Below are 57671 nucleotides of genomic sequence, written 5' to 3'. Positions count from 1 at the left end.
CGCGGATATCGGCGATCCGGCCTTCGATCTGCGCAGCAGTCCCGCTCTCGACCAGCGCTTCGGTGACCGCATAGAGCGCCGGTTCCGAATTCTCGATCACCAGCAGCCGCGACGCGCCGAACGTCGTCACGCGTTCGCAAATTTCCGAACCGATCGACCCGCCGCCGCCGGTCACGATGACGGATTTGCCTCTCACCAGGGTTTCGAGACGCCCGTAGTCGATGGTCTCGCTCGGACGCAGCAGCAGGTCCTCGACGGCAACCGTGGTCAGCCGCGGCGTTTCCCCGCTTTCCAGCGACGGTAGCCGGCTGACGATCATGCCGAGCCGGCGGGCGCGCATCAGGACCGCCTCGGGCTTGGCTTCGGGCTCGAACGCCGATGGCGCCATCACGATGCGCGCGATCGGCTTGCCGCGGGCCTCGAAATCACGGACCACGTCCTCGATGTCGTCAATCCCACCCAGCACGGGAATGTTGCGGATCAACTGCCCGAGATCGGCCGGCGACGGCGACAGCACGCCGACGGGCCAGATGCGCTTGACGGCGCCGCTCTCGATGGCGCGCAGCAGAATCTCGGCGTCCGCCGCGCGGCCGACCAGAAGCGCCGGCGACGCGTTCTCGGCCTTGGCGTGATGGCGCGCGCGCGTGTAGCGAAAATAGCGATAGGCGAACCGCAGTCCGCTCAGGAAGAACACCTCGAGAAACCAGTAGAGGATGATGGTGATCTTGCCGATAAAGAACGCCCCCGCCACGTTCGGCGCAACCGGCATGCCAAGGACGTTGGGCGCGACGAATACGTAGTCGAGCACCACGAGCGCGAGCGTCAGAATCGTCGCCACACGCAGGATGTTCAACGCGTCGGGCAGCGAAATGAAACGCCATTTCGTCGTGGTGAGATTCGAGAGATAGCAAACCACAATGCTGAGCACGACGAAATAAGGCAGGATGCGCAGCAGCAGCGGCAGGCGATCGTAGAACTGGTCGCCTTCGAACCGCAGATAGAAGGCGGCAAACAACGCCGCGCCGGTCGCCAGCGCGTCATGCGTTGCGATCAGCAGGTTCCGCAGCGTGAATTGGGGAAGACGCATCATGCTCTTGATCAACTAAACCTGCCCCGCAACGTCAAACCCCGCTGATAGCTCATCTCGATCACCCAAACCAGCGTTTACGACCGGTGTTATTGATCCGGGATTCGCTCAGCCCTTGGACGCCCGCATCGCGCTTCCGCCCCTATCATCCCTGGCCTTCAGTATCATGCCGCCGGCCACTCCGACACCCAGCACGTACATCCAGCCCTCGTGAAAATCGAACAGGTGCGAGTTGAACAACGAGCTGAAGACGTTTTGCAGGACAACCATGAGGCCGATCCACGCCACCAGGCCTTCACCGCGAAACAGCAACAGATGCACCAGCCACATCGCATACAGGAGGACGACGCCGACGGAACCCCATTGCACCGCGACGTTGAGGGTCTGGTTATGCGGATTTCCGATCACCGTCCCCTGCGCAAGCACCGCGGGCCCGGTGGCGGCCGCCTCGAACAGTCCCCGCGTCGAACCGGTTCCGTGCCCCAGGACCGGCGCTTGCGCAAAAAACCGCAGCGACTTCTCCCAAAACTCCAGCCGCAATCCGATCGATGTCGCCCGCTTGGTTTCTTTGTAGCTGCGGTATTCCTGCGTGAACTTCTCGGTCGTCGCCTGCAGTTGAGGCGACGCCGTCCACGCCAGCACGCCGAGCACGATCGCGGCCGCAAACAGCAAGACGTTGGTCCGCCGTGTCAGGTGCATCAGCGCGAACACCGCGAGCATGATCGGCATGGTGACGAGCGCGGTGCGCGAGATGATCACGAACGCCATGTTGGCGAGAAGGCTCGCGGCAACCGCAACCAGCAGCAACGCCTGCCAGATTTTGCGGTCGCGCAGCAGCGTGATGACGGGATAGGCCAGCACGACCGCGCACAGCGCGAATTCCTGGCTCTGGTCGATGTAGTTCTTGACGAAGATACCGCGCTCGGCATCCTCCTGCTTGAGCGTCAGGCCGGGATACATCAGGACCAGCCAGGACATCATCATCAGCAGCACGCAGGAAACCAGGAAAGCAACGAACACCCACATGCCGCGCGAGGAGCGTTCGAAATGATAGAACAGCAGCGGCAGCACCAGGAGCTTGGTTGCGGGATTCAGCGCGTAGCTGCGCGCGCCCCATGGCGCGTCGGACCACAGCGTCCCGAGCAGCGCCAGCGCGAACAGCGCGATCGGCAGCGCGCAAATCGGCCGCTTCAGCGATTGCAGGAACAGCCGCAAATCGAGCGTCGGCGCTACCGCCACCAGCCAGATGATCGCGAAGATGCCGACCAGCGAGGTCGACCATGGCAGCGCGAACGCGATCAGCACCGCGAAAATATCCGCGGTCACGGCCCAGGCTGCAGGATCGCGCCAGGCCGGCAGCGCCTGACTTGCCGGCGACGTTGCGGCGGCAGCGTTCACGCCGCACCTCCGCGGGCGCGGTCGACCAGCGAGGTCGTCGAGTGCCCGGGCAGGATATCGATCAGCAGCACCTCGCCGCCGCAGGCCTCGACGACCTCGTAGCCGACGACCTGCTCGCGGGTGTAGTCGCCGCCCTTGACCAGCACGCTCGGCTTCACCCGCGTGATCAGGTCGATCGGCGTGTCCTCCTCGAAGATCGCGACCAGATCGACTGCCTCCAGCGCCGCCAGCACTTCGGCGCGCGCGCGTTCGTCCTGCACCGGGCGCGCCTCGCCCTTCAGCCGCTTGACTGAGGCGTCGCTGTTCAACCCGACGATCAGACGGTCGCAGGCGCCGCGCGCCGCGGTCAGCACTTTGACGTGGCCGGGATGCAGAATGTCGAAACAGCCATTGGTGAAACCGACGCGGAGGCCTTGGCTGCGCCACTCCGCCAGATGAACATCGAGGTCGCCGCCGGCCGCCACGATTTTTTCTTCGGCCGCCAGCGAGGCATGCGGCAGGATTTTCCGGCGCAATTCGGCTGATGTGACGGTGGCGGTGCCCTTCTTGCTAACTGCAACCGCGGCCGCGGCATTCGCCATCCGCAGCGCGGTCTCCCAATCGGCGTTGGCGGCGAGCGTCAGCGCCAGTACCGCGGCGACCGTGTCGCCGGCGCCCGAGACGTCGCGCACCTTCACCGGAAGCGCCGGCACATGGATCGCCTCGCCGCCGCGCACCACCAGCGTCATGCCGTGTTCGCTTTGCGTCACCAGCATGGCTTCGCAATCGGCCAGATACATCGCATCCTGCGCGGCATCCGCGATGCCCTGTTCGGTGTCGGCCCGGCTGCGGGTCGCTTCGGCGAATTCCTTGCGGTTGGGCGTCAGCAGCGTCGCACCGCGATAGATCGCCAGATTGGCGCTCTTGGGATCGACGATCACCCGCTTGCCGAGCTTCTTCGCAGCGTCGATGACGTTGCGGATCACGCGCGCCGTCAGCACGCCCTTGGCGTAGTCGGACAGCAGCACGATATCGGCGCGCGGCAACAGCGGCAGGATCGCGTCGATCAGTTTCTGTTCGATAGCGGGCGCCGCCGGCTGCGCCTGTTCCCAGTCGGCGCGCAGCATGTGGGTGGAAAAATGCTCGGAGACGAAACGCACTTTGCGCGTCGTCGGCCGGCCCGGATCGGACACCAGCACGGCCTCGATCCGGCCTTCCCGCGAAAGCTGGTCCCTCAGTTTGGCGCCCGCTTCGTCTTCACCGATCAATCCTGCGAAGATGCAGTGCGCCCCGAGCGAGGCGATATTGCGCGCGACGTTGCCGGCGCCGCCGACATTGGTCTCGCTGCGCTGGACCGCGATGACCGGCGCCGGCGCTTCCGGCGAAATCCGTGAGACCTCGCCGTAGATGAACTCGTCCAGCATCAGATCGCCGACGCACAGCACGGTCCGGCTGGCAATGGCATGCGACAGGGCGTCAAAATCGAACATATCTTTACCTGTGACCCGTCAGCGGAAGCGATCGGTGTGGTCGAGGAAACCCTTCACGTAAGCGTCGACCGCGTCTTCCAGCGCCGTGAAGCCGCCATTGTAGCCGGCGTGCTGCAGCCGATCGACTTCGCTCTGGGTGAAATATTGATAGCTGCCGCGGATCTGTTCGGGCATGTCGATATACTCAATGTTGGGTTTGGCGCCGAGCGCGGCATAGGCGGCGAGCATCAGATCGCGAAAGCTGCGGGCGGTGCCGGTTCCAACGTTGAACAGACCGCTCACCGATGGCGTGGCCAGCAGCCAAATCATCACGCGAACGACGTCGTCGACATAGATGAAATCGCGGCGCTGATCGCCGTCCGCGATGCCTTCGCGATGCGACTTGAACAATTGCACGGGGCGACCGGCCTTGACGTCGTCGAAACGCCGCGCCAGCACGCTCATCATCGTGCCTTTATGATATTCATTGGGCCCGAACACGTTGAAGAATTTCAGTCCGGCCCATTGCGGCGGCAACCGCTCGCCGCGCGCGGCGCGTTCGGCCACCGCCATATCGAACAGATGCTTGCTCCAGCCGTACAGATTCATCGGCCGAAGCTTTTTCAGGTTTTCCACGGACTGGTCGTCGCGAAAGCCTCGCTCACCGTCACCATAAGTCGCAGCTGACGACGCATAGATCAGCGGCGTCGCGTTTGCCGTGCACCAGTCGAGCAGTCGCATCGACAGCCGGAAATTGGTTTCGATGACGAGATCGCCGTCGGTCGCCGTCGTCTCCGAAATGGCGCCGAGATGGATCACGGCGTCGAGCCGCCGGCCCTTCAGCCAGTCCATCAGTTCGGTCGGCGGGACGAAGTCGGCGAGCTGGCGCTTGGCCAGATTGCGCCATTTGCCGTCATGGCCGAGGATGTCGCAGACAACCACGTCGGTGCGGCCCGCGTCGTTCAACGCGGCCACGACGTTCGATCCGATAAAACCGGCGCCACCGGTCACCAGCAACATGCCATCCCCTGCCTTGATTGCGCGGTGCCAGCTTTGCCCCAGACGCGCCCGGCAGGCAACTTGGCTCGCAGGCCGTGGCGAAGACCGCCCGGGTGCGGCTTTACCTGCCGGTGCGGAGCGGTTACCTCCGGAGCCGGAAAAGGCCGACGCCAGACGCATAAGATATGAATATCGATTCATCAAGTGGAATTGCGATGGAGGACGCGGCCGACACCAGGCCGATCCTGATCATCCCCTATATGTGGATCGGCGACTTCGTCCGCGGCCACACCGTGGTGCGCGTGCTCAGGCAGCGCTGGCCGAATCGGCCGGTCGATCTGCTGGTAACCTCCCTTTGCGCTCCCCTGGTCGACTATATGCCCGGCGTCCGCGCCGGGATCGTTGGGGACCTGCCGCGCGGCCGGCTGGCGGTGGCCAAGCAGCGGGACCTCGCCAGCCAATTACGGTCGCGGGGCTATGCAACCGCCCTGGTGCTGCCCCGGACCTGGAAGGCGGCGATTGCGCCGGCGCTGGCCGGTATCCCGGAGCGGGTGGGTTTCTTTGGCGAAGCCCGGTTCGGACTGATCAACCGGATGCGCTGGGGCGAGAAGGCGCTGCCCCGCTTCATCGACAAGAACGCCGCGCTGGCGCTCCCGGATGGCGCGCCGCTGCCGGCGGAATGGCCGGTACCGCAATTGGCCGTGCCGCCGGAGGACGCCAGCCGCTGGCGGCAGGCCAACGGTCTGGGTACGAGGCCTGCAGTGGCACTGGCGCCCGGTTCCGTGGGGGCATCCAAGCGCTGGACTTACTACCCGGAAGCGGCCCGGCTGTTGGCCGAACGCGGGTTTGAGGTCTGGGTGATCGGCGGCCCCGGCGAAAAGGCGCTGGCGCAGGAAATCGTGGCCGCCGGCGGGGCCAAAGTCCGTGACCTCACCGGCAACGACTTGCGCAATGGCGTGCTGGCGATGGCGGCGGCCAGCGTCGCGATTTCAAATGATTCCGGCCTGATGCACATCGCGGCCGCGATCGGCACGCCGACCATGGGCATTTTCGGGCCGACCAGCCCCTATCTGTGGGCGCCGCTGAACGGCCTTGCGGCGACGGTTCTGCAAACCAAATCGCAGCTCGCCTGCCAGCCCTGCCAGCGCACGGTCTGCACCATGAACGACCATCGTTGCATGCGGGACATTCCGGCCGCCGACGTGGTCGAGACCGTGCAGCGCGTGCTGGGCGAAGCCGCCGCCCGCGCGCATCAGCCTTCGTGAGCTTGCGCGTGAGCCGCGCGATCAGTACCAAGGCTTTCCAAGCTAGGACCTGCGTATTGCAACCCTGACGGTGCATTGTGAGCCAGAATTCGAAAGACCCGATCGCAGCCCATCTGAAGCAATCGCTCATCGCGCTCGAGCGCGCCAATAGCGATCCGGCGCTGCTGGCCGTCGCGCACGCGATTGCGGCGGCGATCGTTGCGGCGCTGCGTGCCGGCAACAAGCTCCTGATCATCGGCAATGGCGGCAGCGCCGGCGACGCCCAGCACATCGCCGCCGAAATCGTCGGCCGCTACAAGCTGGAGCGGCCCGGCTATGCCGCGATCGCGCTCACGACAGATACTTCGGCGCTGACCGCGATCGGCAATGATTACGGCTATGAGCAGATTTTCTCCCGCCAGATCGAAGGGCTCGGCGTGCGCGGCGACGTGCTGCTCGCGCTCACCACGTCGGGGCGCTCGCCGAATATCCTGACGGGGCTGAGGAAGGCGCGCGAGCGCGGACTGGTCACGGTCGGGTTCACCGGTCCCAAAGGCGTGGCGATGGGGGCCGATTGCGATCATTTGCTGATCGCGCCGACCGACGACACGCCGGTGGTGCAGCAGATCCATCTCGCCATCGGCCACGGCATCTGCGACGAGATCGAACAGGCGATGATGCGCGAGGCCTCACCGAAATGAGCGGCGTCGCCCCTGCCCGCTCGATTCTGAAGCCCGCCGCTTTCCTCGACCGCGACGGCGTCGTCAACCATGACGACGGCTATGTGGGCACGCGCGAGCGCATTCGCTGGATGCCGAACGCGGCAAAGGCGATCCGGCGGCTGAACGACGCCGGCTATTTCGTGTTCTTCTTCACCAACCAGGCTGGCATTGCCCGCGGTTATTTCACCGAGGATGAACTCAATACGCTGCACGACTGGATGCGCGCCGAACTCGCGGCGCAGGGCGCCGTCATTGATGACATCAGGTATTGCCCACACCACCCCGAGGGCACCGTCGCCGGCTATCTCGAACATCATCATTGGCGCAAGCCAAGCCCGGGCATGATCCACGATCTGATGCAGCACTGGCCGGTGCGTCACGCCGGCAGCTTTGTCATCGGCGACCGCCCGACCGACATCGAAGCCGGGCAAGCCGTCGGCCTGCCGGGTTTTCTGTTCGCCGGCGGCGACCTCGACGCGTTTGTGGCGGAAATTATTTCCCAGCAAATGCCGTCATCCCCGGGATGAACGCAATTGCGTTCACCCGAGAGGCGCTCGCCGCCTTCGGCGAGCCTCGAAGGATGGCTACGACCACCGATGTTGCTCATCCTTCGAGGCTCGCAAGCGCTCGCACCTCAGGATGACGACCTGAAACATGGCTTAGATTAGATCAGCGTCCGATAAACTTCAGCGATCGCGTTTGCCTCCGCATCGAGGCTGAATTTCTCCAGCACGCGCGCGCGGGCCCGCATCCCCATGTCAGCCGCGGCCGCGGGATCCCGCATCAGCGGCTCCAGCGCCGCCACCAAGGCATCGACGTCGCCGGGCGGTGTCAGCACGCCGGTGACGCCGTCCTCGACCACGAATTCGGCCGCTCCCGCCCGCGACGCCACCAAGGCGGCGCCAGACGACATCGCCTCGATCAACGTCAATCCAAAACCCTCATTGCGCGAGGTGAAGGCGTAGATCGTCAGCCGCTGGTACCAGCGCTGCACTTCCTCGATCTCGAGTTCGCCGGTGATGATGATGCGCGACTGCAGGCCGGCGGCCTCGATCTGCTGCTTCAGGCCGTTCGCAAAGCCTTGCTGTTCGGGCACGACAGCGCCGACCAGCACGGCGGTGAAATCCGGATAGCGCGGCAACAACCGGCACATCGCCTCGACAAAGACGTCGCTGCCCTTTTGCGCGCGCACGCGGCCGAAGCAGCCGATCGCATAACGGCCCGGCAATCCGCTGTGCGCAAACGCCACCGCGCGGTTCGCAGGCGGCGCATAGCGGTCGGTATCGACGCCATGCATCACGACGGTCGAGTCTCGCTTGAGAAACGAAGCCGAGAGCGCGCTGGTGGCGATGATTGCGTCCATGCGGCGGATCAGCCAGCGCGTCAGCGATTTATGATGCCGCTGCGCCGCCGAGGTGAACACGAGTTTGAGCGGCCAGCCGAGCGCGCGCAACAACACGCCGACAATCATCTCGTCATTGCGCCGCGCGTGCCAGATCAGTGGCGTGCGGCGGCGCCACGGTTTCAGCAAATCACCGAAACCCATCCGCGCAATGCCGTCGGGGGCGTGGGAACCGAGCCATGCGGCGCGAAACATCTGGGCGAGTTTCGGCGCCACCATCCGGTTGGTTGCCGTGACGCCGGAATAGCGCCTGTGCAGATTCGGCACGATCAGCTGCAGCTCATTGGCTGAATTGTTCTCGATCGGCACGTCCGGCTCCTTTTATGAAGGTTCCTATACGCAACATTAAGCATAGTGGCCAGTTCACTCATCGCGAAACCCACTCTTCACCGCGCCCCGGCTAGCATCGGCGGCAACAACTGGGAGAGAGGGTGAACTCATGACCGTGCTTGTCACCGGTGGCGCCGGCTATATCGGAAGTCATATGGTTCACGCGCTGGCGGAAGCCGGCGAAAGCGTCGTCGTGATCGACAATCTCTCCACCGGTTTCTCCGCCTTCCTGCCCGAGGGCGTGCCGCTATTCATCGGCGATGCCGGCGACGAAAACCTCGTCGAGGGTGTGCTTGCCCAGCACGGCGTCGAGAGCATCATCCATTTCGCCGGCTCCGTGGTGGTGCTGGATTCGATGCGCGATCCCTTGGCTTATTACCGCAACAACACCATGACGACGCGCAGCCTGCTCAACGCAGCCGTCAAGGGCGGCGTCAACCGCTTCATCTTTTCATCGACTGCCGCCGTCTACGGCAATCCGGATTCCGTGCCGGTGCCCGAACATGCGCCGACGCGGCCGCTGTCGCCCTACGGTTCTTCCAAGCTGATGACCGAACTGATGCTGCATGACGTCGCCGCCGCGCATGATCTGAAGTATGTCGCGCTGCGTTACTTCAACGTCGCCGGCGCCGATCCGAAGGGCCGCGTCGGCCTTGCCACCGTCGGTGCGACGCATCTGTTGAAGATCGCCGTCGAAGCCGCCACCGGGCAGCGCGCCAAGATCGATGTGTTCGGCACCGATTATCCGACGCCGGACGGCAGCTGCATCCGCGACTTCATTCACGTCAGCGACCTCGTGCAGGCGCACCGCGCCGCGCTGGCGTATCTGCGCAGCGGCGGCAGCTCGATCACGCTGAACTGCGGTTATGGCCGCGGTTATTCGGTGCTGGAAACCATCGAGGCGGTCCGCCGCGTCGCGATGCGCAATTTCGCGGTCCAGTATGCGGCGCGCCGGCCCGGCGACATCATGACCATGGTCGCCGACACCAGCCGCATCCGGTCCACGCTGGACTGGACGCCGCAATATGATGATCTCGAGACCATCGCCACCCACGCGCTGGCCTGGGAAGAGCGCCTGTTCCACGAGCGCGGCGGCCTCGGCCGGCAAGCGGAATCGGCGTAAAATCAAGCTGTTATTTGGCTTGAAAAACCGCCATTTAGCGGGCAAGCAGTCACCGTAGCAGCCCTGACACGCGGGTTTCATGCCCAGCGCCGTCGACGGAACGCGGATGACCGAACTTCCCAAAGAAACGCCGAGAAAAATCACTGACGACCCCTATGGCGCGGCGATCCTGATTCGCCGCCTGGTGGCCGAGCAGGGCCTCGCTTTTTGGCGACGCTATTTGCTGGCGTTCTCGCTGATGGGCGTCGCGGCGGCGACGACGGCCGGTTCCGCCTATCTGCTCGGCGAGGTCATCAACAAGGCCTATGTCGACAAGGATGTGCGCGGCATTGCGATCCTGTCGCTGGTCACCATTGTCATCTTCACGCTGAAGGGTGCGGCGACCTACGGCCACACCGTGATCCTGTCGCAGATCGGCAACGCGATCCTGGCCAACAACCAGCGCCAGCTGTTCGCCAAGCTGATGAGCGAAAACATCGCGTTCTTTTCCGAACGGCATTCCTCGGAGTTTCTGGCGCGGCTGACCGCCGGCGCCACGTCGGTGACGCAGGTCCTCAATCTCCTGATCAACGCGATCGGACGCGATCTGCTGTCGCTGATCGCGCTCGTCGTGGTCATGCTGATGACCGATCCGTACATGGCGCTGCTGGGTTTTGGCGTGGCGCCGCCGGCGATGCTGGTGCTGCGCAAGCTCGTCAAGCGCATCAAGGGCCTCGCGCATAACCAGTTCTCCGGCACCGCCGACATCATGGAAACCATGCAGGAATCGCTGCAGGGTATCCGCACCGTGAAGGCGTTCACGCTCGAACAGGCGATGCGCGAGCGCATCGACGCCAGCATCAGCGCCGTCGAACGCAACGCCAACAAGATGGCGCGGGTCTCCAGCCGATCGAGCCCGCTGATGGAAACCCTCGGCGGTTTCGCGATCGCCGCGGGCCTGATGTATGGCGGCTATCGCGTGGTCGCGACAGGCGCCTCGCCCGGGCAGTTCTTTTCATTCCTGACCGCCTTCCTGCTGGCCTATGAGCCGGCCAAGCGGCTGGCGCGGCTCAATATCGAGCTGAACAGCAATCTGATCGGCGCGCGCAAGCTGCTGGAAATCGTCGACAGCCCACCCACCGAGCCCGCCGACGACGACAAGCCGGCGCTGAAACTCACCGACGCGCGGGTCGAGTTCCGCGACGTGACGTTCGCCTACCGGCCCAGCGAGCCGGTACTGCGCCGCATGAGCTTCATGGCTGAACCCGGCAAGACCACCGCTTTGGTCGGCCCGTCCGGCGGCGGAAAATCCACCGTGCTGGCGCTGTTGCTGCGGCTCTATGAGGTGAAAGACGGCGCCATTCTGATCGATGGGCAGGCGATCTCGGGCGTGTCGCGCCATTCGCTGCGCCAGCAAACCGGCTATGTCGGCCAGGACGTCTATTTGTTCCGCGACACCATCGGCGCCAACATCGCCTTCGGCAAGGTCGGCGCCACGAGGGGCGAGATCGAGGCCGCCGCCAAGGCCGCCTGTGCCCACGACTTCATCATGGGTTTTCCGCTCGGCTACGATACCCCGGTCGGCGAGCACGGCACGCAACTGTCCGGTGGCCAGCGCCAGCGCATCGCGGTGGCCCGCGCGCTGATCAAGAACGCGCCGATCATCCTGCTCGACGAAGCCACGGCCGCGCTGGATTCGGAATCCGAGAAAGCTGTGCAGGAAGCGATCGAGCATCTGTGCCGGAACCGTACCACCATCGTGATCGCCCACCGCCTGCACACCATCATGCACGCCGACGCCATCCTGGTGGTCGAAGGCGGCGAGATCGTCGAACGCGGCCAGCATGACGACCTGCTGCGGCGCGGCGGACGCTACGCCTCGTTCTTCCGCCTGCAACAACGCGACGCCGGTCATCCTCCCAGTCTGGCGCCGATCAGCGCAACAGCGTAAAGCTATCGCCGCCGTTCCACCCGTAACCCGCCGAGACCCATTTCATGAACGCCGCATCCTACGTCATTCCCGCGCCCCCGCAGCCCTCGCTTCCCGTCGTCGGTGAATCGAAATCCTACCCCGTACGCCGCATCTGGTGCGTCGGGCGCAATTATCTCGAGCACATCCGCGAGATGGGCAATGACGAGCGCGCGCCGCCGTTCTTCTTCGCCAAGCACGCCGACATGCTGGTGGCCGATGGCGCCACCATCCCCTACCCGCCCCTGACCAAGGACTTGCATCACGAGGTCGAACTGGTCGTCGCGATGAAGAGCGGCGGCCTCAATATTCCGACTGAGAAGGCACTTGACCATGTCTACGGCTACGCGGTCGGCATCGACCTGACCCGCCGCGACCTGCAGATCGCCTCGCGCAAAAAGGAACGCCCGTGGGAAGTCGGCAAGTCGTTCGACTATTCCGCGCCCTGCTCGGCGCTGCAGCCGGCCGCGAAGATCGGTCATCCCTCAAAGGGCAAGATCTGGCTCACGGTCAACGGCACCGAAACCCAGAAGGGCGACCTCACCGAGCTGATCTGGAACGTGCCGGAGATCATCTGGCAGCTGTCGCAGCAGGTGGCCCTCGCCGCCGGCGATATCATCATGACGGGAACGCCGGCCGGCGTCTCCCAGCTCAAGCCGGGCGACAAGATCGAATGCGGCGTCGATGGCATCGGCACGCTCAAGGTTTCGATCGGCAACCCGGAATAAGCTTCGCGACATCAGGAAATCGAAAGGCCCCGGACTCGTCCGGGGCCTTTTGCATCCAGATCGCGCTTCCAGCAGTGCCCGTGAGCCAGCAATCGCGCTCACCTGGGCATTACGCTTTTTGCCTGACGTTGACGTGTTTAGCCCAGCCGATCGGAATGCGATCAGACGTACCAGTCGTTGACGTGGAAGCCCTTCCAGGCGCTCCACTCGGTGCCGTCGTAGACCCGCACCCACAAATCGTCGGATGCCGAGCCGGTCTGGAATGTGGTGCTGGACAACTGCGCGGCGGTCAGGTCGATACCTTGGCCGACACCCTGCGCCACGCCACCGACGACAAAATGGCCGCTCAGCGGGTCGTTGCTGGAATCCCAGAACTGATATTTCGAGATCGTATCGCTGTCGGCATCGCTCACGCTGAACAGGCTGGTGACGGCCACGTTCTGGCTTGGTGTCGACGCGGTAAAATCGGGAGCCGTCACCACAGGGGCCTGGTTGAGGGGTGCAGTGACACGGAAGGCCTCCCAGTCGCCCCACCCGATGCCGTCAAAGGCCCGCACCCACAGGTCGTCCGCTCCCGAACCGCTCTGGAACGTGGTGCTGGCGAGCTGAGCTGCGGTCACATCGATATTCTGGCTCGCGCCCTGCGCCGCGCCGCCGACCACAAAATGGCCGCTCGCGGCACCGCTGGTCGAATCCCAGAACTGATATTTCGTGACGGTATCGCCATCGGCATCGTTGGCACTGACGAGGCTTGAAGCCGCGATGTTCTGGTTGTGGGTGGCGGTGAAGTCGGGAGCGGTCACGACCGGCGTGCGGTTGGCCGCCACATTGACGTCGAATGCCTTCCAGGCACTCCACTCGATGCCGTCGAACGCCCGCACCCACAGATCGTCGGATACCACACCGCTCTGGAAGCTGGCGCCGGGGAGCTGCGCCGCGGTCACATCGATCGCCAGCCCGGCGCCCTGGGCAGCACCGCCAACCACAAAATGGCCGCTCGCCGAGCTGTTGGAGGAATCCCAGAATTGATACTTGCTGACGATGTCGCCGTCCGCATCGCTCACGCTGACGAGACTGGATAACGCGATGTTCTGGTAATGCGTCGCCGTGTAGTCGACGGCTGTCGCCACGGACGCATTGTTGACGGGTGCATTGACGTCGAATTGCTTCCAGTCGCTCCATGCCGCTCCATCATAGGCCCGCACCCACAGATCATCCGATCCCGAACCGCTCTGGAACGTGGTGCTGGCCAGCTGGGCAGCGGTAACGTCGATAGTCTGGTTGGCGCCCTGCGCTACGCCGGCAACTACGAAGCGACCGCTCTGCGAGGTATTCGTCGAATCCCAGAACTGGTATCTGGTGATGCCGTTGCCATCCGCGTCGCTCACACTGAACAGACTGGTAACCGCGATGTTCTGGTTATGGGTTGCCGTGAAGTCCGGAGCCGCCACAACGGGTGCAGTGTTGACAGCCGCCGTGACACGGATGGCCTTCCAGTCGCTCCACGCGGCTCCGTCAAACGCCCGCACCCACAGATCGTCCGAGACCGAGCCGCTCTGGAACATGGTGCTGGAAAGCTGCGCCGCCGTCACATCGATGTTCTGGCCGGTTCCCTGCGCGATACCGCCAACCACGAAATGCCCGCTCAAGGTATTGGCAGTCGAATCCCAGAACTGATACTTCGTGATGCTGTCGCCGTCGGCGTCGTTGACGCTGAACAGGCTCGTGGCTGCGATGCTCTGGTTGTGCGCCGCCGCTACGGTGGCACCGGTCGCCACAGGCGCGTTATTCACCGGCGCGTTGACGTGGAACTCTTTCCAGGCGCTCCACAGGATGCCGTCATGGGCACGCACCCACAGGGTGTCCGATCCTGAGCCGCTCTGGAACGTGGTGCTGGACAATTGCGCCGCGGTCACGTCGATATTCTGGCCGGTCCCCTGCGCCACGCCACCGACCACGAAATGCCCGCTCAGGGCATCGGCGGTCGAATCCCAGAACTGATATTTCGTGATCGCATCGCCGTCGGCGTCGCTGACGCTGAACAGGCTGGAAGCCGCGATGTTCTGGTTTTTCGTCGCCGTAAAATCGGAGGCCGTCACGATCGGCGCGCGGTCCTGAAAGATCGAACTCAGAATGGCGCCATCCGCGAAGCTGAAATATTCGATCCCACTAACCGTATCGGTGCCGTCCGGCGAGCTACCGCGTTGGTCCACGACCGAATAGGCCTGCGTGGCTAGGTCATAGGTGACGATGTAGTAGTCGGCAGCACCTGAAAAGACCGCGGTGTCAGTCCCCGCCCCGCCGACCAGCGTGTCGTTGCCGCCGCCGCCCGTGAACGTGTCGTTGCCGTTGCCGCCCGTCAGGCTGTTTGCGATCACATTGCCGGTCAGGGAATCGTTGCCGCCGCCGCCGATGGCGTTGTCGATATAGGACCGCGCGTCGTTGCTGTACAGATAGGCGTTGAAGATATTGCCCTGCGCGTAGTGCCCGTTTCCGAGATAGGCAAGCTGCGTCGTCGACGTGATCGAGGACGCGCCGGGATTGAGATTGACCGTCACCCCCGTCGCGTAGTTCGACAGGTCGTAGGTATCGACGCCGTTGCCGTCCCAGACGGTTTCGAACACGCGGTTGGCCGAACCGCCCGCACCGTTGCCGGGCGCCAGCTGCGCGACGCCATTGACATATTGTTGTCCGGTGGTCGTGCTCCAGGAGTAGGTGGTGTTTTCGCTACGGGTCGAATAGTCGGCGCCATACATGGTCTGCAGGGCGAGAATATCGTTCGCCATGTAGGTCTGCGCGTAGCCGTAGGATTCGGCGGTGTAGCCGGTCAGCGGCGCGCCGACGTAGCTGCGGTAGCTCATGACCGTGAATTGGGAATTGTCGTGCGCGATCGGCACCGCGACATCGGCGACGCCGCCGGTCTCCTGACTGTGCTTGAGCCCGAGCGCGTGTCCCAGCTCGTGCAGCGCTGTCGCAAAGTAATAGTTGCCCAGCGCGGCCTGCGAAAAGGGATAAGAGGTGCCGAACCAGATGTCACCGCCGGCCGGGACGCCGGCTGGATAATAGGCGTAGGCGGTGGGATTGGCCTCCGGAGATTGCGCCACCATGATGTCGGCGCTGCCGTTACCGGCATACTGGAACGTGGCGTTGGTATAGCTCGCGATCAGTCCGAACGCATAGGTAATGGCCTGCTGAATCGCGGAGGGGGCGATGGTGAACCCCGTCGTCGTCGGCTCTCCGTTGCCGTAATAGTTGGCCGAATAGTCGCTGGGCGAATCCGGAAAGCTATAGGTGATCGTGCCGGACCACCTGGCGCCGCTGAGCAGCCCATCGATCTCGGCGTTGTTCGTTCTGGAAATGAATGTCGCAGTGGCCAACGCAGCTCTCCAGGCACTTTCGTGAAACCTGATTCGGGGACTGCCTCGATCATTAAGCCACAAGTCGATACACTTGCCTTAACCTTGGGCGAAAAATTGTCGGAGGGCGACAACGCTCCATTAAGTCAGCGCCAGTTCCCTAATGGGAACGTCCGGCATCCGGCGAGCATGATTGCGGGCAAAGCCCGTATTTTTGCGGATATCCGGCCATGACCGTGACGCCAAGGATCATGCCGATGGCGGCGGCGCCTTCATCCGGCTGCGATAGGCTATCAGCTCCGCGAGCCAATCAGCTCCGCGCCATCGCCTGCAGGCCCTTGAAGGTCAGGCGCTTCGGATCCTTGACCCCGGCCAGATAGAGCCTGCGGATAAAGGCGACGGCCGCATCGCGGTCGCAATCGGTCAATGCAACCACGGCATCGACGGCAATTCGCTGGGCGTCCATGGGCTTCCTCATGCTGCAGTTAGCCTCAGGCCGTACAGCGTAGGCGCCGCCGGTTAATCCGGCGTTAACCGTTGGGGCAGGTTGAACGATTCGCGCGAGCACACGTATACGCGAAATCACGCATGAGGCGTCCGGACGCAGGGCCGCGGACAGCTCGCCGCTATCGCGTCATGAATACTGCATCACGCCGTCGTTGATCTTGCCGTAGCGCAGCGTGACGATGTCGAGGGCGTAGTTCTGGTAGAGCCGCCATGGCCGCTTCGAGCCCTGCTTGGGCATCTGCGCGATCGCGCGCTGCACATAGCCGGAGGAGAAATCCAGCGACGGCAGTTCCGATATCGACGGATCGAGGTTGTGCGGCACGCATTGCCTGTAACCGTGCCGGTCCATGTAGTTGATCAGGCGGCAGACATATTCGCAGGTGAGATCGCATTTCAGCGTCCACGAGGCGTTGGTGTAGCCGAAGGCAGAGGCCATGTTCGGCACGTCGGAATACATCATGCCCTTGTAGTTCAGCGTCCGCGCGAAATCGACTTTCCTGCCGTCGACGCTGACGTCGAGACCGCCGAGCACCTGCAGGTTAAGCCCGGTCGCGGTGACGATGATATCGGCTTCGAGTTCGCTGCCGTCCTTCAGCCTGATGCCGTTCCTGGTGAAGGTGTCGATATGGTTGGTGACGACGGAGGCGCGTTCGTCCCTGATGGCCTTGAACAGGTCGCCGTCCGGCACCAGGCACAGCCGCTGCTCCCATGGATTGTAGCGCGGCGTGAAATGCGTGCCGATGTCGTAGTCCGGGCCGAGCGCCATCTTGACGCCGCCGAGGATCAGCGCTTTGGCACGGTCGGGCTTGCGCCGGCACAGCTGGAAGAAGTACATGCCGAACAGCACGTTGCGCCAGCGGATCATGTGATAGGCGAGCTTGGCCGACAGATTGCGGCGCAGTTTGTTGGCAAGTGCATCTTCGGCGGGCCGCGCCACCACATAGGTCGGCGAACGCTGCAGCATGGTGACGTGGGACGCGGTCCTGGCCATCTCCGGCACCAGCGTCACCGCGGTGGCGCCCGAGCCGATCACCACCACGCGCTTGCCGGCATAGTCGATGTCCGCGGGCCATTTCTGCGGATGCACGATGCGGCCACTGAAGTCCGCGGAGCCCGCAAACTCCGGCGTATAGCCTTGCTCGTATTTGTAATAGCCCGAGCACATGAACAGGAAATTGCAGGTGAAGCGCACGATCTCGCTGCCGCCCTCGCCTGCCTGGCGCCCGGCCTCCACGGTCCAGCGCGCATCCTGCGACGACCACGACGCGCGCTTGACGCTGTGGTTGAAGCGGATTTTCTTGTCGATGCCATTCTCGACCGCGGTCTGCCGCACATAGTTGAGAATGTCAGGCCCGTCGGCAATCGCCTTGGCTTCGGTCCACGGTTTGAACGAATAGCCCAGCGTAAACATGTCGGAGTCGGAACGGACGCCGGGGTAGCGAAACAGATCCCAGGTGCCGCCGATGCAGTCGCGGCCCTCGAGGATGGCGTAGCTCTTGCCGGGGCATTTCTGCTGCAGGTGATAGCCGGCGCCGATGCCGGACAGTCCGGCGCCGACAATGAGGACGTCGAAATGCTCTGAGGTACCCGTCATCGCGCTCTCCCTGCCCGATGTAATGGGCAGGGCGGAGCGAAATTGCAACCGGGATTGCTAGGTCGCCGCGGCGGCGACATGTGCGGTATCGAAATATTCGTAGAATTCGACCGCCTTGCCGTTGCGAAAGCGCCAGAAATCGACTTTGGGCGTGTCCGCGACCTTTCCGGTTTTCTTGTTGGTCCAAGCGCACGAGCCGCGCGCGAACACGGCATCGCCCTGCGCAATGTATTCGTCGATCGTGTAGCTGATCATCTCCCATTCGTTCAGAAGCCCGCCGAAATAGGCCTGCAATGCTTCTCGACCGTCGTATTGCTTCGCAAAGGCCAGCGGTACCGCGCCCCGCGGAACCGAACCCCAGCTGATATCCGGATCGCAGATGTTCAGTAGCTCCTCGACGGCGCCGCCGCGGCTATCGTGCCACTGGCGGTAGGCTTCCTTCAGAAGCTCGACGTTGGCTGCTTCGTTCGACATGATTTTCCCTCCACAATGTTTTCGACGCTGAAAATGAAGTCTGGAAAGTATGCCGCCCGCTTCCATAGTGGCGGGCTTGTAATTCTTCTACCTCTGATCGTATCAGGGACCGAGCCATGAAAAAAGCCCCGGATCGCTCCGGGGCTCTTTTGTCGCGTATGCGGCGATTTCAGTCGATCTCAATACCGGTAGTGATCCGCCTTGAACGGGCCTTCCGGCTTGACGCCGATATACTCGGCCTGGTCGGGGCGCAGTTCGGTCAGCTTGACGCCGATCTTGGCGAGATGCAGCCGGGCCACCTTCTCGTCCAGCGACTTCGGCAGCACGTAGACTTCCTTCTTGTACTTGCCGTCCTTGTTGTTGGCGAACAGTTCGATCTGCGCCAGCGTCTGGTTGGTGAAGGAGGCCGACATCACGAAGCTCGGATGCCCCATGGCGTTGCCGAGGTTCACCAGGCGGCCTTCCGACAGCAGGATGATGCGGTGGTTGTCCGGGAAGGTGATTTCATCGACCTGCGGCTTGATGTTGTCCCACTTCAGGTTCTTCAGATGCGCGATCTGGATCTCGTTGTCGAAGTGGCCGATGTTGCAGACGATAGCCCGGTCCTTCATCGCGCGCATGTGCTCGATGGTGATGATGTCCTTGTTGCCGGTGGCGGTGACGAAGATGTCGGCGCGCGGTGCCGCGTCTTCCATCGTCACGACCTCGTAGCCTTCCATCGCCGCCTGCAGCGCGCAGATCGGATCAATCTCGGACACCAGCACGCGGCAGCCGGCCTGGCGCAGCGAAGCCGCTGAGCCCTTGCCGACGTCGCCGAAGCCGGCGACCATCGCCACCTTGCCCGACATCATGACGTCGGTGCCGCGGCGGATGCCGTCGACCAGCGATTCACGGCAGCCATAGAGGTTGTCGAATTTCGACTTGGTGACGCTGTCGTTGACGTTGATCGCAGGGAACAGGAGCTTGCCGCTCTTCTGCATCTCGTAGAGGCGATGCACGCCGGTGGTGGTCTCTTCGGAGACGCCCTTGATGTTGCCGGCGATCTCGGCGAACCAGCCCTTCGGCTTCTCCTTCAACAGCTTCTTGATCAGCGCAAAGAAGACTTCCTCTTCTTCCGAACCCGGCTTGTCGAGGAAGCCTGTATCGCCCTGCTCGGCGCGCAGGCCGTGATGCACCAGCATGGTGGCGTCGCCACCGTCATCGAGGATCATGTTGGGGGTGCCGCCGCCGTGCCAGTCGAACAGCTTTGCGGTGTAGTCCCAGTATTCGGTGAGGGTTTCGCCCTTCACCGCGAACACCGGAATGCCGGCGGCCGCGATCGCGGCGGCGGCGTGGTCCTGCGTCGAATAGATGTTGCACGACACCCAGCGGATGTCGGCGCCGAGCGCTGCCAGCGTCTCGATCAAGACCGCGGTCTGGATCGTCATGTGCAGGGAGCCGGCGATCCGCGCGCCCTTCAAGACCTGTTTGGGACCGTATTCCTCGCGCGTCGCCATCAGGCCCGGCATTTCGGTCTCGGCGATCGAGATTTCCTTGCGGCCGAATTCGGCGAGCGAGATGTCCTTGACGATGTAGTCGATAAAGGCAGACTTCTTGGCGGCGACGGTCATGTGTTGATCCCTTGAAAAAGCTTATTCCGAAAAGCGCGAAAGGCTTTCCGGAATAAGCAGGACGATTGCGGAGAAAATCAGAACGCGCCCTTCAGGGCGGAGACCAGATCGGTTTTTTCCCAGGAGAAGCCACCGTCCTTGTCCGGCGCGCGGCCGAAATGGCCGTAGGACGCGGTGCGGCGATAGATCGGCCGGTTCAGCTTCAAGGTGCGGCGGATGTTGGTCGGGGTCAGCCGGAACAGCTGCGGCAGCACCTTCTCGAGCTTCTTTTCGTCGACATTGCCGGTGCCATGCATATCCACCAGTAGCGACATCGGATCGGCAACGCCGATCGCATAGGCGACCTGGATGGTGCAGCGATCGGCGAAGCCGGCCGCGACCACGTTCTTGGCGAGATAGCGTGCAGCGTAAGCCGCCGAGCGGTCGACCTTGGTCGGATCCTTGCCGGAGAAGGCGCCGCCGCCATGCGGCGCGTAGCCGCCATAGGTATCGACGATGATCTTGCGGCCCGTGAGACCGCAGTCGCCGTCGGGGCCGCCGACCACGAAGTTGCCGGTCGGATTGACCAGGAAGTCGGAGGACTTCTGCGGCATCCAGCCCTTCGGCAGTGCCGATTCGACCTCATTGGCGATCATGTCCTTGATCAGGCCGGGCGAATACTTCTTGCCGTTGCGGCTCTTCTCGTTGTGCTGGGTCGAGACCACGACCTTGGTGCAGCCGACCGCTTTGCCTTCGACATACTTCACCGTGACCTGGCTCTTGGCGTCGGGCTGCAGGTCGAACAGCTGACCGCTGCGGCGCTTGTCGGACAACACTTTCAGGATGCGGTGCGCGAAGAAAATCGGCGCGGGCATGAAGCTGCCCTTTTCGTAGATTTCGCTCTCGTTGCAGGCATAGCCGAACATCATGCCCTGATCGCCAGCGCCTTCCTCTTCGCCGCTCTTCTTTTTCTTGGCGTCGACGCCCATCGCGATGTCCGGCGACTGGCCATGCAGCAGCACCTCAATGTCGGCGCCGTGATAGGAGAAGCCGTTCTGGTCGTAGCCGATATCCTTGACCACACCGCGGGCGATTGCCGAGATCAATTCGCGATCGACCACCGAGACGCCGTGAATGTCGCGGAACAACTGGCCACGGCCCTCGCCCGCAATCACGATCTTGTTGGTCGTGCACAGCGTCTCGCAGCCGAGGCGGGTGTTGACCGCACTGTCGTCGGCAATGCCGAGCTTGACGTCCTTCTCGAGGAAGGCATCGAGAATGGCGTCGGAGATTTGATCCGAAACCTTGTCCGGATGGCCTTCGGAAACCGACTCGCTGGTGAACAGATAAGACGCGCGCATCAACAACCCCTTGTTTCCGCCTGATGTCGGCGGGCTCTCTTTGTCATTTATCCCGGAATGTCAGTCGCGACGGCGCGAAATGACGTAGGATTCGTCGTAAAACCAAAGCCCATTATGCTTGCGCAGAACCTCTCTGGTGGCATCGAGGGTCCGGCCGTTTTCGGTCATTTCCGTCAACCGTTCGTCTTCGATCTGGGCGACATACACCGCCGCGTTCCACGCTGCAAAGGCCGTCGAGGTTCCGATCGAGCCGGTGACCTCGTTGGGCAGCGCTTCCATATCATAACGGAAGATGGAACGGTTATCGGCGTATGCATTAAAATTGAGATCGCGCCCGGCCGATCCCAGCTCGTATTTCACCGTGCGCAATAGCTCATGACGGCTTACGGCGAAAGGATTTTCTCCGGGCCACACCGCCTGGATGATTTCCAGGCCCGGATCCTGCCCGTGGGAGTGAATTCCAATCAATCGGCCACCGGCCCGCAGCGCCCGCGCCAGCGGCGCGATAATCCGCTTGGCGCGGAAATTCACAGAGGATTTGGCCCGGTATGGCTGGGATGCAATCACGAGGTCGAAATTGGCCTCTGTGCGGCCCGCCCGGGGAATGATCGAATCAAGCAGGAACCGGTGATCCTCCCGGTATAGCACCAGCGCCACCGGCCGTTCATAGATCGGCATGCCGGATGTGGGGCTGATATTGGCCCGCCAGTTTTGTTCCAGAAACGGCCCTATTTCGGCGATCTGGGTTTCGAACTCGCCCGAGGAGGCCCCCTGCAGGGGGACCTCATGCCAGATCATGCCGGCCGCGGCCGCGGGCGAGGCCGGCGTCAGCCAGGGCGCCTCGGCGTAATACATGTTGGTGAGGACAAAGACGGTCGCCGGATGCTCGAACAGTCGGTCCGGCACCTTGTCGAGCGTCAGCCGGACGTCCTCCAGGCTGAGCTCCTTGCCGGCGATATAGAACGGCATATGGGGGAAACGGCCGTGCATCGAGCGCATCACCCGCGCCAGCACCGTGCCGTCGCCGACCCCGGCATCGAACACCCGCAGCGCCGGCGGCCTTGGGTGCAGGCTCGACAGCTCCAGCGCCACCCGGTCCGCGATCACCCGCTTTTCGCTGCAGGTGTGGACGAACAACAGGTATTTCTGCCGGTTCTCGAAGAAGCGGAAATTGCCCCTGGGGTCGCGCTTCTCCGGCGGCACTTCGATGCCGCGCGGCGGCGGCAGCCCGCCCGGTGTGGACGCCGCGATATAGGCCAGGATGCGGTCCAGCGTGTCGATGGTGATGCGCTTGCCCTCGCGCAGGCGATGCACCAGCTTGCCGTCATTGACGGCCCGGCGGCCAAACGTCGTCTCCGCCATATCGGCCAGGCGGCAGAACTCCGATATCTGGCTGAGAATCTGATCGTTCTTCATCGGATAGCGATTTGGGACGCGGGGGTGGGCAGCGGCAGGTGACCAGGATGTCCTACCACCATCTGCCCAACGGGGGAAAGGTGCGTTTCCCTGCCCGGCCGGCGAAGGCGTCAACAGCCCGTCCTCGGTGGTGCCCTCACGAGACCTTGCACAGATTAATGCCTGCGCCGGAGCAGCTTCTCCGCCTCTTCGATTTCGGGGAGATCTGGCCCCGTGCCGAAATCGACGAGGAGTGGTCCGAGCAGTTCGGATACGCGCGCCGCTCGACCATTCCTCACGTAGAGGCGCGCCAGGCCAAGTGCGCTGCGCAATTCGAAAGTCTTCGTCTGCTGGCTGCGGGCGATTTCAACGGCCATGTTGAAGGCGCCTTCGACCATGGAAGCGTTCGGCGGGTCGCAACGCAACAGGAGCTCTGCCTTGACACGATGCAGTTCGGCATCGAGCCAATGCTGGCCGGATTGTTCTGTCCAGGCGATCAACTCGCGCACAATTTCCAGCGCATTCTCGAGTTGCCCCGCTTCTGCGTTCGCCAGGGCGACATGCATCCCCCAGAACGGCTCACAAAGGTAGCAATCGTTTTCATGCAGCAGGGTCCAGCCCCGGCGCATTTCGCTCAGTCCCTCCACCTGTTCGCCGGCGCGCCACTTTGCAAGCCCGTTCAGGTAGGTGCCGGCGGCCACGTACAACGGCATCGTATGTTCGCGGGCGAGAGCGAGGGCAAGGATCGTCTCTGTTTGCTGCAAGGTGCCCCGGCAGAGTCCGTCGAAGACGGCTTTATGAACGAGCGCATTGGCCTGCGAGAGCGCTCGCTTTTCTCCCGAGACACTCACCCCTGCCGCCGCGAGCCGGCGCGATCGATCGATCTTCCCTATCGGCCAAAGCACCAGGGCAAGAAACCTCATGATAACGAACGGGAGGTCCAGCGTCGACGCCCTGAAGGTCTCCGGATTCGGCTCGGCACCGTAGATCGCGAGCGCCCGCTCAAGATGCACTTTCGCATTCAGGTAATCGCCGCCGAACCAGCAGGTCACCCCGCTGCTCCAATGTGCGACGACTGCAGCCACCGGCGATTCCGGTCGCCGGTCGGCGGCGATCACTATTGCATCCACCAATTCCCGCATCGGCGCGATCTCGCCGTGAGTCAAACAGGCATTGAACAGGCCCGAATGGATCGGCGCCAATTCGACCGGATCATTGATGTCAGCTGCGAACCGTCGGGCGCGCGTCCATGCGGCCACCGTTTCGGGCGCGCTGTGCCCAAGGCTTCCCCGCAGCGCGCGGCTATATGCAATTTGCAGATCGAGCCGGCTCATGATGCGGCCCGGCTCGTCGGGCAACCCGTCGGCGATCGCGACCGCCTTGCCGAGGTGTGCGACTGCTTCGGAATATGCCGAGCGTTTCAGCGCCTGCTGGCCCGCTTTGCGCCACCACCCGAGAGCAACCTCGCCCAACCCCGCTTCAGTGAAGTGGTAGGCCAGCACTTCCGGCTCGGTTTCGGCGATGACCGGAAACCTGTCGCGCAGGACATCGCCAATATGCTTGTGGAGCAGTAGCCGCCGGCTCTTGAGCAGGCTCTCGTAAGCCGCTTCCTGAACGAGTGCATGCTTGAAGCTATAGCCTGCTTCCGGCGGCGTGCCACGGCGCATGAGCAGCTCGGCTTGCTCAAGCTGCGCCAGCGCGGCGCTCAAGGTCAGATCATCGCGACCCGCCACACATCGCAGCAGCGTATATGAGAAGTCGCGGCCAATGGCAGCGCCGATCTGCGCCACCTCCTTGACCGGCGCCAGCCGGTCGAGCCGGGCCATAAGCGAGTCCTGCAGCGTCGCGGGAATGGCGAGCGGCGGGAGCGGACTATCGAGCCGATAGCGCCCGGCATCTTCCACGAGCAGTCCGGACTCCAGCACCATCTTGGTCAATTCCTCGACGAACAGCGGGATACCATCCGTCCTCTCGATGATCTGCGCCATCATTTCGCCTGGCAGCTGCCGACCCACGGTCACCTGCTCGACCAGAGCGCGCGTGTCCCGCCGGTCAAGCCGATCGAGCCGCAACAGGCTGACGTTGGGAAGACCGATCCAAGGCGGCTCGAATTCGGGTCGAAAAGTCATCAGCATGAGTATCGGCAGTCCCCTGATCCGGTCGACCGTGAGATCGAACAGCTCAAGCGTCGTGGCGTCGGCCCAATGCATGTCCTCGCAGACAACCAGCACAGGTTGCTGCCGTGCCAAACCCTCGAGCTGATCGAGCAGGGCGACGAATGTCTGTCGCCGCTGCTGCACTGGATTCAACCCGAGCGGCGGATAGCGCTCGCCAGTTGCGATCGAAAGGAGAGCGGCGATGAGCGGCGTCGCTTTGGCCACCTGCTGCGTTCCAAGCGCAAGCATTGCCTCGAGCTTGTCGAGCTTTTGCTCTTGCGTTTCCTGTGACCCGATGCCGGCAGCGCGCTCGAGTTGAGCGATAAAGGGATGAAGCGCACTGTTGGTATGATAGGGCGAGCACTGATAACGCACCCGGCGGTGCGTCCCCAATGCCGGATTCTCTGAGAGCATCGCGACAATGCGCGACTTGCCGATCCCAGCCTCGCCGGAAATCAAGACCACCTGGCCCTGGCCTTGCCACGCCAGCTGCTGGCGCGAGAGCGCAAACTCGATCTCTGCCTTGCGGCCGACAAAGCCAATCGAGCGCACGGTTCGCACCGCCTCGAAGCGACTCTCCGATGCGGCTCCGCCTTCGACCGCCCAGACCGCGATGGGCTCGGAGATGCCCTTGACCTCGCGGCGGCCGAGGCTGCGAAACGTGAAAAGATCGCCAAGCAGTTGGCGCGTCGAAGCCGCAACGACAACCGCCCCCGGCTCTGCCAGGCTCTGGAGCCGCGCGGCGACGTTCGGTGTATCGCCGACCATCGCCTGCGCTTCGGACGCGCCTCCGCTGATGAGGTCGCCTACCACGACAAGTCCGGTCGCGATCGCGATCCGCACCTCAACCCGTTGTATCGCGCGCGTTTCGAGCGGCCCTATTGCGGCGATGATGTCGAGCCCCGCCCGTACGGCACGCTCGGCGTCATCCTCGTGTGCAAGAGGATAGCCGAAATAAGCAAGTATTCCGTCGCCCACGAACCTGGCGATAATGCCGTCGTAAGTGGCAACGACCCTCGCGCAGGCGGCCCGATAGGCGCGGATCACCTCCCACATGTCCTCGGGATCGAGGCGCGCCGAGAGCGCCGTCGAATCTACCAGGTCACAGAACATGACGGTGAGGTGGCGTCGCTCCGCATCGCGCCGGATAGCCGGCTCGGCGGCCAATTCGGCTTGCTTGAGTTCGGCGATCGCGCGCAGCATTTTACGACGATGACCGAGCAGGACTCCTAATCTGTCGTAGTCCTGATCCGTCAGTTCGGGAAGGACACCAAGGTCAATCCCGTTCTCGGCAAAACGCAGCGCGTATTGCCCAAGCCCCAGCTTCTCGAGCCAGTCCGCAATCTGCTGCATTGGCACCACCCACTGTCTGGTTGGCAGCCTGCTCAATTTTGGACCACGGTAACGAAAAAATTATCCTCCCGGATGGCACGTCTTGTTTGTGGCAATTCGGCGGCGGCCGGTTTTCGATTTTTCTGGAGCGTGTCCAGTCCAAATGTCCGCTACTCAAGAGAGTACTGGCAGGATGCAAACGGCTGGATTGCTGGACGCGCCCACGCGACGACAGCGAGGAACCCACTCGCAGCATTCAAAAATTCAGACTGCCATAAACGTGGCGCCAGATTGCGCGGATCGATGAGCTGGCGAGATATGCCCCGCGGAGATCTGCGCCATATCAACCATCGGCCAACGAATGATCAGGTGCCACGCTACTCCGGAAACAATTTTGTTTGAACCTTGAGCGCCGGACGATGACGTAGCCTGCAGCGGCGGCAGCATGCCGACGATGTGAAGTGTCTCACACTGTCCGGCATTAGCCGGTGCTAGAAGTTCGATCGGTCCCAACGGCTGCTGTCATGAGTGACATCGGATTTTTCCGGGGACCCGAGGGCGCGCAGTGTGCCCACGCGGAAGCGGCGCAAATTCGCGCCCTGCAATGTGGCGGCAACCTGGATTGCGCGAGCCCAGGCCAAACCCATTTAACGAAACTGCACAGGCACACGGATTTCGGGGATATGGGCGCATAACGCCGTCAAACGCGTTGATGTAGCCGCTCGAGATTACCTCACGCCGGACGATGGCTGCGCCGGGGGCGCGGCCTACTGATCGCGTCGTCCCCCGGCAAGCACCTTTTGGAAAGGTAGCAACATGAAAATGGCCAATGCAAATTTGAACAGCTCATCCGGCACGAAGACGACCGGGGTCGCTCCTTCTGCTCTCATCAAATCGGCGCATCTCATTGAACGAATCGGACTCGCCGCGATTGGAGGCTCAAGCGGCTTGTACGTCGCCGCAGCATTATTGCGCCGGCACAACGAACTGCCCTTAAGTGTCGGGATCGTCTTGTTGATGATGCTCTTTGGGGCTTTCAGCTTCTATGTCGGCATCGATCTGCCTCGCCGCCGAAGATCAGCCTCGATCCAGCGGCAACGATGGAGCCCCGATACTGTGATTGAGATCCTGAGCGCGGTTGGAATATTTCTTGCCGCGGTTGCGACGTTTGCGTCTGTCGGCATCATCATCCTCGATGAGACCGTGTCCGACGGATGGCTGGCTTTGATCGGGGTCAGTTGGATGACCGGCTCTTCGTTCCAAATTACTGCGGGCATCATAGCCCGCAACTACGGCAGGGCCAAAGATGCGGGCAAGTGATTTCCGATTGCAGCACGATGTTCGTCCGCGATTGAGGGATGTCAACGAGTTGCGGTGACATGCGAGGCCGTAAGGCCGCGCGTTGCACCGCGTCCCTCGCGCAACAGCAAATAGGTGCGACAAAACAACCCGACGGGCAAATCACTTCTGATTTACAGAACACATGTCAAGCCCCATAATAAAAAATATTTCGCTTTTCCCGAAGGTCAAATCAGGGCATATCTATCGGCATCCCGTCCCACTCAGAGGGCGTCGGCCGTCGTCACGGACGTTGGACGGGTTGCGGTGGACGCTGATGTCGCGACGACGAACGTGGCGGATAGCGTACGGCAAAGACGTGTGGTCCTGACGCCGCGGTGCTGGCGTCAATGCACCTGGAGGCAACTGCTTCTCAGGGCGCAACGGAGGCAAAAGAGCCGTTCTCCGGGAAGAGCTCGTTATAAGCCGTAAAGCCATTGCGCAGGGAAGGCCGGGTGTTCACCGCTGCCCTGTATGCTCGTGTGCAGCTTTCTATCTACAATCCGCACACGGGACCGCGGGTGCAGCGCGCACCCGGTCTTCCCTGCGCCCTCTTGATGAGAGGGCGGGAAGTTTAACAGCAAACCTCGGGCGCAATGCGCCGCGAGAAGGCTAAACCATATTCAGGTGTCATCGCCCGGCTCGACCGGGCGACCCAGTATTCCAGAGACGCCAATGAATAGTGCCGAGAAGCCGCAGCGTACTGGATCGCCCGGTCAAGCCGGGCGACGACAAGGGAGGGCTGAGCGAGATTGAATCCGAATCCCGCCACATCATTGCAATGACGGCGGGGCTACTTCCCCCACATCTCGTTCGCGACATCCACCGCGAGCTTCAACTTGGCCCACTGCTCTTCCTCCGACAGGATGTTGCCTTCCTCGGTGGAGGCAAAGCCGCATTGCGGCGACAGGGCGAGCTGTTCGAGCGGCGCGAATTTTGCCGCCTCCATCAGCCGCCGCTTGATGTCTTCCTTGTTCTCGAGTTCACCGAACTTCGAGGTGATGACGCCGACCACCACCACCTTGTTGCCCTTCGGCAGATAACGCAGCGGCTCGAAGCCGCCGGCGCGGTCGGAATCATATTCCAGGAAATAGCCGTCGTAATTGGTGCCGGCCAGCATGGTCTCCGCCACCGGCTCGTAGCCGCCGGAGGAAATCCAGGTGGAGCGGAAATTGCCGCGGCAGACATGCGTGGTCACCACCATGTCGGCCGGACGCTCGGCCAGCGCATAGTTGATGACGCGGGCGTAAATCTCCTGCAGGCCGTCCGGGTTGTCGCCGCGCTCGCGCGCCTTCTGCAACTCGTCCGGCGAGCAGAGATAGGCCCACACCGTGTCGTCGAACTGCAGATAGCGGCAGCCGGCGTCGTAGAACGCCTTCACCGCCTTGCGGTAGGTCTTGCCGAGGTCCTCGAAGAAGGTTTCCAGGTCGGGATAGACGTCCTTGGAGATCGCCTTGCGGCCGCCGCGGAAATGCAGCACGGCCGGCGACGGGATCGTCATCTTCGCGGTGACGTGCGCGGTGTCGCAATGCTTCTTCAGGAACCTGAAGTGATCCAGCATCGGATGGGTGTCGGGAAAGTCGAGCTTGCCGATCACCCGGATGGCGTCATGCCGGGTCTGGACGCCGGCGAACTGGATGCCCTGATCAGGGTGGTACAATTCGCAGCCGGTCAGGTGGCTCAGAAAATCGAAATGCCACCAGGAGCGGCGGAACTCGCCGTCGGTCGCCAGCTTGAGGCCGAGCGAGGCCTGCTTGTGCACGACCTTTTCGATCTCCAGGTCCTCGGCCTTGCGCAGATCCTCGGCCGTGATCTCGCCCTTCTCCAGTTTGGCGCGCGCCTCCTTGATGCGCTGCGGCCGCAACAGGCTGCCGACCTCGTCGGCACGGAATGGGGCTTTGGTTCGCTGCATGGTCTTACTCCCAGAAAAAGAAACCTAGTGGGCCGCGCCGGCGACGCCGAGATAGCGTTCGAGCACCGCAGGATCGGCCTTCAGCGCGCTGGAGGCCGCATCATGCACGATGGCGCCGCGTTCCAATATCACAACCCGGTCGGCCAGCCCCAGAATCTTTTGGGCGTTCTGCTCGACAATGATCGAGCAGATGCCCCCGGCGCGGGTAATGGTGCCGAGCGCCCGCAGCAGTTCCTCGACAATGATCGGCGCCAGCCCCTCGGTCGGCTCGTCCAGCAGCAAGACCTTCGGATTGAGCGTCAGCGCCCGGCCGATCGCCAGCATCTGCTGCTCGCCGCCGGAAAGCTGGTTGCCGAAATTGCTGCGGCGTTCTTTCAGCCGCGGAAACATTTCGTAAACCCTGTCGACGGTCCAGGGGCCGGGCTGGGCCACCGCCGTCATGTTCTCTTCCACCGTCAGCGAGCGGAAGATGTTGCGCTCCTGCGGCACCCAGCCGATGCCGGCGCGCGCCCGCTGGTCCGGCCGCAGGGCGGTGATATCGAGCCCGCCGAGCGTGACCGTGCCGCCGAAACGGCGGGTGATCCCGACGATCGAATTGATCAGCGTGGTCTTGCCGGTGCCGTTGCGCCCAAGCAGCGCCAGCACCTGACCTTCGCCCAATGCCAGCGACATGTCCGGCAGCACCACCGCTTGCCCATAGCCGGCGCGCAGGCTGTTGATGGCTAGAAGATCAGACATCGGCGGCCTCGCCGAGATAGACCGCCTTGACCTGTGGATCGCGCGCCACTTCCTCCGGCGGGCCCTCGACCAGCATAGCGCCGTTGACCAGCACCGAAATCCGGTCGGCGAACGAAAACACCAGATCCATATCGTGCTCGATCAGCAGCACCGTGACGTCGCGCGGCAGGGCGGCGACGGCCGCCAAAATATCGTGACGCTCGCTTTCCGGCACGCCGGCGGCGGGCTCGTCCAGCAACAGCACGCGCGGCCTGGTGGCGATCGCCACCGCGATCTCCAGCAGGCGCTGCTTGCCGTAGGGCAACGTCGCGGTAAGCTCGTTCATGACGTCGAGCAGGTGAAAGCGCGACAGCGTCTCCGCGACCTCCCGATTGACGTCGTCCCGCGTCCCCATCCGCCGCCACCAGTCGCCGCCGCGGCCGAGCCGTTCGGATACCGCAAGGCCAATGGTCTCCAGCGGCGTCAGATCGGCGTAGAGCTGATTGATCTGGAAGGTGCGGGACAGGCCGCGCAGCACCCGCTTGTGAACCGGCAGATCGGTGATGTCGCTGCCTTCGAGCAGGATGCGTCCGGCATTGGGCTGCAGCACGCCGGTGAGCAGATTGATGACGGTGGTCTTGCCGGCGCCGTTCGGCCCGATCAGGGCATGGCGGGCGCCCTGCTCGACCCGCAGCGACAGCTCGCGCGTGACCCGCAGGCCCCCGAATGATTTTTCCAGTCCTTTGGTTTCCAGCGCGATTGTCATGGCGCGTCGCTTTCGGGAACGGCGACGACGGCTTTGCGTCCGGCGATTTTCCGGATCACGAGATTGGGCAGCCACAGCGCCCAGCGATGCATGCGGTCGCGGCCGACCAGCACGATCACGACCAGCACGAGGCCGATCCAGAACAGCCAGTATTGCGGCGTGATGGTGGAGAAGAATTCCTGCAGCATCTTGAACACGACCGCGCCGATCAGGCCGCCATAAAGATAACCGGTGCCGCCGAGCACCAACACCAGCATCAGGTCGGCCGATTTTTCAAACGCGAACACGTCGAGCGAGGCCAGCGCCGTGGTCTGGGTGAACAGCGCGCCGGCAATGCCCGCATAGAACGCCGCCAGCGTATAGATCGCGATCAGGCGGCGGTTGACCGGCACGCCGATCGCGGCTGCCCGCAGCGGATTGTTCCTGATCGCGCGCAGCGACAGGCCGAATGGCGAGTTCACCACCCGGCGCGCGAGCAGGAACAGCAGGAACAGCACGATCAGCGAATAGAAAAAGCCGGTCTTGCCGAACATGTCGAAGGCGAACAGCCCAAGGATCGGCGCCATCTCGATACCCTGCAGGCCGTCGGTGCCACCGGTGATGTTGGAGAAGCGCTCACCCAGCGCCTCCAGCAGCAACGCGATGCCCAACGTGACCATCAGCCGGGTCAGGTCGACACCGCGGATGACCAGGAAACTGGTGAGAAAGCCGAGCGCCATGGCGACGAGGCCCGACGCGACCAATGCAATCACCGGCTCGGTGATGATGCCGTGCAGCGCCAGCAGCCCGGCGCAATAGGCGCCGACCCCGAAGAAGGCAGCATGGCCGAGCGACACGATGCCGGCGTAGCCGAGGATGAGATCGAGCGAGAGCGCGAACAGCGCCAGCCGCAGGATATCCGTCATGATCAGATAGCGCGAGGGAAACAGGAAGGCGCAGGCCAGCAACAGAACCCAGAACACGATTTCGCGCGGCCGCCAGCGGGAGCGGGCGATGGCGTGCGATGAAACTTCGGGAAGCGCGGTCATATCGGGTTCACCGCGTCGCGGTGCGGCCGAACAGGCCGTTCGGGCGCCAGATCAGGATCACGATCATGATGGTATAGATCACGAACGGCCCCATCTTCGGCACGTAGTACTTGCCGGCGACGTCGCCGATGCCGAGCAAGAGCGACGCCAGAAACGGCCCGGTGATGCTGGAGGAGCCGCCAACGGTGACCACGATCAGGAAGTAGATCATGAACTTCAGCGGAAAATACGGATCGAGCCCGAGAATTTCGGCGCTGAGCGCGCCGCCCAGCCCAGCAAGGCCACAGCCGAAGGCAAAGGTGAAGGCAAACACCTGCGGCACATTGATGCCGAGGCCGCTCGCCGCCCGCGGATCGTCCACCGCCGCGCGGAGGCGGCTGCCGAACCGGGTCTTCGCCAGGATCAGTTGCAGCGCCACCGTGAGCAGACCGCAGATCACGATGATCATCAGCCGGTAGCGGCCGATGCCGACGCCGAAGAAATCGAACTGGCCTTCGAGCGCGGCCGGCAGCTTGATGAAGATCCGCGACGATCCCATGATGTAGTCGACCGACGCCACCGACATGAAGGTGAGGCCGATCGTGAACAGCACCTGGTCGAGATGGCTTCTTGTGTAGAGGTGGCGGTACAGCGAGCGTTCGAGCACCACGCCGATCAGCGCGCTGGAAACGAACGCCAGCGGCAACGCCGCAAAGAACGGCCAGCCGGAATTGTTGACCAGCACCGCGCAGACATAGCCGCCGGTCATCGCGAACGCGCCATGGGCGAGGTTGACGAAGTTCATCAGCCCGAGCGTGACGGCAAGGCCGCAGGCCAGCACGAACAGCAGCATGCCGTAGGCGACACCGTCGAACAGGATGGTGAAGAGGGTGGTCATCTTGGATTCACTGGTCTAAGTAAGAGCCCCTCACCCGGATCGCTGCGCGATCCGACCTCTCCCCGCAAGCGCGGGGCGAGGTTTAGTGCAGAGCAAGCCGTACGTCCTACCATCGCTTCGGTAAAACGAAGTACATCCCGCGAATGCCGCTCTGCTCCCTCGCCCCGCGCTTGCGGGGAGAGGGTTGGGGTGAGGGGCAGGCCACAGGCACGAAACTCACTTTTTCGTCTTGCCGGAATCCTTGACCGCCTCGAAGGTCGCGAATTCGACGTTGTAGAGTTCACCGTCGACCTTCTCGACCTTGCGGATGTAGATGTTCTGCACGACGTCGCGGGTTTCCGGATCGATCGAGATCGGACCGCGAGGGCTTTCCCACTTCATGCCCTTCATCGCCGCGATCAGCGCGTCGCCGTCGGTCTTGCCGCCGGTCTTCTTCAGCGCCTCGTAGATCAGATGGATGCCGTCATAGCCGCCCACCGCCATGAAGCCCGGACGCTGGTTATAGGCCTTCTTGTAGGCCGCAACGAACTCCTTGTTCATCGCGGAGGGATGCGCGGCGGAGTACAGATGCGCGGTGACGGTGCCGAGTGCCGCATCGCCCATGCCGTTGAGCAGGTCGTCATCCATCACGTCGCCGGGGCCGATCACCTTGATGCCGGCCTTGTCGAGGCCGCGCTCGGCATACTGCTTCATGAAGTTGCCGCCCTGTCCTGCCGGCACGAACACGAATACGGCGTCGGGCTTGGCATCCTTCATGCGCTGCAGGAACGGCGCGAAGTCCGGATTTTGCAGGGGCACCTTGACCTCTTCGACGATCTCGCCGCCGCCGGCGGTGAAATTCTGCTTGAAGAAGGTCAGCGCATCATTGCCGGGCGCGTAATCGGAGGTCAGGGTCGCGACCTTCTTGATGCCGTTCTTGGCGGCCCAATCGCCGATGATCGTCGACGACTGCGCCAGCGTGAAACTGGTGCGCACGATATAGGGCGAACGCTCGGTGATGATCGAGGTGCCGGCGGCCATCACGATTTGGGGGACCTTGCCCTGGGTCGCCAGCGGCGCCGCGGCGAGCGCTGCCGGCGTCACGCCGAAGCCGGCGATGAAGTTGACCTTGTCGTTGACGATCAACTCCTGGGCAAGGCGCTTGGTGTTGTCGGGCACCGCGCCATCATCCTTCAGGATGATCTCGATCTTCCGGCCGGCGACCTTGTCGCCCTTCTGCTGCATGTAGAGTTTGACGGCGTTGTCGATCTGCTTGCCGGTCGAGGCCTGGCCGCCGGTCATCGGCAGGATCAGGCCGATCTTGACGGCATCCTGCGCCTTCGCGGGTATCGCAGCCAGCACACCGGCAACGGCGCCTGCGGCCAGCAGAAAGTGACGAATGGACATGAATTTTCTCCCCCTGAGCGGTCTTGTGCCTTAAGCCGAGTCCCCGGCCCTTGCCTCACCATAGCCCATATTTTTCTGCCGTGTAGCGCGACGACATGGCGTCTGACCGCGGCCTGTTGTCAATCGGACGAAGGATGCGCTTCCACGCTGCGGAGCCTCCACACCAGAATGTCTAAGGTATTATGATGCCTAAACCGCCCGCATGCGACATCTCGATCGTGAAACCGAATTCGGACGTTCGGCTATTTGTACGTTTGTACAAACGCTATGCTCCTGTCAACAAAGAAGCACTGGCAGCGCAGTGCCGCAAGGCGGCCCCAAATCCATCATCCTTAAAGGTCTAGGTTGTAACCTGCCGCCAATGTCGATCCGTGCCCGCCATATCCTTGTCATCGTTGCTGTCGCGCTTGCGGCCTGCTCCCTGAGCGGCTGCGGGACCATCAACGAAAAACTCTCGGCCGGGGTCAGCGACGCCATCCCGGTCTGGGCCGGAGGCCTTTCGGCCGATGCGCCGCCGCGGCCGGGCACCGCGAAGTACGACGAGTTCATGAAGGAACGCGAGCGGAAGCGCATGATGCCTGCCGCTGAACGCGGCGAGGAAGCAAAACCTGCTTCATCGTCGCAAAGCGCCAAACAATAGGCGCGCGAACATTCCGCGCGCACCCTCCGGTCAGTCCATGAACACGACGGTCTTGCGGCCGTTGAGGATGACGCGATCCTCCAGATGATGGCGCATGGCGCGGGCGAGCACCCGGCGTTCGATATCGCGGCCCTTGCGCGAGAGGTCTTCGGGCGTATCGCGGTGGCTGATGCGCTCGACGTCCTGGTCGATGATCGGGCCTTCGTCGAGATCGCGGGTCACGTAGTGCGCGGTCGCGCCGATCAGCTTGACGCCGCGCTCATGCGCCTGATGGTAGGGCCGCGCGCCCTTGAAGCCCGGCAGGAACGAGTGATGGATGTTGATGCAGCGCCCCGACAATTGTGCCGACATCTCGTCCGACAGGATCTGCATGTAGCGAGCCAGCACCACGAGGTCGGTGCCGCTGTCCTGCACCAGCTTCAGGACCGCCTGCTCCTGCTCGCGCCTGGTCTCCTTGGTGACCGGCAGATAGTGAAACGGGATCGCACCGAAATCGAGGTTGCCATAGGTCTCGCGCGGATGGTTGGAGACAACGGCGGTTGGGATCATCTGCAGTTCGCCGGTGCGCCAGCGGTAGAGGATATCGACCAGACAATGATCGGATTTGGAGACCAGCAGCATCACCCGGCGGTGGCTGGCGCGGTCGCGCATCTGCCAATCCATGCCGAAGCGGTCGGCGATCCCAGCGAAACCGGTCTGCAGCGCGCTCAATTCGACCGCGAGGTCGGCAGCCGTGAACACCACCCGCATGAAGAATTTTCCGGTCTCGACATCGTCGAACTGCTGGGCGTCGAGGATGTTCTGGCCGTTATGGGCCAGAAAGGTCGACACCGCGGAGACGATGCCGGGACGATCCGGGCAGGACAGGGTCAGGACGAATTGATGATCGGGCATGGCGCGGACTTGACTGCAATTCAGGCAAAGGAATGAAACGCTGGCTTGTGGCCTGCTCTATCACCGCCAAGACGCTTGCGCCAATCCGGAAACCGGAGTCAGGATGAACAAAGCACGACGATCTGCGTTGGAGCGAGGTCATGGCAGACAGACTGAGCGGCTACCGTATCCTGATCCTGGAAACGCGCGAGGAAGCGCAGTTTTCCCGCCTGCTCACCGAACAGGGCGCCGACGTGCTGCAATGTCCGATGTTCACCATCCACGACGCGCCGGATCCGGCGCCGATCGAGGCCTGGATCAAGCGCTGCGTCGAGGCGCCGTTCGACGATCTGGTGCTGATGACCGGCGAAGGCCTGCGCCGGCTGATGAAGGTGGTGCGCCGCATTGGCTTGGAGGGCGAATTCGTGGCCGCGCTCGGCAAGGCCCGCAAGTTCGCGCGCGGCCCCAAACCCGGACGTGCCTTGCGCGAAATCGGGCTGGAGCCCCAGGCGACGACCGAAAAGCCGACATCGGAGGGCATTGCCGAGATGCTGTCGCGCATCGACCTGAACGGCCACCGCCTCGGCCTCCAGCTCTATCCGGACAAGGATCACAGCGTGCTGATCGGCGCGATCAAGGCGCAGGGCGCCGAGGTCGATACCGTGCTGCCCTATGTCTATGACGCGCAGGCGGCCGACGCCAACATCGTCACCGCCATCGACGAGATGGCGGCCGGCCGCATCGACGCGATCGCGCTGACCAATCTGGGCCAGGTCCGCCGCCTCGTCGAAGTCGCGCGCGCACGTGGATGTGAGGCACGGCTCCGCGATGGGCTGGCGCGTACGCCGATTGCTTCCGTGGGACCCGTGGTTTCCGACGAGCTCAAATCCCACGGGCTGCGCGCCGACATCTCGCCGGCCGACGACGCTTACTTCATGCGGCCGCTGATATCGGCGATGGCGGCGGCGCTCGGCAAAACCCCGCCGCGCGCGACGGCAGCGAAGTAGCCGCATCGTCGCAATGACGGAAAATCACTCGGCCGCTTGCTTGGATTCGTTCAGATAGGCCTGATAGGCGAGCTTGAGGCCATCCTCGAGCGAGGTGCTGGCGCGCCAGCCGAGTTTGGCCAGCCGGCCGCTGTCGAGCAATTTGCGCGGCGTGCCGTCGGGGCGCGAGGTGTCATAGCTGATCTCGCCGACATAGCCGACGGTTGCCGCGACCAGGCGGGCGAATTCGGCGATGGTGATGTCCTCGCCGGCGCCGATATTGATCAGCTCGCCGCTGGAATAGGTCTTCATCAGATAGATGCAGGCGTCCGCGAGATCGTCGACATAGAGGAATTCCCGGCGCGGCGCGCCGGTCCCCCACACGGTGACGTTCCGCGCTCCTGAAACCTTGGCTTCGTGGAAACGCCGGATCAGGGCGGCGACGACGTGGCTGTATTCGGGATGATAATTGTCGCCGCTGCCGTAAAGGTTGGTCGGCATCACGTTGATGAAGTCCGAGCCGTACTGGCTGCGATAGGCCTCGACCATCTTGATGCCCGCGATCTTGGCGATCGCATAGGGCTCATTGGTCGGCTCCAGTTCCCCCGTCAGCATGGAATCTTCACGCAATGGCTGCGGCGCCAGCTTGGGATAGATGCAGGAGGAGCCGAGGAACATCAATTTCTCGGTCGCATTGACGTGGGCTGCGTGGATGACGTTGGTCGCGATCACGAGATTGTCGTAGAGGAATTCGGCGCGCAGCGTGTTGTTGGCAACGATGCCGCCGACCTTGGCCGCCGCCAGAAACACGGCCTGCGGACGTTTGGCGGCGAACCATTTGTTGACGGCGGCCTGATCGCGCAGATCGAGTTCGGCGCGCCGGATCGTCAAGAGTTCGACGTCTTCCTGCGCGAGCCGGCGCACCAAGGCGGCGCCGACCATGCCGCCATGCCCGGCAACGAAGACCGTCTTGCCTTTCAGCTCAAACGGAACTCTTGCCATTGGCAACCTCTCGTCTTGCGGTCGCAAGATCGCCCGCGACCATTTCCTTGACCAGCTGGGCGAACGGCGTCTTCGGCTTCCAGCCCAGCTTCGCCTGCGCCTTGCTGGCATCGCCGATCAGAAGATCGACTTCGGTCGGCCGGAAATACACCGGATCGATGCGCACGATGGTCTTGCCGGATTTCCTGTCGATGCCGGTCTCGTCGACGCCCTTGCCACGCCACTCGATGGTGCGGCCGACTTCGGCAAACGCCAGCTCGACGAACTCGCGCACCGAGCGGGTCTCGCCGGTCGCCAGCACGAAATCGTCGGGCGCATCGACCTGCAGGATCTTGTGCATGCCTTCGACGTAATCGCGCGCATGGCCCCAGTCGCGCTTGGCCTCGAGATTGCCGAGATAGAGCATATCCTCAAGACCGGTCTCGATCCGCGCCACGCTGCGTGTGATCTTGCGCGTCACGAAGGTTTCGCCGCGGATCGGACTCTCATGATTGAACAGGATGCCGTTGGAGGCGAACATGCCATAGGCCTCGCGGTAGTTCACCGTGATCCAGTAGCCATAAAGCTTGGCGACGGCGTAGGGCGAGCGCGGATAGAACGGCGTGGTTTCCTTCTGCGGCACTTCCTGGACCAGCCCGTAGAGTTCCGAGGTCGACGCCTGGTAGAACCGCGTCTCCTTCTCCATGCCGAGGATCCGGATCGCCTCCAGTAAGCGAAGCACGCCGATGCCATCGGCATTGGCGGTATATTCCGGGCTCTCGAAGCTGACGGCGACATGGCTCTGGGCGGCGAGATTGTAGATCTCGGTCGGCCTGATCTGCTGCATCAGCCGGATCAGGTTGGTGGAATCGGTCATGTCGCCGTAGTGCATCAGAAACGGCACATTGCCGGCGTGCGGATCCTGATAGAGATGGTCGACCCGCGCCGTATTGAACGAGGACGAGCGGCGCTTGATGCCGTGCACGGTATAGCCGAGGCCGAGCAGATATTCGGCGAGATAGGCGCCGTCCTGGCCGGTGACGCCGGTAATCAGCGCGACGCGCCGCTTCGAATCCTGAACCGCCATATTCTCTCCAACACCCCGCCCGCGCGGCCCAACGGCTGCGACGACCCCGGTAAGTTCCAGCCGCCGGTCCGCCCCAAAACTGCCTCCGGGACGCCCGCGGGGCCGGCATTTGCCCCTGTCATGCCCCCATTCGCCCAGCCAAACCGGGCGCGCAAGAGGCCTCAACCGTGCGGCGCAGGCCATAGCATCCAGCCCCGGCGAAGTCTAATCCCAAAGCCGTTTGAAATCAGTCCTTTAGGCGCCGGGTCCGGGCCCACCGTCCGGCGCGCTGATTCCCGGAAAAAACACGGCTCGCGGTGTGCGGACTTCAGACGTCACTCATAGCTGCGCAACCGATCGAGATCGATGATGGTCACGCCGCCATATTCGAGCCGGAGCAGGCCTTCCTTCTCCAGCCGCTTCAGGCACTGGTTGGCATTCTGCCGCGAGATGCCCGAGAGCGCCCCGATTTCCTCCTGCGTGATTTCAAGATGCGGCGTGAGATCGGGATAAAGAATGGGGTTGAACAAGGAGGCGATCGACCGTGCCAGGCGCGCGGTCGCGTCCAGCGTGCGGCCGTATTCGAGCAATCCGATGAACTGGCCGAGACGCTCGTTGAGTTGCCGGACCAGGAAGCGATTAAATCCGACGCTGTTTTCGAACAGCCAGATGAACGTCGTGCGGTTCATCATCGCCAGACGCGTGTCGCGCAACGCCACCACGTCGTAGCGCCGGGGCTCGTTCTTGAGCACGGAGCCCTCGCCGAACCAGGCGCCCGCCGTCAGGCCGGCAAAACTGGCGGCCTTGCCGCCGCGGGAGACGATCCCCATCCGGGCGAGACCCCTGACAACGCCGGTCCAGTATTCGAAGGGGTCGCCGCGCATGAAGACGAATTCATTGGCGCGATAGGATTTTTCGACGATGCCGGCGCGCGCGATGTCGATCTCGCGTTCGTTCAGTTCGTGCGACCAGGCCGCGATGCGTTTCAGGGAATCCGGGGCAATCATGATCTCATCGACTATCGCCTGGCTTCATCATATTGCGCTGCAACAATAGACCCGAGCAACCGTTCCGCGCGATCGGCGGAGCACCTCGATCACGGTACGCCGTCGAAATTTGCTGACCAATTGTCAGGCACAAGACATTTTAGCGTAACGCTTTCCACTATTGAGAGCCACCTCGCGCCAGCCGACTTATGGCCCAACCGACAAGCGGATGGCGCGCGGAAAAACGGCGGAGATGGGTGCGGCGTTACCGCGCATGTGATCCTGCCGAGCAAGACGACAAAGGCATCGCGCGGCGCGCGGCATCATTAGTCGGATGGCTTGGCGGTACCTGGCGATGTAGGATTGCGACTGCGATTGCGAACGATAGATAACGATAGATAAAGAGCGCTGCCTAAGCGCCGTATCTGGAGGGAATGAGTGGCTTACACGTTGGAAGTGCGCGGGGTATCACTGCGCTTTGGCGGCGTTCGCGCGCTGACCGAAGTCTCATTCGGCGTGAACGATGGCGAATTGTTTTCGATCATCGGCCCGAACGGCGCCGGCAAGACCTCGATCGTCAATTGCATTTCGGGCCGCTACAAGCCGACCGAAGGCCAGTTGTTATACCGCGGCAAGGACATCACCGGCTTAAATCCCAATGCGCGGCCCTCACTCGGCATCGGCCGCACCTTCCAGAATCTCGCGCTGTTCCACCACATGAGCGTGCTCGACAACATCATGGTCGGGCGGCACCACCTCCTGAAGAACAATTTCATCACGGGATCGCTGTACTGGCTGACTGGCGCGCGCCGCGAGGAACTCGAGCACCGCCGCAAGGTCGAGGAGATCATCGACTTCCTCGACCTGCAGTCGGTGCGCAAGGCGACCGCCGGCACACTGCCTTACGGCTTGCGCAAGCGCGTCGAACTGGCGCGCGCGATGGCGCTGGAGCCGCAACTGATCCTGCTCGATGAACCCATGGCCGGCATGAACTTCGAAGAGAAGGAAGACATGGCGCGCTACATCGTCGATCTCAACGAAGAGTTCGGCATGACCGTGATGATGATCGAGCACGACATGGGCGTGGTGATGGATATCTCCCACCGCGTCATGGTGCTGGATTTCGGCCGCAAGATCGCCGAGGGCGACCCGGCCGCGGTGCTCGCCGACCCCCATGTCAAACGCGCCTATCTGGGTGAAGAGGACGAAGCCCTGGTCGATCCCGATGACAGGCCGGCGGAGAGCGCGGCATGATGGATTACGCCGGACGCGCCGCAAAGGCCGACACCTATCCGAAGCTGCTGCGGCTCAATGCGAAGGAGCACGGCGGCGAGATCGCGCTGCGTGAAAAGGATCATGGGCTGTGGCGCGTATTCACCTGGAACGACTACCAGACCCGTGTGCATGATTTCGCGCTCGGCATGATCGAACTCGGCCTCGGCCGCGGCGACGTCATCGGCATCATCGGCGATAACCGGCCGGACTGGATGGCGGCCGAGATCGCCACGCATGCGATTGGCGGCATGAGCCTTGGCCTTTATCGCGACGTGCTGGATGAGGAAGCCGCTTACCTCTTGAGCTACGGCGAGGCCAAACTGGTGTTCGCCGAGGACGAAGAGCAGGTCGACAAGCTGCTGGCGCTCGCCGAGCGCGTGCCCGACCTCAAGCACATCGTCTATTCCGATCCGCGCGGCATGCGCAAATACGACGATCCGCGCCTGATGGAAGCCGACAAGCTGGTGGCGATGGGACGCGCCCGCGCCGCGCGCGAGAGCGGTCTCTACGACCGGCTGGTGGATGATACCAAGGGCGAGGATGTCGCCATCCTCTGCACCACGTCGGGCACCACCGCCAACCCCAAGCTTGCGATGCTGGCCGCCGGACGGGTGCTGCGGCATTGCGCGACGTATCTGGCGTTCGACCCGAAGGGACCGGATGACGAATACGTCTCGGTGCTCCCCCTGCCCTGGATCATGGAACAGGTCTACGCGCTCGGCAAAGGGCTGCTCTGCCGGATGAAGGTCAACTTCGTCGAAGAGCCCGAAACCATGATGCACGATTTCCGCGAGATCGCGCCGACCTTCGTGCTGTTCGCGCCGCGGGTCTGGGAATCGATTGCGGCCGACGTCCGTGCCGGCGTGATGGACTCCTCGCCGCTCAAGCAAAAGCTCTATGACCTCGGCATGAAGTTGGGCCTTGCGGCGCTCGCCGAAGACAAGCAGTCCCTGCTCGCCGACCAGTTGCTGTTCCGCGCCCTGCGCGACCGCCTCGGTTTCACCCGGCTGCGTTCGGCCGCCACCGGCGGCGCGGCGCTGGGGCCGGATACGTTCAAGTTCTTCCAGGCGATGGGCGTGCCGCTGCGCACGCTCTACGGCCAGACCGAACTGTTAGGGGCCTATACGCAGCATCCGTCTGGCAAGGTCGATCCGGACACGACGGGCGTGCCGATGGGCGCGGAGATCGAAATCCGCGTCGACAATCCCGACATCAATGGCGTCGGCGAAATCGTGGTGCGTCACCCCAACATGTTCCTCGGCTACTACAAGGCCCCGGAAGCCTCCGCCGCCGACATGAAGGACGGCTGGATGCATTCCGGCGATGCCGGCTATTTCAACGACAACAACCAGCTCGTGGTGATCGACCGCATCAAGGATCTGGCCGAGACCTCGCGCGGCGAGCGCTTCTCGCCGCAATACCTGGAAAACAAGCTGAAGTTCTCGCCCTACATCGCCGAGACCGTCGTGCTCGGCGCCGGCCGCGACGCGCTGGCGGCGATGATCTGCATCCGCTACTCGATCATTTCGAAATGGGCAGAGAAGAACCGCATTTCGTTCACGACCTACACCGACCTCTCCTCCCGCCCCGAGGTGTATGAACTGGTGCGCAAGGAGGTCGAAGCCGTCAACGCCACGCTGCCGCCGGCCCAGCGCATCTCCCGCTTCCTGCTGCTCTACAAGGAACTCGATGCCGACGACGGCGAACTCACCCGTACTCGAAAAGTTCGCCGCAGCGTCATCAACGAGAAATATGCCGGGATCATCGATGCGATCTATGGCGGCAAGCGCGACATTCCGGTCGACACCGTGATCCGCTTCCAGGACGGCACCACCCAGCGCATCCGCACCACGCTGCGGGTGGTGGATCTCGGAACCAACGCACCGCTCGCGGAGGCCGCGGAATGAATACCCAGCTCCTGATCCAGCTTCTGGTCAACGGCCTCGTGGTCGGCACGCTCTACGGCGTGGTCGCGATGTCGTTTGTGCTGATCTACAAGGCCACCCAGGTGGTGAATTTCGCGCAAGGCGAACTGCTGCTGGTCGGCGCCTGGGTGTGCTGGTGGCTGCTGACGAAATACCAGGTGCCATTCTATCTGGGCATGCCGATCACGCTGGTGTTCATGTTCCTGTTCGGCATTGCCATCCAGGTGATCATCCTGCGTCCGATGGTTGGTGAGCCGATCATTTCGGTAATCATGGTGACGATTGCGCTCTCCACCGTGTTCGCCGCGCTGATGAAATGGATATTCGGCGTAAATCTGCAACCGTTTCCGCGCATCTTCGCCACTCAGAACGTCAACATCCTCGGGCTGCAGGTGCAGACCGTCTATTTGATGAGCCTTGCGGTCTCGCTGGCGATGATGGTGGGCATGGCGTGGTTCTTCCGCCTGTCCAAATATGGCCTGGCGATGCGGGCTACCGCGTTCAACCAGCAGGTGGCGCAGTCGCTCGGCATTTCCGTCAAGAGCGTATTCGCGATGGCCTGGGCGATTTCGGCGACGGTTTCGGCGGTGGCCGGTGTCGTGGTGGCGGTCGTCAACGGCGTCTCCGCGGGTCTGTCGGCCTATGGCGTCAAGGTATTCCCGGCGGCGATCCTCGGCGGCCTCGACAGCGTCGGCGGTGCGGTGCTCGGCGGCATCATCATCGGCCTGCTGGAGAACGTCGCACATTTCGTCGACAGTGAGTATCTGCACTGGGGCAATCTCTACGAAATCGCGCCGTTCTATGCGCTGATCATCATCCTGATGATCAAGCCCTATGGCCTGTTCGGCACCAAAGACATCGAGCGGGTGTAATCCATCATGGCAACCCAGACCCTGATCCCCGCCGGCGATTTCCGCACCACCTATGCGGCGGATACCACCGTATTTCCGACCAGAACCAGCCGCAACGCGATGATATCAGGCATCGTCCTGATCTGCTTTGCGCCGCACGTTCTCAACGAATACAGTCTCAGCCTGCTGATCCAGATCGGCATCTTCGGCATTGCCGCCCTCGGCCTCAATATCGTGGTCGGCTTCACCGGCCAGATTTCGATCGGCCATGCCGCCTTCTTCGGCTTCGGCGCCTTCACGTCCGCCTATCTTTCGAACCGGTTCGGCATCCCGGTGTTCTTCTGCATTCCGCTTGCGGGTGTGGTCACTGCAGGGGTCGGTCTGATCTTCGGGCTGCCTGCCGCGCGCCTGAAAGGGCTGTATCTCGCGATCGCAACGCTGGCCGCGCAATACATCCTGCTGGATTTCTTCGCGCGGGCCGAATGGTTCACCGGCGGCAGCGTGCCCGCGAGCGCGGAGCCGTTCTCGATCTTCGGCTACTCGCTGCGCGGCGATAAGAAGTATTTCTACGTCGTGCTCGCCTATGTGATCGTCTGCTATCTGCTGGTGACCAATCTGATCCGTTCGCGCGACGGCCGCGCGCTCGTCGCGGTGCGCGACCACTATCTGTCCGCCGAGATCATGGGCATCAACCTCACCAAATACCGCACGCTGTCGTTCGGCCTCGCCGCCTTCTTTGCCGGCGTCGGCGGCGCGCTCTATGCGCATTACAACCAGGTCGTCTCCAACGAAGGCTTTGGCATCGACCGCTCGATCATCTTCCTGGCGATGATCATCATCGGCGGCATCGGCTCGGTAATGGGCACACTGATGGGCACGGCTTTCATGGTGCTGCTGCCGGAGTCGATGGAATGGCTCAGCGTCGCATTGCGCGACAGCCCGATCGATCAGTTCCTCGGATTGAAGAACAACATCGCTTTCCTGCGCGAGATGGCCATCGGGATCATCATCATCGTCTTTCTGGTCTTTGAACCGGACGGACTGGCGCACCGCTGGCGACGCATCAAGGCATACTGGAAACTCTACCCGTTCTCGCATTGAGGTTAAGAACGGGACCGATAACAAAAGACCTCAGCAAAAGACCGGAGGAAATACGATGACGACGAAGAGTCTATTGAGCACCGCTTCGCTTGCGCTTCTGCTCGGCGCGACTTCAGCCAGCGCGCAAGCGCCGATCTCGCTGGGCCATCTTGCCGACTATTCGGGACCCACGTCAGACGTCGGAACGTCATTTGGACAGGGCGTCGCCGACACCTATGCATGGATCAACAAGAACGGCGGCATCAACGGCACCCAGGTCAAGGTCGATACCGTCGACTACGGCTATCAGGTGCCGCGCGCGATCGCCCAGTACAAGAAATGGTCGGGTTCCGACAAGGTGTCCGCCATTCTCGGATGGGGCACCGCCGATACCGAAGCCCTCACCGGCTTCCTCGCCGAGGATAAGATTCCCGACATCTCGGCGTCCTACGCGGCAGCCCTTTCGGACCCGACCGGCGCCGGCGGCAAGGCCAAGCCCGCGCCCTACAATTTCTTCTATGGCCCGAGCTATTCGGACGCCGTTCGCGGCATGCTGACCTGGGCTGCCGAAGACTGGAAGGCCAAGGGCAAGCCGGGCAAGCCGAAATTCGTCCATATGGGTGCCAACCATCCATACCCGAACGCGCCGAAGGCCGCGGGCGAAGCCATCGCGACGGAACTCGGCTTCGAGCTGCTGCCGCCGATCGTGTTCGCGTTGACGCCGGGTGACTACAGCGCGCAGTGCCTGAGCCTGAAGAGCTCCGGCGCCAACTACGCTTATCTCGGCAACACCGCGGGCTCGAACATCTCGGTGCTGAACGCCTGCAAGGCCGCAGGGGTCGACGTCCAGTTCCTCGGCAACGTCTGGGGCATGGACGAGAACGCCGCCAAGGCCGCCGGCGCCGCCGCCGACGGCGTGGTGTTTCCGCTGCGCACCGCCGTGGCATGGGGCGGCAGCGCCCCCGGCATGAAGACGGTGATGGATATCTCCAAGATGTCCGATGCAGCCGGCACGGCCTACCGTCCGGTTCACTACCTCGCCGGCGTCTGCACCGCGATGTACATGAAGGAAGCCGTCGAATGGGCCGCCAAGAACGGTGGCGCCACCGGCGAGAACGTCAAGAAGGGGTTCTACCAGAAGAAGGATTGGGTGCCCGCCGGCATGGAAGGCGTCTGCAATCCGTCGACCTTCACCGACAAGGATCACCGCGGCACGCTCAAGGTCGATCTGTATCGCATGAAGGTCGCCGGTGCGACCGACGCGCCGCTGAGCGACCTCGTCAAGAACGGCGCGATCAAGCTCGACAAGGTGAAAGTCATCGACCTGCCGCGCAAGGCCGAATGGCTGGGCTGGTAAGCCCGGCTGTCTAAACGTCCTCAGCTGTCATCCCCGCCTTGTGCGCGATTGCGCACTGGAGCGGGGATCCAGTACGCCGCGGCGCCCCGGTAGATCGCAGGCGCCTCTGGAATACTGGATCACCCGCTTTCGCGGGTGATGACAGCGGCGGGTGGTACGAAACGGCCGGTCTATTGAAGACGCTGGGATCACGGCATGACAGAAGCAACTCAGATTGATCGCGCACCGGCGGCGGCGCAAACCGACACGCCGCTGCTCGACGTGCGCAACATCGAAGTGGTGTACGACAACGTCATCCTGGTGTTGCGCGGATTGAGCCTCGAAGTGCCCAGGGGGGCGATCGTGGCGCTGCTCGGCGCCAATGGCGCCGGCAAGTCGACGACGCTAAAGGCGATCTCCGGCCTGCTCAAGACCGAGGACGGCGAGGTCACCCGCGGCGAGATCGTGTTCGACGGCGAGCGCATCAACGGCATCGATCCCGACAAGATCGTCCGCCGCGGCATCTTCCAGGTGATGGAGGGCCGCCGCATCATCTCGGACATGACGTCGGTGGAAAACCTCAAGCTCGGCGCCTTTACCCGCACCGACAATCAGGTCGGCGCCGACATCGACATGGTCTTCCGGTATTTCCCGCGCCTGAAGGAGCGCACGGGACTGGCCGGTTACCTCTCCGGCGGCGAACAGCAGATGCTGGCGATCGGCCGCGCGCTGATGGCGCGACCGAAGATGATCCTGATGGACGAGCCCTCGATGGGGCTGTCGCCGCTGCTGGTCAAGGAAGTGTTCGCCATCATCAAGGAAATCAACCGCGATCTCGGCGTCACCATCCTCTTGGTCGAGCAGAACGCACGGGCAGCCCTCTCGGTCGCGAGCCACGGCTACATCATGGAACAGGGCAAGGTGGTGCTCGACGGCTCCGCCGACGAATTGCGCGACAACGAGGATGTGAAGGAGTTCTACCTCGGCGGCGCCGGCGACCAGCGCAAGAGCTTCAAGAACCTGAAAAGCTTCAAGCGACGAAAGCGCTGGCTGTGAACGCCATGACCGACCACTACGACGCCCTTGAAACGCGTGAGCCGATCCAGCGTGAGGCGGAATTGTTCTCGCGCCTGCCGGACGTGCTGCGCCGGGCGATGGCAGCGCCGGCCTATGCCGAACGCCTGAAGGGCGTCGACCCGGCTTCCGTGACGAGCCGGGCTGCGCTGGCGCACCTGCCGGTGCTGCGCAAGTCCGAACTCCCTGCCCTGCACAAGGCCGCACCGCCCTTCGGCGGGCTCGTGGAGGGGCCCCTGGGGTCGTTCGGACGGCTGTTCACCTCCCCGGGGCCGATCTTCGAGCCTGAGGCCATTGATGCCGACCCCTGGCGCGGTGCGCGGGCGCTGTTTGCGGCTGGCTTCCGGCCCGGTGACGTCGTGCTCAATACCTTCAGCTATCATCTGACGCCCGGCGGCTTCATTTTCGACGCCTCGGCGCGGGCGCTGGGCTGTGCGGTCATCCCGGCCGGGCCCGGCAATACGGACGCGCAGTTCGAACTGATCGAGGCCTATCGCCCGGTCGGCTACAGCGGCACGCCGGACTTCCTCAAAATCCTGCTCGATGCCGCCGCCAGCGCCGGCCGCGACGTCTCCTCGATCAAGCGCGCGCTGGTCTCGGGCGCGGCCTTTCCGAAATCGCTGCAGGACGAAGTCAAGGCGCGCGGCGTCGATGCCTACCAGGGGTTCGGCACCGCCGACCTCGGCATCATTGCCTTCGAGACGGCGGCCCATGACGGCATGGTCGTGAACGAGGACCTGATCTTCGAAATCGTGCGGCCCGGCACCGGCGATCCCGTTGCGCCCGGCGACGTCGGCGAGATTGTCGTCACCTCGCTCGACCCGCACCACCCCTGGATCCGGCTTGCGCTCGGCGATCTCACCGCGGTGCTGCCGGGGACCAGCGCCTGCGGGCGCACCAACATGCGCATCAAGGGCTGGATGGGCCGCGCCGACCAGACCACCAAGGTCAAGGGCATGTTCGTGCGCCCGGAGCAGATCGCGGAGATCGGCAAGCGCCACCCTGAATTGGGGCGGCTGCGCCTCGTCGTGACGCGATCGGGCGAAAGCGATCTGATGACGCTGAAGGCGGAGACCTCCTCCCCCAGCGAGGCCGCCCAGTCCGAACTCGCCGCCACGCTGCGCGCGGTGACAAAACTCGGCGGCAACGTCGAACTGGTTGAAGCCGGCGCGCTGCCGAACGACGGCAAGGTGATCGCGGACGAGCGCTAGGGCGTCATGGCCAGGCGCTGAATCGCCTCGCCTCGGAACGATGCATTTGCGGCCTCGGACGCGATGCAGCGCTGGGCCGGCACCAAAAATTGCGAAAACAACCCCATGCAAAGAAAGGATTGGGCCTCGCACCCATCCCAAAACACAAGATCTAGCGTTGCTGGGGTGCATCCCAGACCTGAGAAACAGCGGCCCTCGCGCGGCACCACTTTATTTCGGTCTAGAACTTGCGGACGAGATCGATGACCTCGGCCTGCTGCTGGCGCGTGATCTCGGCGAACATCGGCAGCGACAGGATCTTGCCCTGATCGGCAAAGGCGTTCGGAAATTGCTCGGGACGATGACCGAACCGCTGATAGGCGGCAAGGAACGGCAGCGCGGTCGGATAGTTGATCGCGGTCTGCACCCCGTTGGCGTTCAAATGCGCCGCCAGCGCGTCGCGGCGTGGATGCTTGATCGTATAGAGGTGATAGACGTGGCTGCGGTCCGGCGCGACCTGCGGCACGACGACATCCTCGATCTGGTTGAGGCCGGCATCGTAGACACCGGCAGCGTTCTGGCGGGCCTCCGTCCAGTTTTGCAGATGCGGCAGTTTGGCCGACAGGATCGCCGCTTGCATGCCGTCGAGCCGGCTGTTGATGCCTTCGATGCGGTGCTGGTGCTTCACCAGGCCACCATGGCGCGCCAGCATGGTCATGTGTTCGGCCAGCGCATCGTCGCTCGTGACGACCGCCCCAGCATCGCCCATCGCGCCGAGATTCTTGCCTGGATAGAACGAGTAGGTCGCGGCCGCGCCGAACGTTCCGATCTGCCGCCCTTTATAGCGCGCCAGATGCGCCTGCGCGCAATCCTCGATCACCCAAAGCTTGTGCTTGCGTGCGATCGCCATGACCGCGTCCATGTCCGCTGGCTGCCCATAGAGGTGCACCGGGATGATGCCGACGGTGCGCGGCGTGATCGCCGCCTCGATCGCCGCCGGATCGATCGTGAACGTGGCGCCGTCGGTATCGCAGAACACGACCGTTGCGCCGGCGTGGCTGATCATCGCCGACGTGCTGATCCACGAATGCGCCGTGGTGATGACCTCGTCACCCGGTTTCACCTTCAGTGCGGCCATCGCCAGATACAGCGCATCGGTGCCGTTGGCGCAGGACACGCAATGCTTGACGTCCACGGCGGCGGCAAATTCCCGCTCGAAGGCATCGACGTAGGAACCGCGGATGAAGGCGTTGTCGCGGATCACGGCCGCGATCGCGCCATCGATCTCGCTTTTGATGGTCTGGTACTGCAGTTGCAGATCCGCAAAGGGCACCGGCATCGATCGTGCTCCTATTTGCCGGTCAGGAGCCGGCGCGCCGGATTGCCGGCATAGGTTCCGGCAATCGTGATGTCCTTGGTGACCACCGAGCCCGCGCCGATCACGACGTCATCGACGATGTTGACCGGCATGATGGTGGCGTTGGAGCCGATCGAGACGCGATTGCCAATGACGGTCTTTCGCCACAGGTCCTTGTTGCCGTGGGCCGGGCCGCCGGTCGAAAACGTGTCGTTGACGAACATCACGCCGTGGCCGACGAAGCAGTCTTCGCCAATCGTCACCAGTTCGCAGATGAAGGCGTGAGACTGCACGCGCGTGCGTGCGCCGACGACGACGCCGTTCTGGATCTCGGTGAAAGGCCCGACAAAGCAATCGTCGCCGAGCTTGCAGCCATAGAGATTGCACGGCTCCACGATCCTGACCCGGACGCCGAAATCGACGTCACGCAGACCGGCCTGATGTACCTCCGGCCGGTTCACGAAGCGACCCCGAGCCGGCCGAGGCGCGGCGTAAAACGAAGCGGCACTTCGGCGCCGGTCTCGATCGATTCATACAGCGCCGAGATCAGTTCCAGGCTCTTGCGGCCCTCGATACCGTCGACCAGCGCCGCGTGCTGGTTCACCAGGCAATTGACCACGTGCTGGTAGTAGGCCTGATGACCGAAGCCGTAGACGTTCGGCGGATTGACCGAAAACTTTTCGATCACGTCCCGATCCGAGGCAAGCTCGTCGACGAAGCGCCAGTGCCGGATCTGGTTGACCGCGAAGCCTGCGATCTCGACGGTTCCCTTCTCGCCCAGGATCGAGAGCGAACCTTCGAGGTCGGTCGGCCGCACCGCGGTGGTCGCCTCGATGATCCCGAGCGCGCCGTTGCGGAACTTGAGCGTCGCGACCGCGGTGTCCTCGGTCTCGATCTTTGCCAGCGCGGTGATCCCGCGGGCATGAACGCTGACGACATCGCCGAAGAACCACTCCAGCATGTCGACGTGATGGCTGGCCTGATTGGTCAGTACGCCGCCGTCATAGGCCCAGGTGCCGCGCCAGGCGTCCTGATCGTAATAGGCCTGATCGCGGCACCAGCGCACCCGCACGGTGCCGAGAATGAGACGTCCAAACCGGCCCGCGTCCAGCGCCTCGCGGGCCTTCACCACGGGAACGTTGAAGCGGTTCTGCTTGACCACGAAAAGTTTGACGCCGGCCTCGTCGCAGGCGCGCATCATGTCGTCGGCATCCCCCAGCCGAAGTGCCATCGGCTTCTCGACCACGACGTGTTTGCCGGCCTTCGCGCAGGCGATGGCATGCTGAGGGTGCATCCCGCTGGGTGTCAGCACCGCAACCGCGTCGATGTCCTTTCGCGCCAGAAAGTCGTCGATATCGTAATGTGCGGGAATACCGAACTTCGACGCGATCGCATCCGCGCGGCCCCGAATGGGATCGCAGACAGCGACGAGACTGGCCTGGTCGATGTGACCGCCGCCCAACAACTCGGAGTGACGCTTGGCAATGCGCCCGCATCCGAGCAAGCCAAATCTAACCATCGAAAAAGCCTTAACTGAGCGCCATGGCCACGGACGGCGCGCCCCTATGCGCCAAGATACCTATATTAAGAAAAGCCCTTGCAAATCAAGTCAGTCGGGCGCCGACGACCCCGCCTCGGATGGGCCGGAGTCAGTGCCGGTCGCTTTGACAGGCACCTCGCGCAAGCAGGCGCTGAAGCAGTCGACTCACTGCCGCGCGCCGCCGTCAGGCCAGTGAGGATCTAGCCACAGGAACCGCCCCAAGTTGTGTCTGACAGGGCAGTGAGCTAGTGAATAGCCGAACCGGGTGATGGACCCGACAAGATCCAATCGAATCATGAAAACCTGGATGGCCGGCAGCCCCAAGATTCAAGTCTGGCTGAAGTTGTCCGTTCTGCTTGCCATTCACACGATCCTTTGCTGCATATCGCTGGTCTACCTGGCGCCATATCACACATTTCATCTGTTTTATGACGAACGGTTGTGGCTACACGCCGTCATCGTGGTCGCGGCATTCTCGGCGATATCCCTGCTGTTTGTTTTTTCCGAGTTCAGCTTCGGTTACTTCATCGGGCTCTATTTTTATACGATGATCCTTGGCTTTCTCTGGCTCAGCACTTTCTCCGATCTGAAGTACAATCACCTTCTGGCGGAAATCTCCGCCGCCGCATCGGCGATCGCATTCTTACTGCCCGCGCTCCTCATCTCCTCGCCGCTTCGGCCTTTCACGATGAGCGAAAAAGCCTTTGAGCGGCTATTGATGCTGATCCTGCTGCTGGCGGTTGCGACAATCGCGTTCAGCGCAATTTACAGTTTCAGGGTGGTGGGCATTGGAGAAATCTACAATTACCGCGACGAACTCAAGATTCCGACGCTCCTGAAGTACGCGATCGGAATAGCTTCCACGGTGCTGTTGCCATTCGCATTCGCCTGTTTTCTGGCGCGTGACGCCTGGTGGCGCGCAGCAGCCACGCTCGTACTGCTGTTGCTGTTCTATCCCATTACGCTCAGCAAGCTCGTGTTATTCGCGCCGTTATGGCTTGTTGCCATCGCCGCGCTGTCCAGATGGTCGGGGGCGAGGACCGCTGCGATCCTGTCGCTGTCACTGCCGCTCCTCGCGGGTCTGGTGCTGATGGCGCTTTTTTCGCAGCACGCCTACCCGTTCGCCCATCTGTTCAACCTGCGTGTGGTTGCGATTCCGTCCATCGCCATGGACATCTACAATGATTTCTTTGCCAACCACGATCTCACATATTTTTGCCAGATATTGCTCGCCAAGGCCTTTGTCACGTGCCCGTATCACGAGCCGCTGTCCATCGTGATGCAGCGGACCTACGGGTTGGGGCATTTCAATGCGTCGCTGTTTGCAACCGAAGGCATCGCATCGGTTGGACCCTGGCTGGCGCCGTTTTCAGCCTTGATCTGCGGGCTCGTCATCGCGCTCGGAAACCGCGCCTCCGCCGGCCTGCCGTCCCGATTCGTGCTGATATCCAGTTGTGTGCTCGCGCTGGTCCTGCTCAACGTGCCCTTGACGACGGCCCTCGTGACCCACGGCGCGGCCATCCTGTTTCTCCTGTGGTACATCACGCCCCGCCCGCCTGTCAGAGTTGCCTAGTCCTGGAAGAACCAGCGATTTGCAGCGCTATTGACGATCGAAATTGGACTAACTATCAATCGATCAGGGTAAAAACGGCATTTCAGGCCAAGTGCTGGAAAGCTTGCGTCGCTGCCAGTTGTTCTCGGCACTTCCAGTGAAAACCCGCCCAGTGAAAATCCGTCGAACGAAGACGCTCGGCTCCTCCGGCAACGTGCAGGCGCCAGGCCATGCAAAGGTTCCGATGCGTAATATTCTGATCAGCGGCGGCGCGGGGTTCATCGGGCAAAACCTGGTGCATGCGTGGCGGGCCGCGCGACCGGCGGACCGGATCGTCGTGCTGGATGCCGTGACCTATGCAGCCAACCTTCGCAGCCTGGATCCCTTGATCGCCGACCGCAGCATCACCTTCGTCAAGGGTGACATCGGTGACGCCGCGCTGGTGCGACGTCTGTTTGACGAACATCAGTTCACGCGGGTCGCGCATCTTGCCGCCGAGTCTCACGTCGATCGATCGATCGCCGATCCCGAGGCCTTCCTGCAGACCAATGTGCTCGGCACCTTTGCACTGCTCCAGACGGCGCTGGACAGCTGGCGGTCCGCCGGCACGATGGATGACGCCCGATTCTTGCACGTGTCGACCGACGAGGTTTACGGCTCGCTCGGACTTGCCGATCCCGCCTTCTCGGAGACATCGCCGTATCGTCCCAATTCACCGTACGCCGCGAGCAAGGCGGCGAGCGATCATCTGGTGCGCAGCTTCGTCGTGACCTACGGCATGCCGGCGCTGATCACCAATTGCTCGAACAATTACGGATCGTACCAGCATCCCGAGAAGCTGATCCCGCTGATGGTCATTCATGCGCTGGAAGGAAAGCCGTTGCCGATCTATGGCGACGGCTCCAATATCCGCGACTGGCTGCACGTGTCCGATCACTGCGACGCGCTGATGGCGGTGATCGAACGCGGCCGTATCGGAGAGACCTACAATATCGGCGGCGGCAACGAGCGGAACAACCGCGACGTCGTCGGCCTGATCTGCGACACGCTCGACCGCGCGTTTGCCATCGACCCGAAATTGGCGTCGCGCTTTCCGTCGTGCCCGGCAGCCTCCGGAAATTCCTGCCGCTCGCTGATCAGCTTCGTCACGGACCGACCGGGACATGATCACCGCTATGCGATCGATGCCGGCAAGCTGGCCCGCGAACTCGGCAGCCGGTGCAGCATCGGATTTGAAGCGGGGCTGGAGCAGACCGTGAATTGGTACCTCGACCAGGAGACATGGTGGCGCGATGTGACCAGCGGCGCCTACCAGGCATGGATCGAGAAGAATTACGGCTTCAGGATCGCGGTCTAGAACCACCATGCGCATTCTCGTCCTCAACGCGGATTATCCGCGCTTCCTGGCTTGGTTCTACGGCCGCCACGGCGGACTGGAGAGTGCTTCCTATGCCGCGCAGATGGCGGCACGAAATGCCAGCCTGTTCGGCGTCGCCGATTTCTATTCGCGGAATTTTGCGGCGCTCGGCCATGTCGCCGCAGAAATCCACGTCAACAATACCTGGCTTCAAACCGCATGGGCCCGCGAGCACGGCATGGCGTTCGAGGCGCCGGCGGCAGCAAATGCCGAGCGCCGCGCTCTTCCGGGATGGGTGCAGCGCATCGCGACACCGTTCAAGCCGATGCTAAGGCCGCTCGCGCGCAAGATCGGACTGAGCCCGAAGCTTGACGGTCGGACCGAGAAGATTCTGCTCGCGCAGATCGAAGACTTCCGGCCTGACCTGGTGCTCAATCAGGATACGTTTTATATCGACACCAGCTTCATGCGGCGGGTCCGGGCAATCGGCAATCCCGTTCTGATTGGCCAGGTCGGGATCGAGCCGTCGCGCGGCGAGGACTGGACCGTCTACGATCTGATGATCTCGCAATTACCGACCACCGTAAACGCCTTTCGCAAGCTCGGCGTCCGGTCCGAACTCAATCACCTGGCATTCGAACCATCGATTCTCGGCGCACTGCCGCAGGCGCCTGAACCGGACGTCGATGTTTCCTTCGTCGGCACTGTGTCCACCGATCATCGGCAGCGGATTGCGCTGCTGGAAGCCGTCGCCGAGAGATATGACCTCAAATTGTGGGGCAATCTTCCGCGATCGGTTGCCGCCTCCTCGCCGCTGCACCGCTGCTTCCAGGGCGAGGTGTGGGGCGTAGAGATGTATCAAACGCTGCGGCGCTCGCGCATCACGCTCAATTCGCATATCGACTTTGCCAACCGGGAAGCCGGCAACATGCGCCTGTTCGAGGCGACCGGCGTCGGCGCCTTCTTACTGACCGACTTCAAGGAAAACCTGGACACGCTGTTTGCGCCGGACCGCGAGGTCGCCGTGTGGCGCTCAATCGACGAATGTCTTGACGTCATCGAGAGCTGCCTGCGCAACCATAGCGGCCGAGCGGAGATTGCACGGGCCGGTCAGGCCAGAACGCTGGCGCAGCACACGTACCGTCATCGCGCGGCTGAAATCCTTGGTCTCGCCGATGGGCCGCGGGCAAACCGATGAAGCTCCCCGGCATCATCAGGCTGGCCGGCAAGCGCGTCGTCAAGGCCTCGCCAATCCTGCGCCGTCATATCCTGGCGTCCACCGACTATCGCGTGCTCGCCAGCATCGAAGAGGCGCATCAAGCATCGATTTCATCGGACGGATGGCTTGCCGCCCGTACGGTGCTGCGGCAGGAACGCGCCTATCGCGGCCTGATCGCGGCGATGAAGCGCGGAGAACCGCGGCTCGATTTCGAGGTAGCGGCGGAAGCCGTCGCGGCGACCGCCATTGTGCGCCCCCGCCTGCTCGAGGTTGGCTGCGGCAGCGGCTATTATTCGGAAGTGTTCGCGACCCTGCTGGCCGATCGCGTCGCCTATACCGGCATTGATTACTCGGCCGCGATGATCGCGCGAGCCCGCACGATGTATCCCTCAGCAGCCTTCGGCGTAGCCGACGCAACCAGATTGCCGTACGCGGATTCCGCGTTCGACATCGTCTTCAACGGCGTATCGCTGATGCATATTCTGGATTATCCGGCCGCCATTCGCGAAGCCGCGCGGGTCGCGGGCGGCTATTGTATTTTTCACACCGTGCCGGTGTTTGACGATCACCAAACGACCTTCCTGAGCAAATACGCCTATGGCTCGCCCGTCGTCGAGATCATCTTCGGCAAGCAGGAACTGATGTCACTGTGCCTTGACGCCGGATTGCGGCTCGAACGCGAATGGCCGAGCATTCCCTACGACGTTTCCGACGTGACAGGCCATCGTTCGGCGACGCAGACTTACCTGTTCGCCAAGAGGCCGAACTCCTGATCGCCGGCTGCCAGAATGCGCTGGATGTTCAGACGACGTCCTTCAACACATCGATCACGGTTTCGACTTCCTCATCCGTCAGGTGCGGATACATCGGCAGCGAAAACACCCGCTTGGCCTTTCGCTCCGCCACCGGGAACTGGCCTTCGCGATAGCCAAGGTCGGCAGTTCCACGCATGATGTGGATCGGCCAGCGGTACGAGACATTGCAATGAATGTCCCGCTTGGCCAGCCGCTCCAGCACGCCATCGCGGTCCGTCTCATGCTCGACCACGTAAACATAGTAGTTGTGGCGGCTATGGGCATTCTCGCGCGGCAATGCCAGACCGCTCCCCGCGAGCGCCTTGTTGTATCGCGCCGCGATGGCGCGGCGACGCTCGATCCAGCCATCGAGACGCGGCAGCTTCAGCGAAAGTATCGCGGCTTGCACCTCGTCGAGCCGCGAATTGTAGCCGTGCCGCTCCGAATAATACTGCGTTTCCATGCCGTAAAAACGCAGGCTGCGGGCAAGTCGGACAACCTCCGCATCGTCACTCAACAATATGCCGCCGTCGCCGTACGCGCCGAGCACCTTGGTGGGATAAAACGAAAACGATGCGGCGTGGCCGATGCTGCCCGATGGACGGTTCTTGTAGAGCGCACCCAGCGACTGCGCACAGTCTTCCATCACCTTGAGGCCATGCTTTCGCGCGACGGCCATCAATGGGTCGAGATCGACGCACTGCCCGTACAGGTGAACCGGAATGATGACTGTGGTGCGCGGCGTGATCGCCGCTTCGACCTGATCGACGTCCATCAGGAAATCGTCATCCCGCACGTCGACAAAGACCGGTATGGCGCCCAGCGTCTGGATGGCGGAAACTGTCGGCACAGCCGTGTTCGGCACCGTGATGACTTCGTCGCCGGCCTTCACACCCAACGCCGCCAGCGCGATGTAGATCGCGTCCGTTCCGCTGTTCACGCCGACACCGTCGCCAACGCCGAGATAGGCGGCCATTTCGCGTTCGAACTTGATGCCTTCCTGCCCCAGGACCAGCCGACCCGAACGGAACACGCGATCCACCGCGGCCAGTATCTCGTCACGCAATTCATCGTATTCCCGAAGATAGTCCCACACATTGATCGGCATTTATTCTCTCACAAGCATTGACGCGCGGAATCGGGATCTACGAACTTTCGGACGAACTGCATTCGGGGTCTTCGCGCGCCCGCAGGCAGCCGACGCCGGAAGACGCGCCGTCCTATCACGGAAACCGAACGCGTCACAACGCGCGGGTTCTGCCGATCGGCGCGTTCGAGGGTTTCCCCGCTGCAAATTCAGCTGCTATGGTAGCGTCCGATTCAAGGACAAGATGGCTCCGGCAATTTCATGCGTTCAAGCGTACCCGTGCTG

Annotated in this window: 47 protein-coding genes (1 of these 47 only partly in view); 20 read left to right on the top strand and 27 right to left on the bottom strand. The window is 62.9% G+C overall.

Annotated elements, in window-relative coordinates; translation table 11 throughout:
* The 4 genes from ACSQ84_RS08815 to rfaD form a co-directional block, all read right to left on the bottom strand.
* A protein-coding gene (locus ACSQ84_RS08815) for an SDR family NAD(P)-dependent oxidoreductase (protein ID WP_436211287.1) crosses the window boundary here: on the bottom strand, window positions 1-1090 show its 5' portion. It extends 845 nt beyond the left edge of the window; only the first 1090 of its 1935 coding nucleotides appear in the window; its start codon is at window positions 1088-1090; the stop codon falls past the left edge of the window.
* Between the two features lie 105 nt (window positions 1091-1195).
* Window positions 1196-2485 (bottom strand): O-antigen ligase family protein, encoded by a 1290-nt coding sequence (locus ACSQ84_RS08810; RefSeq protein WP_436211286.1) that lies wholly within the window; start codon window positions 2483-2485, stop codon window positions 1196-1198.
* Window positions 2482-3954: a D-glycero-beta-D-manno-heptose-7-phosphate kinase gene (gene rfaE1, locus ACSQ84_RS08805; RefSeq protein ID WP_436211285.1), complete on the bottom strand. Its 1473-nt coding sequence runs from the start codon at window positions 3952-3954 to the stop codon at window positions 2482-2484. The genes ACSQ84_RS08810 and rfaE1 overlap by 4 nt, the downstream gene beginning before the upstream one ends.
* Before the next feature lie 18 nt (window positions 3955-3972).
* Window positions 3973-4953: an ADP-glyceromanno-heptose 6-epimerase gene (gene rfaD, locus ACSQ84_RS08800; protein ID WP_436211284.1), complete on the bottom strand. Its 981-nt coding sequence runs from the start codon at window positions 4951-4953 to the stop codon at window positions 3973-3975.
* 164 nt (window positions 4954-5117) lie between these two features.
* Between rfaD and waaF the strand changes: the two genes are divergently transcribed.
* The 3 genes from waaF to ACSQ84_RS08785 all read left to right on the top strand — a co-directional run bounded on the left by waaF (window position 5118) and on the right by ACSQ84_RS08785 (window position 7425).
* Complete coding sequence (waaF, locus tag ACSQ84_RS08795; RefSeq protein ID WP_436211283.1) at window positions 5118-6197, top strand: lipopolysaccharide heptosyltransferase II; 1080 nt, start codon at window positions 5118-5120, stop codon at window positions 6195-6197.
* 77 nt (window positions 6198-6274) lie between these two features.
* Window positions 6275-6877, top strand: a complete 603-nt coding sequence (locus ACSQ84_RS08790) for a D-sedoheptulose 7-phosphate isomerase (protein ID WP_436211282.1) — start codon at window positions 6275-6277, stop codon at window positions 6875-6877.
* Window positions 6874-7425 carry a D-glycero-alpha-D-manno-heptose-1,7-bisphosphate 7-phosphatase gene (locus tag ACSQ84_RS08785; RefSeq protein ID WP_436211281.1) on the top strand — a complete coding sequence of 184 codons (552 nt, stop codon included), beginning with the start codon at window positions 6874-6876 and terminating at the stop codon, window positions 7423-7425. The genes ACSQ84_RS08790 and ACSQ84_RS08785 overlap by 4 nt, the downstream gene beginning before the upstream one ends.
* Before the next feature lie 137 nt (window positions 7426-7562).
* Here the strand turns inward: ACSQ84_RS08785 and ACSQ84_RS08780 are convergent, their stop codons facing one another.
* Window positions 7563-8609, bottom strand: a complete 1047-nt coding sequence (locus ACSQ84_RS08780) for a glycosyltransferase family 4 protein (RefSeq protein WP_436211280.1) — start codon at window positions 8607-8609, stop codon at window positions 7563-7565.
* A gap of 130 nt (window positions 8610-8739) precedes the next feature.
* Between ACSQ84_RS08780 and galE the strand changes: the two genes are divergently transcribed.
* The 3 genes from galE to ACSQ84_RS08765 all read left to right on the top strand — a co-directional run bounded on the left by galE (window position 8740) and on the right by ACSQ84_RS08765 (window position 12429).
* Window positions 8740-9753, top strand: a complete 1014-nt coding sequence (gene galE, locus ACSQ84_RS08775) for a UDP-glucose 4-epimerase GalE (protein ID WP_436211279.1) — start codon at window positions 8740-8742, stop codon at window positions 9751-9753.
* 106 nt (window positions 9754-9859) lie between these two features.
* Complete coding sequence (locus tag ACSQ84_RS08770; protein ID WP_436211278.1) at window positions 9860-11683, top strand: ABC transporter ATP-binding protein; 1824 nt, start codon at window positions 9860-9862, stop codon at window positions 11681-11683.
* 44 nt (window positions 11684-11727) lie between these two features.
* Window positions 11728-12429: a fumarylacetoacetate hydrolase family protein gene (locus ACSQ84_RS08765; protein WP_436211277.1), complete on the top strand. Its 702-nt coding sequence runs from the start codon at window positions 11728-11730 to the stop codon at window positions 12427-12429.
* A gap of 161 nt (window positions 12430-12590) precedes the next feature.
* On the opposite strand, the gene ACSQ84_RS08760 is transcribed toward ACSQ84_RS08765, so the two are convergent.
* The 8 genes from ACSQ84_RS08760 to ACSQ84_RS08725 form a co-directional block, all read right to left on the bottom strand.
* Window positions 12591-15806 (bottom strand): matrixin family metalloprotease, encoded by a 3216-nt coding sequence (locus ACSQ84_RS08760; protein ID WP_436211276.1) that lies wholly within the window; start codon window positions 15804-15806, stop codon window positions 12591-12593.
* A gap of 289 nt (window positions 15807-16095) precedes the next feature.
* Complete coding sequence (locus ACSQ84_RS08755; protein WP_436211275.1) at window positions 16096-16251, bottom strand: hypothetical protein; 156 nt, start codon at window positions 16249-16251, stop codon at window positions 16096-16098.
* Between the two features lie 168 nt (window positions 16252-16419).
* The gene (locus ACSQ84_RS08750; RefSeq protein ID WP_436211274.1) at window positions 16420-17886 is read right to left on the bottom strand and encodes a flavin-containing monooxygenase; all 1467 of its coding nucleotides are present in this window, start codon (window positions 17884-17886) and stop codon (window positions 16420-16422) included.
* 57 nt (window positions 17887-17943) lie between these two features.
* Window positions 17944-18360, bottom strand: coding sequence for a nuclear transport factor 2 family protein (locus tag ACSQ84_RS08745; RefSeq protein WP_436211273.1), 417 nt, complete (start codon window positions 18358-18360; stop codon window positions 17944-17946).
* Window positions 18361-18539: 179 nt separating this feature from the next.
* On the bottom strand, window positions 18540-19970 hold the full coding sequence (gene ahcY / locus ACSQ84_RS08740; protein ID WP_436211272.1) for an adenosylhomocysteinase: 1431 nt from the start codon (window positions 19968-19970) through the stop codon (window positions 18540-18542).
* A gap of 77 nt (window positions 19971-20047) precedes the next feature.
* Window positions 20048-21310, bottom strand: coding sequence for a methionine adenosyltransferase (gene metK, locus ACSQ84_RS08735; RefSeq protein ID WP_436211271.1), 1263 nt, complete (start codon window positions 21308-21310; stop codon window positions 20048-20050).
* A 60-nt stretch (window positions 21311-21370) separates the two neighbouring features.
* Window positions 21371-22726 (bottom strand): hypothetical protein, encoded by a 1356-nt coding sequence (locus ACSQ84_RS08730; protein ID WP_436211270.1) that lies wholly within the window; start codon window positions 22724-22726, stop codon window positions 21371-21373.
* Window positions 22727-22881: 155 nt separating this feature from the next.
* Window positions 22882-26214 carry an adenylate/guanylate cyclase domain-containing protein gene (locus ACSQ84_RS08725; protein WP_436211269.1) on the bottom strand — a complete coding sequence of 1111 codons (3333 nt, stop codon included), beginning with the start codon at window positions 26212-26214 and terminating at the stop codon, window positions 22882-22884.
* A gap of 795 nt (window positions 26215-27009) precedes the next feature.
* On the opposite strand from ACSQ84_RS08725, the gene ACSQ84_RS08720 reads away from it, so the two are divergent.
* The gene (locus tag ACSQ84_RS08720; RefSeq protein ID WP_436211268.1) at window positions 27010-27513 is read left to right on the top strand and encodes a hypothetical protein; all 504 of its coding nucleotides are present in this window, start codon (window positions 27010-27012) and stop codon (window positions 27511-27513) included.
* An 811-nt stretch (window positions 27514-28324) separates the two neighbouring features.
* On the opposite strand, the gene ACSQ84_RS08715 is transcribed toward ACSQ84_RS08720, so the two are convergent.
* From ACSQ84_RS08715 to ACSQ84_RS08690, 6 genes are all read right to left on the bottom strand, one after another.
* Entirely contained in the window at window positions 28325-29443 is a 1119-nt protein-coding gene (locus tag ACSQ84_RS08715) for a cobalamin-independent methionine synthase II family protein (protein ID WP_436211267.1), read from the bottom strand.
* A gap of 24 nt (window positions 29444-29467) precedes the next feature.
* On the bottom strand, window positions 29468-30181 hold the full coding sequence (locus ACSQ84_RS08710; RefSeq protein WP_436211266.1) for an ABC transporter ATP-binding protein: 714 nt from the start codon (window positions 30179-30181) through the stop codon (window positions 29468-29470).
* Window positions 30174-30926, bottom strand: a complete 753-nt coding sequence (locus tag ACSQ84_RS08705) for an ABC transporter ATP-binding protein (RefSeq protein WP_436211265.1) — start codon at window positions 30924-30926, stop codon at window positions 30174-30176. The genes ACSQ84_RS08710 and ACSQ84_RS08705 overlap by 8 nt, the downstream gene beginning before the upstream one ends.
* A complete protein-coding gene (locus tag ACSQ84_RS08700; RefSeq protein ID WP_436211264.1) occupies window positions 30923-31954 on the bottom strand; it encodes a branched-chain amino acid ABC transporter permease in 1032 nt (343 codons plus the stop codon). Before ACSQ84_RS08700 ends, ACSQ84_RS08705 begins: the two co-directional genes overlap by 4 nt.
* A 7-nt stretch (window positions 31955-31961) precedes the next feature.
* Window positions 31962-32831 carry a branched-chain amino acid ABC transporter permease gene (locus ACSQ84_RS08695; protein WP_436211263.1) on the bottom strand — a complete coding sequence of 290 codons (870 nt, stop codon included), beginning with the start codon at window positions 32829-32831 and terminating at the stop codon, window positions 31962-31964.
* 216 nt (window positions 32832-33047) lie between these two features.
* Window positions 33048-34217, bottom strand: a complete 1170-nt coding sequence (locus ACSQ84_RS08690; protein ID WP_436211262.1) for an ABC transporter substrate-binding protein — start codon at window positions 34215-34217, stop codon at window positions 33048-33050.
* Window positions 34218-34578: 361 nt separating this feature from the next.
* Between ACSQ84_RS08690 and ACSQ84_RS08685 the strand changes: the two genes are divergently transcribed.
* A complete protein-coding gene (locus ACSQ84_RS08685) occupies window positions 34579-34857 on the top strand; it encodes a hypothetical protein (protein ID WP_436212244.1) in 279 nt (92 codons plus the stop codon).
* A 30-nt stretch (window positions 34858-34887) separates the two neighbouring features.
* Here ACSQ84_RS08685 and purU read toward each other — a convergent pair whose 3' ends face one another.
* A complete protein-coding gene (gene purU / locus ACSQ84_RS08680) occupies window positions 34888-35751 on the bottom strand; it encodes a formyltetrahydrofolate deformylase (protein ID WP_436211261.1) in 864 nt (287 codons plus the stop codon).
* A gap of 140 nt (window positions 35752-35891) precedes the next feature.
* On the opposite strand from purU, the gene ACSQ84_RS08675 reads away from it, so the two are divergent.
* Complete coding sequence (locus tag ACSQ84_RS08675; protein ID WP_436211260.1) at window positions 35892-36737, top strand: uroporphyrinogen-III synthase; 846 nt, start codon at window positions 35892-35894, stop codon at window positions 36735-36737.
* 24 nt (window positions 36738-36761) lie between these two features.
* Here the strand turns inward: ACSQ84_RS08675 and fcl are convergent, their stop codons facing one another.
* The 3 genes from fcl to ACSQ84_RS08660 form a co-directional block, all read right to left on the bottom strand.
* Window positions 36762-37718, bottom strand: coding sequence for a GDP-L-fucose synthase (gene fcl, locus ACSQ84_RS08670; RefSeq protein ID WP_436211259.1), 957 nt, complete (start codon window positions 37716-37718; stop codon window positions 36762-36764).
* Window positions 37699-38784, bottom strand: coding sequence for a GDP-mannose 4,6-dehydratase (gmd, locus tag ACSQ84_RS08665; protein ID WP_436211258.1), 1086 nt, complete (start codon window positions 38782-38784; stop codon window positions 37699-37701). The genes fcl and gmd overlap by 20 nt, the downstream gene beginning before the upstream one ends.
* A gap of 314 nt (window positions 38785-39098) precedes the next feature.
* Window positions 39099-39770, bottom strand: a complete 672-nt coding sequence (locus tag ACSQ84_RS08660; RefSeq protein ID WP_436211257.1) for a Crp/Fnr family transcriptional regulator — start codon at window positions 39768-39770, stop codon at window positions 39099-39101.
* A gap of 417 nt (window positions 39771-40187) precedes the next feature.
* Between ACSQ84_RS08660 and ACSQ84_RS08655 the strand changes: the two genes are divergently transcribed.
* From ACSQ84_RS08655 to ACSQ84_RS08625, 7 genes are all read left to right on the top strand, one after another.
* Window positions 40188-41003 (top strand): ABC transporter ATP-binding protein, encoded by an 816-nt coding sequence (locus tag ACSQ84_RS08655; RefSeq protein WP_436211256.1) that lies wholly within the window; start codon window positions 40188-40190, stop codon window positions 41001-41003.
* Window positions 41000-42931, top strand: a complete 1932-nt coding sequence (locus ACSQ84_RS08650) for a long-chain fatty acid--CoA ligase (protein WP_436211255.1) — start codon at window positions 41000-41002, stop codon at window positions 42929-42931. The genes ACSQ84_RS08655 and ACSQ84_RS08650 overlap by 4 nt, the downstream gene beginning before the upstream one ends.
* Window positions 42928-43821 carry a branched-chain amino acid ABC transporter permease gene (locus ACSQ84_RS08645; RefSeq protein WP_436211254.1) on the top strand — a complete coding sequence of 298 codons (894 nt, stop codon included), beginning with the start codon at window positions 42928-42930 and terminating at the stop codon, window positions 43819-43821. The genes ACSQ84_RS08650 and ACSQ84_RS08645 overlap by 4 nt, the downstream gene beginning before the upstream one ends.
* Before the next feature lie 6 nt (window positions 43822-43827).
* On the top strand, window positions 43828-44901 hold the full coding sequence (locus ACSQ84_RS08640; RefSeq protein WP_436211253.1) for a branched-chain amino acid ABC transporter permease: 1074 nt from the start codon (window positions 43828-43830) through the stop codon (window positions 44899-44901).
* A 55-nt stretch (window positions 44902-44956) separates the two neighbouring features.
* Complete coding sequence (locus ACSQ84_RS08635) at window positions 44957-46237, top strand: ABC transporter substrate-binding protein (protein WP_436211252.1); 1281 nt, start codon at window positions 44957-44959, stop codon at window positions 46235-46237.
* A 195-nt stretch (window positions 46238-46432) separates the two neighbouring features.
* The gene (locus tag ACSQ84_RS08630; RefSeq protein ID WP_436211251.1) at window positions 46433-47272 is read left to right on the top strand and encodes an ABC transporter ATP-binding protein; all 840 of its coding nucleotides are present in this window, start codon (window positions 46433-46435) and stop codon (window positions 47270-47272) included.
* Between the two features lie 5 nt (window positions 47273-47277).
* The gene (locus tag ACSQ84_RS08625; protein WP_436211250.1) at window positions 47278-48501 is read left to right on the top strand and encodes a phenylacetate--CoA ligase family protein; all 1224 of its coding nucleotides are present in this window, start codon (window positions 47278-47280) and stop codon (window positions 48499-48501) included.
* 220 nt (window positions 48502-48721) lie between these two features.
* On the opposite strand, the gene ACSQ84_RS08620 is transcribed toward ACSQ84_RS08625, so the two are convergent.
* From ACSQ84_RS08620 to ACSQ84_RS08610, 3 genes are read right to left on the bottom strand one after another with little or no spacing between them, the layout of a single operon-like run.
* Window positions 48722-49819, bottom strand: a complete 1098-nt coding sequence (locus ACSQ84_RS08620; RefSeq protein ID WP_436211249.1) for a DegT/DnrJ/EryC1/StrS family aminotransferase — start codon at window positions 49817-49819, stop codon at window positions 48722-48724.
* A gap of 11 nt (window positions 49820-49830) precedes the next feature.
* The gene (locus tag ACSQ84_RS08615) at window positions 49831-50298 is read right to left on the bottom strand and encodes an acyltransferase (RefSeq protein WP_436211248.1); all 468 of its coding nucleotides are present in this window, start codon (window positions 50296-50298) and stop codon (window positions 49831-49833) included.
* Window positions 50295-51356 carry a Gfo/Idh/MocA family protein gene (locus ACSQ84_RS08610; RefSeq protein ID WP_436211247.1) on the bottom strand — a complete coding sequence of 354 codons (1062 nt, stop codon included), beginning with the start codon at window positions 51354-51356 and terminating at the stop codon, window positions 50295-50297. The genes ACSQ84_RS08615 and ACSQ84_RS08610 overlap by 4 nt, the downstream gene beginning before the upstream one ends.
* Before the next feature lie 328 nt (window positions 51357-51684).
* Between ACSQ84_RS08610 and ACSQ84_RS08605 the strand changes: the two genes are divergently transcribed.
* The 4 genes from ACSQ84_RS08605 to ACSQ84_RS08590 all read left to right on the top strand — a co-directional run bounded on the left by ACSQ84_RS08605 (window position 51685) and on the right by ACSQ84_RS08590 (window position 56278).
* Window positions 51685-52950, top strand: a complete 1266-nt coding sequence (locus tag ACSQ84_RS08605) for a hypothetical protein (RefSeq protein WP_436211246.1) — start codon at window positions 51685-51687, stop codon at window positions 52948-52950.
* A 223-nt stretch (window positions 52951-53173) separates the two neighbouring features.
* Entirely contained in the window at window positions 53174-54286 is a 1113-nt protein-coding gene (gene rfbB / locus ACSQ84_RS08600; RefSeq protein WP_436211245.1) for a dTDP-glucose 4,6-dehydratase, read from the top strand.
* Window positions 54287-54293: 7 nt separating this feature from the next.
* On the top strand, window positions 54294-55484 hold the full coding sequence (locus ACSQ84_RS08595; RefSeq protein WP_436211244.1) for a CgeB family protein: 1191 nt from the start codon (window positions 54294-54296) through the stop codon (window positions 55482-55484).
* Window positions 55481-56278: a class I SAM-dependent methyltransferase gene (locus ACSQ84_RS08590; RefSeq protein WP_436211243.1), complete on the top strand. Its 798-nt coding sequence runs from the start codon at window positions 55481-55483 to the stop codon at window positions 56276-56278. Before ACSQ84_RS08595 ends, ACSQ84_RS08590 begins: the two co-directional genes overlap by 4 nt.
* Window positions 56279-56306: 28 nt before the next feature.
* On the opposite strand, the gene ACSQ84_RS08585 is transcribed toward ACSQ84_RS08590, so the two are convergent.
* Window positions 56307-57407, bottom strand: a complete 1101-nt coding sequence (locus ACSQ84_RS08585; protein WP_436211242.1) for a DegT/DnrJ/EryC1/StrS family aminotransferase — start codon at window positions 57405-57407, stop codon at window positions 56307-56309.
* Window positions 57408-57671 lie beyond the last annotated feature (264 nt).

Source organism: Bradyrhizobium sp. LjRoot220, from assembly GCF_964252915.1.
Lineage (GTDB): Bacteria > Pseudomonadota > Alphaproteobacteria > Rhizobiales > Xanthobacteraceae > Bradyrhizobium.
Note: the sequence above shows the minus strand (reverse complement) of the source record. Positions and strands in the feature narration are given on the sequence as shown.

What these genes read in the sequence shown, in the direction of transcription:
- rfaE1 (WP_436211285.1), bottom strand. Translation starts at nt 3,954, where the DNA reads ATGTTCGATTTTGACGCCCTGTCGCATGCCATTGCCAGCCGGACCGTG.
- rfaD (WP_436211284.1), bottom strand. Translation starts at nt 4,953, where the DNA reads ATGTTGCTGGTGACCGGTGGCGCCGGTTTTATCGGATCGAACGTCGTG.
- waaF (WP_436211283.1), top strand. Translation starts at nt 5,118, where the DNA reads ATGAATATCGATTCATCAAGTGGAATTGCGATGGAGGACGCGGCCGAC.
- ACSQ84_RS08785 (WP_436211281.1), top strand. Translation starts at nt 6,874, where the DNA reads ATGAGCGGCGTCGCCCCTGCCCGCTCGATTCTGAAGCCCGCCGCTTTC.
- galE (WP_436211279.1), top strand. Translation starts at nt 8,740, where the DNA reads ATGACCGTGCTTGTCACCGGTGGCGCCGGCTATATCGGAAGTCATATG.
- ACSQ84_RS08770 (WP_436211278.1), top strand. Translation starts at nt 9,860, where the DNA reads ATGACCGAACTTCCCAAAGAAACGCCGAGAAAAATCACTGACGACCCC.
- ACSQ84_RS08765 (WP_436211277.1), top strand. Translation starts at nt 11,728, where the DNA reads ATGAACGCCGCATCCTACGTCATTCCCGCGCCCCCGCAGCCCTCGCTT.
- ACSQ84_RS08755 (WP_436211275.1), bottom strand. Translation starts at nt 16,251, where the DNA reads ATGGACGCCCAGCGAATTGCCGTCGATGCCGTGGTTGCATTGACCGAT.
- ACSQ84_RS08750 (WP_436211274.1), bottom strand. Translation starts at nt 17,886, where the DNA reads ATGACGGGTACCTCAGAGCATTTCGACGTCCTCATTGTCGGCGCCGGA.
- ACSQ84_RS08745 (WP_436211273.1), bottom strand. Translation starts at nt 18,360, where the DNA reads ATGTCGAACGAAGCAGCCAACGTCGAGCTTCTGAAGGAAGCCTACCGC.
- ahcY (WP_436211272.1), bottom strand. Translation starts at nt 19,970, where the DNA reads ATGACCGTCGCCGCCAAGAAGTCTGCCTTTATCGACTACATCGTCAAG.
- metK (WP_436211271.1), bottom strand. Translation starts at nt 21,310, where the DNA reads ATGCGCGCGTCTTATCTGTTCACCAGCGAGTCGGTTTCCGAAGGCCAT.
- ACSQ84_RS08730 (WP_436211270.1), bottom strand. Translation starts at nt 22,726, where the DNA reads ATGAAGAACGATCAGATTCTCAGCCAGATATCGGAGTTCTGCCGCCTG.
- ACSQ84_RS08725 (WP_436211269.1), bottom strand. Translation starts at nt 26,214, where the DNA reads ATGCAGCAGATTGCGGACTGGCTCGAGAAGCTGGGGCTTGGGCAATAC.
- ACSQ84_RS08720 (WP_436211268.1), top strand. Translation starts at nt 27,010, where the DNA reads ATGAAAATGGCCAATGCAAATTTGAACAGCTCATCCGGCACGAAGACG.
- ACSQ84_RS08715 (WP_436211267.1), bottom strand. Translation starts at nt 29,443, where the DNA reads ATGCAGCGAACCAAAGCCCCATTCCGTGCCGACGAGGTCGGCAGCCTG.
- ACSQ84_RS08710 (WP_436211266.1), bottom strand. Translation starts at nt 30,181, where the DNA reads ATGTCTGATCTTCTAGCCATCAACAGCCTGCGCGCCGGCTATGGGCAA.
- ACSQ84_RS08705 (WP_436211265.1), bottom strand. Translation starts at nt 30,926, where the DNA reads ATGACAATCGCGCTGGAAACCAAAGGACTGGAAAAATCATTCGGGGGC.
- ACSQ84_RS08700 (WP_436211264.1), bottom strand. Translation starts at nt 31,954, where the DNA reads ATGACCGCGCTTCCCGAAGTTTCATCGCACGCCATCGCCCGCTCCCGC.
- ACSQ84_RS08695 (WP_436211263.1), bottom strand. Translation starts at nt 32,831, where the DNA reads ATGACCACCCTCTTCACCATCCTGTTCGACGGTGTCGCCTACGGCATG.
- ACSQ84_RS08690 (WP_436211262.1), bottom strand. Translation starts at nt 34,217, where the DNA reads ATGTCCATTCGTCACTTTCTGCTGGCCGCAGGCGCCGTTGCCGGTGTG.
- ACSQ84_RS08685 (WP_436212244.1), top strand. Translation starts at nt 34,579, where the DNA reads ATGTCGATCCGTGCCCGCCATATCCTTGTCATCGTTGCTGTCGCGCTT.
- purU (WP_436211261.1), bottom strand. Translation starts at nt 35,751, where the DNA reads ATGCCCGATCATCAATTCGTCCTGACCCTGTCCTGCCCGGATCGTCCC.
- ACSQ84_RS08675 (WP_436211260.1), top strand. Translation starts at nt 35,892, where the DNA reads ATGGCAGACAGACTGAGCGGCTACCGTATCCTGATCCTGGAAACGCGC.
- fcl (WP_436211259.1), bottom strand. Translation starts at nt 37,718, where the DNA reads ATGGCAAGAGTTCCGTTTGAGCTGAAAGGCAAGACGGTCTTCGTTGCC.
- gmd (WP_436211258.1), bottom strand. Translation starts at nt 38,784, where the DNA reads ATGGCGGTTCAGGATTCGAAGCGGCGCGTCGCGCTGATTACCGGCGTC.
- ACSQ84_RS08660 (WP_436211257.1), bottom strand. Translation starts at nt 39,770, where the DNA reads ATGATTGCCCCGGATTCCCTGAAACGCATCGCGGCCTGGTCGCACGAA.
- ACSQ84_RS08650 (WP_436211255.1), top strand. Translation starts at nt 41,000, where the DNA reads ATGATGGATTACGCCGGACGCGCCGCAAAGGCCGACACCTATCCGAAG.
- ACSQ84_RS08645 (WP_436211254.1), top strand. Translation starts at nt 42,928, where the DNA reads ATGAATACCCAGCTCCTGATCCAGCTTCTGGTCAACGGCCTCGTGGTC.
- ACSQ84_RS08640 (WP_436211253.1), top strand. Translation starts at nt 43,828, where the DNA reads ATGGCAACCCAGACCCTGATCCCCGCCGGCGATTTCCGCACCACCTAT.
- ACSQ84_RS08635 (WP_436211252.1), top strand. Translation starts at nt 44,957, where the DNA reads ATGACGACGAAGAGTCTATTGAGCACCGCTTCGCTTGCGCTTCTGCTC.
- ACSQ84_RS08630 (WP_436211251.1), top strand. Translation starts at nt 46,433, where the DNA reads ATGACAGAAGCAACTCAGATTGATCGCGCACCGGCGGCGGCGCAAACC.
- ACSQ84_RS08625 (WP_436211250.1), top strand. Translation starts at nt 47,278, where the DNA reads ATGACCGACCACTACGACGCCCTTGAAACGCGTGAGCCGATCCAGCGT.
- ACSQ84_RS08620 (WP_436211249.1), bottom strand. Translation starts at nt 49,819, where the DNA reads ATGCCGGTGCCCTTTGCGGATCTGCAACTGCAGTACCAGACCATCAAA.
- ACSQ84_RS08610 (WP_436211247.1), bottom strand. Translation starts at nt 51,356, where the DNA reads ATGGTTAGATTTGGCTTGCTCGGATGCGGGCGCATTGCCAAGCGTCAC.
- ACSQ84_RS08605 (WP_436211246.1), top strand. Translation starts at nt 51,685, where the DNA reads ATGGCCGGCAGCCCCAAGATTCAAGTCTGGCTGAAGTTGTCCGTTCTG.
- rfbB (WP_436211245.1), top strand. Translation starts at nt 53,174, where the DNA reads ATGCGTAATATTCTGATCAGCGGCGGCGCGGGGTTCATCGGGCAAAAC.
- ACSQ84_RS08595 (WP_436211244.1), top strand. Translation starts at nt 54,294, where the DNA reads ATGCGCATTCTCGTCCTCAACGCGGATTATCCGCGCTTCCTGGCTTGG.
- ACSQ84_RS08590 (WP_436211243.1), top strand. Translation starts at nt 55,481, where the DNA reads ATGAAGCTCCCCGGCATCATCAGGCTGGCCGGCAAGCGCGTCGTCAAG.
- ACSQ84_RS08585 (WP_436211242.1), bottom strand. Translation starts at nt 57,407, where the DNA reads ATGCCGATCAATGTGTGGGACTATCTTCGGGAATACGATGAATTGCGT.